Origin of the sequence: Candidatus Borreliella tachyglossi, from assembly GCF_003076595.1 — a bacterium.
Taxonomy (GTDB): Bacteria; Spirochaetota; Spirochaetia; order Borreliales; family Borreliaceae; genus Borrelia; species Borrelia tachyglossi.
In genome coordinates, this window is the sequence record NZ_CP025785.1 from 863,768 (window position 1) to 921,438 (window position 57,671).

Genomic DNA, 57,671 nt, shown 5'->3' on the forward strand with positions numbered 1-57,671 from the left:
TTAAATTTTAGCTTTAACTTTGGCATTGAACTTGATTCACCATTTTTCTTTATTGACTATAGTTTTGATTATGATTTTATGAAAAGTAGCATACAGGGTATAGGAAATAAAATATCTATTTCTTGGAAATTTACATATTGACTTGTTAAGGGGTTTTAGATGAAGTCTTTTAGAATTTTTATTTTTATGCTTTTTTTCTTATTTGCAACTACTCTTGTTTATTCTCAGGTTAATTATAAGGGTAAAATGATTAAAAGCATTGATTTTAATGGACTTAAGAATATACAAGAAAGTGATCTTGCTTCTGTTTTAAATTCTTATTTGGGGAAAAGCTACTCTAATGAAACCTTTGATAAGTTACAGGTTGACCTTTATGCTCTTGATTATTTTGATGGATTTATTAGACCTGAGTTTAGAGTAGAGGATGATAAACTTTTTATTACATTCTTTGTAAAAGAAAAGTCTTTAATAAAAACTATTACATTTGTTGATGATAGTAAGGTTTTTTGGAATAGTGAACTGCGTGATAAATCAAATGTTAAGGTTAATGAGGCTTTAAATCTTGCAAATGTTAAGAGAAGTGTTGTTAAGTTTGAAGAAATGTATAAAGATGCTGGGTATCTTGATGCTGTAGTTAAATTTGAGACTAAAGAGGAAGATAATTTAGTAGAAATTGTCTTTGAAATTAATGCTGGTTCTAAGTATGTTGTTAAAGAAGTTTCCTTTGAGGGAAATTTGAATTTTAAGAGTGGTGCCCTTAGGAAATATTTAGAGTCAAAAACTGCATCTTTATTCACTGATGGGAAGTATTTAAAGTCAAATGTTGATAAGGATAAGATTCAACTTGAATCTTTCTATAGAAATAATGGATATATTAATGCAAAAGTTGTAAATAATACCATAGATATACGGGAACCTAGTGGTTCTAGAAAATTGGAAAAGGAAGTTTTCTTAAAATACTTTATTTCAGAAGGTAATGTTTTTAGATTTGGCAAGTTTGATATTTCTGGTAATTTAGTTTTTAAATTAGAGGAATTACAACCTTTTATTACTTTTAAGGAAGGAGATATTTTTGATGATTCAAAATTTGAGCAGGATTTTGCAAAAATTAGAGAAAAATATTATTCAGATGGTTACATATTTACAGAGATTGTGCCTTCTAGAAAGATAAGGGGCGAATTTGTAGATTATTCTATTAATATAATAGAAAAAGATAAAGCTCATATTGAATCTATTACTATTTCGGGTAATAAGAAAACAGCCTCTCATGTAATACTTAGAGAAATTCCATTAATGGAGGGTGATGTTTTTAGCTTGGAAAGACTTAGGATGGGAATGCTTAATTTGCAAAGACTTGGCTATTTTGGGAATGTTGTGCCTGATGTTGTTCCAAGTAGCATTGAGGGTTTGATGAGGATAAATTTTGCCGTTGAGGAAAGAGAGACAGCAAGCTTCAGATTTGGTATGAATTTTGGAGGGTTTAGTAATTCTTGGTTGCCATTCTCAGTGTTTGGGCAATGGGAGCAATCTAACTTTTTGGGTGAAGGGTATTCTTTCTCTGCAAGACTTAATCTTGCATTTTCAGAGCAAAGTTTTAGGTTGACATTTGAAGATAATTGGTTCATGCAGACCAGATGGACTCTTGGAGGATTTCTTGATTTTTCACATTCTATAAACACAGCTTATCAAGATATTAATGGCCCTATATTTACAGGCAAAAAGGAGGTGCCAGATCCTTTTGGAAGCTGGGAAGAATATCATAATGCTAAGAATTTCTCAGATTTTAATATTATGAATTATTCTTTGGCTAAATTGAGTCTTGCTGGATTTACTGGGTATACTTTTTCTAATTATCTTGGCAGGCAATCATTTATTGGGACTGTTCAAACTGCTTTGAAGTATGTATATTATGATGATAATGTTAATAGGCCTTCAAGCTACTATTTGAGAGACAATTATAAGACTGTTAGATTTGAGAATTCTCTTGGCATTAATTTTGCTTGGGATACGAGAAATTCTCAGACTTTGTCTAATAATGGGTTTTTGCTTAAGCAACAATTTGATTTTTTTGGTGGATTTTTATTTGGCCAGAGTCACTTTACCAAATCCACAACAACATTTGAGAGATACTTCTCACTTTTAGGATATGAGGATGTTTTTACTCCATATTTTGATTTGATATTAACTCTAAGAAGTGTTTATTCAAATATTTTACCACCACTTGGAAATGGTTTTGAAATAGAAACACAGCCACATCATCTTATTATGCTTAGTGAAAACTTTATGACTGCAAGAGGATGGGGAACTTTAAAAAATATTTATAGTTCCTTTGTTAATACTGCGCAGCTATCAATGATTTTAATTAAGAATATTTTAGTTTGGGATGCTTTATTTTTAGACATAGCTTCGTATTCTTTGGAAGAAAAAGAAAATTCTTTACTTGCTCCATTTAGTAATTTTATTTTTAGTTGGGGATTTGGGCTTAGAAGTTTATTGCCTCAGTTGCCTTTAGCTCTCGTAATAGCTTATCCATTTTATTTTGATAATGGAGGTGTTCGTAAGCATTATAATTATTTTGGAGGATTTAAATTTTTCTTAGCGATTGATATGAGGTACTGATATAGTTATTAAAAATTAGCTTAGTCTTTACAAGAGGTGATTTTATGTCTTTAATGGTTCTTTTATTAACTTGTTTATTATCACTTGATGTTTTTTCAATTAATGTTACAAAAGTAGGTATTGTAGATTTTGAAAAAGTCGTAATTACATTTTTGAATCCACAATTAAAGTCTAATCTTGAGCAGTTAAAAGCTCATTATCAAGAAAAAATTGATGTCTTGAATTCTGATATTAAGGATTTGAGGAAAATGTATGATGAGGCCATTAGTATACATGATTTAGAGAATGCAAGATCTTATGGTAATCAATATAACTCAAAGATTGATGAACTTAAGAAGCTTACAAGTTTAGCAAAGAGTAATCTTGAACAACAGAAGCAGATCAATATAAATAGTATAAATAGTGATGGTGAACTTTGGAGTAAGATACTCAATGGTATCGAGTATGTTGCAGAGACTAACGGTATTTCTTTAGTTATAAAGAAGGAAAATCCTTATATACTTTATTACAATAGTACAGTTGATATAACAGATGATGTTATTCAGCATTTAAATAAGCAATAAAGCTATTAAGGCCTTTTAATTATAGTTTTCTTTCTTTAATCGTTTAATTAGAGTGCAAAATTCTTTTTTGTTATTACTACTAAGACTTGAGAGCAAAATATGCGATTTTAACATTGATTTAAATATTTTGTTTTTTTGATCGCTGAAACAGTAATATTCTTTCATTTCGCTTTTTTTAAAGTTTGCTTCTCTATTCTCTATTTTTAATATCTTTTCAAGACCAAGAGATCTTAAATTTTCGAGAGCTTCTTTGCTGGAATTTATGATTTTGAAGGTTTTTTTGTGGTCATTGCTCTCAGTATTAATATGTATAAGTATTCCCATAAAGGTTGAATCCAAGTAAAGCGTTTCTGATAAATCTATGTATAGGTTTTGGAGTTTATCGTTGTTGTTTATGAAAATGTTTTTAATAAATGTTTTAAAATTGACAGAGTGTATGACAGTAAGTCTATTAATTAACTTTACAAAGATCGAATCATCTCTGAGTGTATAAAAGACATTGCCTTTAGAAGTATCCTTTTCCATTTTGTATTCTTTTTTCAGTTTCAAGTATATTGTAAAGTTTTAATAATATCAATTATAATTCAATATTATTTTATGGGAAAAAATGTTACTCCAATGATGAGGCAATACTTAGATATTAAGAATAAGTATGCAGATGCTATTTTATTCTTTAGAGTAGGAAGTTTTTATGAGATGTTCTTCAATGATGCTCTTGAGGGAAGCAAGCTTTTAGGTTTAACTTTAACTAAAAGGGAAAGTATTCCTATGTGTGGAGTTCCTTGTCATTCAAGTAAAGAATATATAAAAAAGTTAATTTTGCTTGATCGAAAGGTTGCAATTTGTGAGCAAGGATTACAAATAGATGCTAGAGGTCCACTAGAGAGGGAAGTTATTGAGGTTATAAGTCCTGGCGCTGTTGTTGATGAAGATTTCCTAGAGGATGATGTTAATAATTACTTAGTTGCCATTAGTGATTACAAAGGCCATTATTCGTTCTCGTATATAGACCTGTCAACATCTAAACTTGGTATAATTATTTATGAGGGAAATTTTTTAGAAAAATTGAGACGGGATATTGAAAAATATTCTCCAAAAGAAATAATAGTCTCAGAAAATTTCTATTATAAATATTTAGAAAAACTTGTCCTTGATCGATTTTTAGTAAATAAGACCCCTAATTGGCATTTGGACAAAGAAATTGCCGCTAAAGCACTAAAAGAGCATTTTAATATTTTGAGTTTAGGCGCACTTGGATTTAAAGAAGATGAGCCTTATTATATTTCGTCTTTTTTAGTAATAGATTATATGAAAAACAATTTAAAAAATTTATTGAGTAATATTGATACGATTCATATTAAGAATGATTCTGCGTATATGTTTCTTGATGATGTTACTCAAATAAATCTTGAGCTTGTTAAAAATAATAATGATTTAACTTCTCGCTATTCCCTTTATTCAGTTTTAAATGATTGCAAAACTCCAATGGGGAAGAGGCTTTTAAGGGAGTATATATTAAATCCACTTCTAGATATTCCTGAAATTAATAAGAGATTAGCTCATGTAGAGTTTTTAAATAATAATGTTAATTTGACTATGAAACTAAGAGATATTCTTAGTAATGTTTGGGATGTCGAAAGAATAATCTCAAGGCTACAAATGAAAAAGTATGCTAAAAAAGATTTTTTGTTTATTAGAGAGGCTTTAATAGCATTTTTTTTGGCAAAGAGATTGTTTAATGAACATTTTTTTAATTATTGGATATTTGATGCTAATGATGAAGATAATATAAAGGGAATTTATTCTTTAATAAATGGGTCAATCTCAAGGGAGCAAGATGAGATTATTAAGCATGGATATAATCCTAAGATTGATCATTTAAGAAAGATAAAAAATAATGCAAGCAGATATGTTGATGACTATCTTAATTTTGAGAGAAATCATAGCAAAATTAATAGTCTTAAAATAAGGAAAACTAATGTTAGAGGTTTGTTTTTTGAAGTTACAAAGAGTTATTATGGACAAGTTCCGTCTCATTTTATGGAAAGTCAAACCTTAAATTCGGCTAAGAGATATAAAACTAACAAACTTATTGAACTTGAAAGAGATATTAATGATGCTGAAGATAATTTATCAGCTCTTGAGCAAGAAATATTTGATGAAGTAGCTTTAAGAATTGCTAAGCATAGTGCAGTTATTAAGAAAGTTTCTGAATTTTGTGCATATATTGATGTTGTGTCTAATTTTGCATATTTAGCAAAGAAAAATGAATATATGAGACCCATTTTGACCGACAAAAAGGAGATAATTCTTGAGAGTGCAAGACATCCTGTTGTTGAGCATTACATGAAGGGAGTGGAGGCTTTTACTAAAAATTCCGTAAGGGTTGATAATGAGAAATATTTTTGCCTAATTACTGGTCCTAATATGGCTGGCAAATCAACTTATTTACGCCAGACTGCTTTAGTTGTTTTGATGGGACATATTGGTTCTTTTGTGCCCGCCTCTAAAGCCGTAATAGGAATTACAGATAAGATTTTTTGTAGGATCGGGGCCAGTGATAATATTTCTAAGGGCGAATCTACTTTTTTAGTAGAGATGAATGAGACAGCCAATATTTTAAGAAATGCGACGCCTAATAGCTTAATAATTATGGATGAAGTTGGAAGGGGCACTAGCACTAATGATGGTCTTGCCATTGCGTATTCCGTCGTCGAATACATTTTAGGACACATCAAGTCTAGGAGTTTGTTTGCAACTCATTTTCACGAACTTTCAGCTATTAAACATGATTCTTTTGTTAATCTTTCAATGAAAATTGAAAGACAAGGTAGTGAACTTATCTTTTTAAGAGAGGTTGAGGAGAAGCCTTCGCTTAATTCTTATGGAATTTATGTTGCTCGCATAGCTGGAATACCTTTGAAAGTTATAAAGAGAGCTGATATTATTCTTAAGAGCTTAGTAAGTCGAGAGCGCATGTGTGTTCCTGAGCTTCTCTCTTTGGTTAGTTCTGATAATAATGAGGAAGCAGTAGAGGAGGATACAAACTATGAAATTGAGCTTAATTCTTATTTGGAGCTTAAGGATTTTATTTCTAAAATAGATATCAACAATACTACTCCTTTTCAGGCGATAGATTTACTTAATCAGATAATTGCAAAGATTAAGGCATAGATGTTTTAATGTGGAATTGGGTTGTTTTAAAAAGTGTATTTCTTCCCTTTTGCTCTTGCTGTAGTAAAAAGTATGTTTATTCCTATGCTCTTTGCAAGAGTTGCTTTGAATCTTTTAATTTTGATATTAGATCAAAAGACGATATTTTATATTTTTTTGAATATAGAGATGAATATAAGAAATTGGTTTTATCTTATAAAGAAGACGGACAAAAATCACTTGGACAGTTTTTTGCGGCAGAGATTTTGAAATTTTTGAAGAATATTGATTTTGATCTGGCGGTCAGTGTTCCTTGTAGTTTCAAGAGAAGGGCTTTTTATGGTTTTGATCATATGGAATATATTGGAAATTTATTAGGTAGGAATGGGATAAATTATGCCAATATCTTTAAGCGAGGATTGGGCAGGAGTCAAAAGCTCTTGAGTGGAGGCTTAAGGCTTAGAAATTTAGAAAATCAAATTAAATTAAAATTAAGGTATAAAAATATTGAGCTTAAAAGAATTGTACTCATTGATGACATTGTTACAACAGGATCATCTATGACTTTTTGTCAAGATATTTTAATAAGACATGGAGCTTGGAATGTGATCAAACTATCAATATTGAAAGTATAATTGATTATCACGGTCTTGACATTTATTGACATTAATGCTACTTTTAAGCTGTGTAATTATTCTATTTAAGAAGGTTCTTTTTAAAAGAGCCTTATTTGTTTTTAGGAATGTGATTGAGTAAGGCTTTTGATGATAATGAAGTTTACAATTTAATAAAGAATGTAACGGATCAGTTGGGAATTGAAATTGTAGAAATTAATGCTTTTAGGAAAAGAGATGAAGGTAGGATTCAGATAGTCCTTTATGGGGATGATGATTTTTACGTTGATAAGCTTTGTGATTTACATAAGATAATTTTGTTAGGCTTGGAATCTGTTCTTAAGTATAATTTTAGTTTGGAGATCTCTACGCCCGGAATCAATAGAAAGATTAAGAATGATAGAGAGTTTAAAATTTTTGAGGGTAAGAAGATTAAGCTAATGTTAGATAATGATTTTGAAGAAGGATTGATCTTTAAAGCAGAAACAGATGGTTTTATTTTTAAAACAGATAGTAAAGAGATAAGAGTTCTCTATAGTGATGTAAGGAAGGCTAAATTATCATAAAGGAGTCTTGGAGATGATAAAGGGTACTGGTCAAATGATTTTCAATATTGCTAGTGAGCGAGGAATGAGCGTGGAGGCTATTCGAAAGACAGTTAAGGAATCTATAGTAATAGCCTATAAGAAATATTTTGGAACGAGTGAGAATGCTTTCATTAAATTTGATGAGAATACTGGAGATTTGACGGTTTATTGTAAAAAAAGAATTGTAGAAGAAGTTAAAGATGACACACTTGAAATATTGGAAGGTGATACTAGAGAATTTCAGATAGTGGAGGATGGATACGCTTATATTGAGATTGATCCTAAGGTTTTTGATAGGCTGTCTATTCAAGTTGCGAAACAGAGAACTAAAAGTGATTTGCAAGGAATTGAAGATAATGAACTTTACTTAGAGTTTAAAAACAAGCTATATAAGATTATTATTGGATATGTTCAGCAGAATAGGAATGGAGATCTTTATGTTAATCTTGGTAGCACCGATGGTGTCATACCTAAGAAATATCAATCCCCAAGGGAAGTTTATGGCCTTAATGAAAAAATTAGGGTTCTTGTGCAGGGTGTGAAGAAGGGAAAGAATGGCATAGAAGTCATTTTATCAAGAACTCATCCTAAGTTTATTGAAGAACTTTTGACTCTTGAAATTCCTGAAATTGAAGAAGGTGTTATTAAGATTCATAAGATAGTCAGGGATCCAGGTTATAGGACTAAGATTGCTGTTTATTCTGAAAAGGAAGAGATTGATCCTGTGGGACCTTGCATTGGTCAGAAGGGTGTTAGAATTCAGTCAATAATTAAAGAACTTGAGGGCGAGAAAATAGACATCATTCCTTACTCTAAGGATATTAAAGAGTTTATTAGAGATGCTTTGACACCTGCAAAAATAGATAATGTCTATATTATTGATGAAGACTTGCATAAGGCTTTAGTAGTTGTTAGTGATGAGCAACTCTCACTTGCAATAGGTAAGATGGGGCAAAATGTTAGACTTGCAAATAGACTGCTTGATTGGGCAATTGATGTTAAGACTAATAGTCAGTTTGCGGAGATGAAAGTAAGTGGCGAATTTAAAAAAGAAACTTTTGAGATGTTTGACAAAATTATTCAAGACACTGTGCAAGAAGATGAATTTGAGGAGATAAATAAGATTAGTGAGCTTAAGGTTCTTGGGAGTGATATCGTTGATAGGTTAATTGAGGTAGGTCTTGATGAGATTGATAATTTTTTAGAGGCGAGTGAAGAAAAACTTCTTGAGCTTGGGATAAGCTATGAAAAGCAAGGTGAAATAGGTAAGATATTAAAGGAAGGCATGGTAATCATTTCCAATGATGAGGAATCTATTGAGAGAATTAAAGAAGAGGAAGAGTTGCTTTGCCCCGAATGTGGGACTGTTATTAATGAAAATATGACTTTTTGTCCAGGTTGTAAGATAGGACTCAGCTTTGAGTTTGAAGAGGAGTAGTAGTTTGTCAGAAAATAGTGATGATGATCGAAACGAAGATGAAAAAAGAATTAAAGTTGTTAAGTTGCGCAAGAAAGTAGTTAAGGTCGTAGCTCATACTGATAGAAATTTAAATAAATTCAAAAATGATTTTATTGATTCCTCGCATTATACTCAGGATAGTAGGGGATATCCTTCTGGTAGAAATTATAGTCAGGGTAGAGATAATAGAGGTGTGAGACCTGGTGGTTTGGATAGGGATAATGTTGGAAGGCAGCAACAGGATAGTAGGGGATATCCTTCTGGTAGAAATTATAGTCAGGGTAGCAATGGCTTTCAGACATTTAGACGAGTGATCAGAGCTAAGGTTACCCCTAGTGTTACTCCGGCACCTGTTGATTCTGATAGTAAGGGTCTTAATAGAAAACTTGGAGAGAAAAAAAAACAACAACAAGAAAGTCAAAAAAGTTATAAGAGGAAAAAAGAGGAAACTGAAACTAAGACAATAGAACAAAAAGTTTTTGAACAGTTACAGAAGAAGAAGAAAGAGAATCTGGTGAATCCAATTCCTAAATCAATTGATATTATGGGAACTATTACTGTTGCCGAGCTTGCAAGGAAGATGAATTTAAAATCATCAGATTTAATTGCTAAATTAATGGATTTAGGCGTTATGGCAACTATTAATGAGAAAATTGACTCTGATACTGCTACTATTTTAGTTGATGAATATGGTTCTAAGGTTAATGTTGTGTCAATTTATGATGAAACAGTGATAGAGACAGAACAGGAAGATGAGAGTAAGAGGATTGAAAAACCACCCGTTATTACGATAATGGGGCATGTTGACCATGGTAAGACTAGACTTTTATCAGTGTTGCAAAATGTTGATATAAATCAAACAGAATCTGGGGGGATTACACAACATATTGGTGCTTATACTATTAATTACAATAGCCATGAAATAACATTTCTAGATACTCCAGGTCATGAGGCTTTTACAATGATGAGAATTCGAGGTGCTCAAGTTACAGATATTGTAGTGCTTGTTGTATCAGCTGTGGATGGTGTTATGCCACAGACTATCGAGGCTATTAGTCATGCTAAGGAAGCAAAAGTTCCAATTATTGTTGCAATCAATAAGATTGATTTGCCAGATTCGAATCCGGACAGAGTTAAACATCAGCTTTCAGAATATGACTTGATTCCTGAGGATTGGGGTGGGCATACAATTTTTGTTTCAATATCAGCTCTTAAAAACATTGGCATCAAGGAACTTCTTGATATGATTATTTTACAGGCTGAAGTAATGTCATTGAAAGCAAATCCAGCTAAAAGGGCCATTGGTAGAGTACTTGATGCTAAGATTGACTTGGGGCGAGGGATAGTTTGTTCTGTTATAATTGAGGATGGAACTCTTTCTATAGGAGATTCTTTTGTTGGGGGCGTATATTATGGTAAGGTTAGGGCATTAATTAATGAGCGAGGCGTATCTGTTGGGAGTGTTGGTCCTGCGAAAGCTATTAGTGTTTTGGGTTTCTCATCAATTCCTCAGGCTGGTGATCCATTTCAGGTAACAAAAACGGAAAAAGAAGCTAAATTAATTAGTTCTAAAAGACAAGACCTTAAGAAATATGAGAATGCTCAGAACGTTAAAAAAATTACTATATCAAATCTTTATGATTCAATTAAGGATGGCGGACTAAGGGAACTTAAGATAATTTTGAAAGCTGATGTACAAGGTTCTGTTGAGGCCTTAAAACATTCTCTTGAAAAATTAACCAATAATGAGATTAGAGTAAAGGTTATTCATTCGTCAGCAGGGGCAATAACGGAGACTGATATTAGTTTTGCAGCAGCAAGTGATGCGGTTATTATTGGTTTTCATGTAAGACCTACGGTAAAAGCACAATTGCTGGCTGATCAGGAAAAAGTTGAAATTAGAAAATATAATATAATCTATGATGCAATCAATGATATTAAATCAGTTCTTGAAGGAATGCTTGAGCCGGATGTTGAACAGAAATTTATTGGATTTGCTGAGGTTCGTGCTGTTATTAGCGTTCCTAAGGTTGGCGTAGTGGCTGGATGTTACGTTTCACAAGGATTAATCAAGAGGGATGCTATAACTAATATCATGAGAGAAGGATTTCAGATACATTCTGGCAAGATTTCTTCATTAAAGAGATTTAAAGATGATGTTAAGGAAGTTGCTGCGCAATATGAGTGTGGAATTATGATTGATAATTATTCTAATATTAAGGAAGGAGATATCATTGAAGCATTTGAAATTAATAAAATAAAGAGACGGATTGGCTTGTAAGAGTTTGCTTCACTGTTTTATAGTATGGAAAAGGAAATAAAAAGATCAAAACTTGAGAGCTTGTTAGTTCAAGAGATTGGCAATTTAATAGTGACTAGGGTCATTAAAGATCCTAGAGTGCATGAGTTTTTAACTGTTGTGAGAGTTGAAGTTTCAAAAGATTTAATAAATGCTAGAGTGTTTATTGGATCTATTAAAGAAGGCGCATCCCTTGATAATGCTATTAGGGCATTAAATAATGCTAAAGGATTTATCCAAGGGGAAATTGTTAAGCGGATTAAGGTTAGGAATACTCCAAAATTAAATTTTTTAAGAGATGATACTATTTCTAAGGCATTTTATGTTAATAAAATAATTGAAGATTTAAGTATTAATAAAGAACAATAGAATTTAATGAATGGAATTATCTTATTAAATAAGAGAATTGGAACAACTTCTTATGAGGCTCTTTATCCTTTAAAGAAATATTTCTCAACAAGCCGTGTTGGGCATACAGGGACTCTTGATAAATTTGCAAGTGGGCTTTTGATTGTTCTTATTGGTAAATATACTAGGCTTTCAAATTATATTACATCTCTAGATAAGGAATATATAGCAGAGATTGAGTTTGGAATTGAGACTGATACCCTTGATCCTAATGGTAGAGTAATAAATACAACAAATTATATTCCAAGTTTAGGGGAATTAAATCTTGGCATTAAATCCTTTATAGGTGAGATTGAACAAGTTCCACCTAGGTTTTCCTCAGTTCATGTCAAAGGTAATAGAGCTTATAAGCTGGCTCTTAGTGGAGAGTCTTTTGAAATTCAGGCTAGAAAGATCAATGTGTATAATATTGAAATCTTAAGTTACAATGTTGATTTTCATATTTTGAATTTAAAAATAAATTGCTCTAAGGGAACGTATGTTAGAAGCTTAGCAAGAGACTTGGCATGTTCTTTAGGCTCATTGGCTTATGTTAAGAATCTTGAGAGGGTTAAGATTGGGGATTTTAGATTGGGTAATGCTTGTTTTGATTGTGATTTAGATAAAAATTCTTTGATAAGTTTAGAGTCTTTGAATCTTTTTGAGGTAATTTACATTGACGATAATATGATTATATCTATTAAGAATGGCGCTTATGTTGATGTTGCAATTAATTTGGATGAACTTAAGATTTTCAAATCTAGGAATGAAGAGATGTTAGCGGTAATTTGTGGCATTGGTTTAAGTAAATATAAGTATGTTATTATTTTTTGATAGTTTATTTCAAGAGTGACTTATTGATGGCATTTTTAATAAGACATGAGATTATTTAAATTAAATTTTTATTTAATAATTAACGGAATTTATCTAATTGGTGGTTTTTGTAAATTGAGGAAAAGCCTTTGATTTTTGTTATTTTAATGAAAAAATATTATAATTTAATATAAAGATTTGTAATTATAGCAAGGGGTCTGCGTTAGGCTTTGCTATGATGGTATAGGAGTCACTTTTATGCTTAGTAAGGAACAAAAGCAAAAAATAGTTTCAGAATTTGGCAAGGATACAAATGATACAGGTTCTGTTGAGGTTCAGATAGCGTTAATTACGGGTAGAATAAAGTATTTAACAGAATATTTAAGAGTAAATAAAAAAGATCACAGTTCAAAAAGAGGCTTGTTGAAGTTGGTTGGGCAGAGAAGAAGTCTGTTGAGATATTATCAGAGGAAAAATTTGGAAGCTTACAGAACCTTGATAGCTAAACTTGGGCTTAGGAAGTAATAAGGGGTTAATTTTGAGAAAAATTTTGAAGTTGAAAATAGGGAGAGAAGATTTAATTTTGGAGACAGGGTTATTGGCCAAACAGGCAAATGGAGCAGTTCTTGCGACTTATGGTGGATCTACTGTTCTTGCTACGGTTTGTTGTTCAGACTCAGTCCGTGAAGGTTTAGATTTTGTGCCTCTCTCAGTTGAATATAATGAAAAGTACTATGCTGCTGGAAAAATTCCTGGGGGTTTTATTAAGAGAGAAGGTAAGCCAAAAGATAAGGAAGTACTTGTTTCTAGGTTGATAGATAGGCCCATGAGGCCTCTTTTTGATAAGAGATTTGGGAGAGAAATTCAAGTTGTTCCAACAACTTTATCTACGGATCAGATGAATCCTCCTGATATTGTTGGGATGAATGCTGCTTTTACAGCAGTTTTTTTATCAGATATTCCATTTAGTGGTCCAATTGCGGCTGTTAGGATAGCATATTTAGATGATAAATTTATAGTAAATCCTTCTTTTGAAGAGATTCAGGATTCTATCCTTGATATTGTTGTTGCAGGGAGTTTAGATGGAATTACTATGGTTGAGGGTGGCGCTCATGAGGTTAGGGAGGAGATATTACTTGATGCAATAGATGAAGCTTATAAGTACGTTCAACAAATTTGTAATGTTCAAAAAGAGCTTGTGTCTATTATAGACCAGAGAGAAAAATTACCTCTTGCTTATGAGGCGAGAGTATTTGAATTTAGGGATGAGCTTAAAGATTTAATTTACTCTGAGCTTAAGGAAGCTTGTTTTGTAAAGGGTAAGCTTAATAGAAATCGTGCTATAAAATTACTTAAGACGAAAGCTCATGAGCATTTTTCCTCTATTGGAAAGCTTAATGATGAGAATGAAGGACTCCTTTATAAGGCCTTTGATGATTTTGAACAAGAAATTGTTAGAAAATCAATTCTTGAAGATAATCTTAGGACTGATGGTCGTACTTCTACACAAATAAGAGATATTGTTGGTGAGATTGATCTTTTAAGGAGAACTCATGGTTCTGCTCTTTTTACAAGAGGTGAGACCCAGGCGTTGGCCGTAACTACTTTGGGAACAAGTATTGATGAGCAGATAATGGACGATATTGATGGGGATAAGCGTCTTAATTTTATGCTTCATTATAATTTTCCTCCATTTTCTGTGGGAGAAACGGGTAGGCTGATGACTGGAAGGCGCGAGATTGGACATGGGCATTTGGCTCAGAGATCCTTGGAGGCTATGTTGCCTAGGAAAGATGATTTCCCATATACTATTAGAGTGGTATCTGAGGTGTTGGAGTCAAATGGATCATCATCAATGGCTACAGTATGCTCTGGGAGTATGTCTTTGATGGCTGCGGGGGTCCCCGTTAAGGAGCAGGTTGCAGGTATAGCTATGGGGCTTATTAGTGATGGCGATAGATATGTTGTTTTAAGTGATATCCTTGGTGAGGAAGACCATTTGGGTGATATGGACTTTAAGGTTGCTGGGACTAGGAATGGAATCACTGGGTTTCAGATGGACATTAAGATTGCAAATGTTACAAAGCAGTTAATGAGAGATGCTCTTGAACAGGCGAGAGCCGGCAGGATGCATATTTTATCCATTATGGATTCTGTAATTTCCAGTTCAAGGATCGATATATCTTCTAATGCGCCCAAGATTATTCAATTACAAATTGATATTGATAAAATTTCTCTTGTCATTGGGGCTACCGGCAAGACAGTTAAAGCAATTACAGATGAATTTGAAGTTAGAGTGCAAATTGAGCAAGATGGAAGAATTACTCTTTTTGGTGCTGATGATTTAAAAATGCAAAAAGCAAAGGAGAAGATAGAGAGTATTGTTAAGGAACCCAAAGTTGGCGAAATTTATGAAGGGATTGTTAAAAAGGTTAACAGTTTTGGAGCTTTCATTGAGCTTACTCCTACTAAGGAAGGGTTTTTAAGTACTCGAGCAAAACCTAGAGATGATAGATATGGGGATAGTAGAAATTCTCGATATGGCAGAGGTGGTAGGGATGGCGGAAGAGAGTCAGGAGTGCGTCCTCCAAGATTAGAAGAAGGACAGAGAGTTAAGGTTAAGGTAACTGGTATAGATAAATTTGGTAAGATTGAGCTTGAACTCGTTAGGGATTAATAATCATTATGAGATTCATATTAGGTAGTAATTTAAAAAATAGGCTTATTTTTTTAAGCTTATTTTTGTTTATTTCATGTCTTACTGATAGGGGTATTGATTTGTCTCTTGATTTTGTCAAAGATGGGAACAAATTGGAGATTGCGAAACATAATTATTTAGTGGGATTAAGAGATGATGAATCTTTTTTTTTAAGTGATGCTTTTTTAAAAGAAACCAATTCTTATTTTAGAAGTGCTAGAGAAAGTTATGCCCAAGGGAATCTTGGGATGACTAGCTATTATTTGGAAAAAATAATCACTGATGAGAAAAGTTATAGTAAGGAATTGCTTTCTAAAACCAATTTATTTTTTGGTTATGTGAATTATGATAAGGGTGTTTATGACCTTTCTGAGTATAATTTTGATTATTTTTTAAGAAACTATAAATATTCTCATGCTAGTCTTAGGGCTGCTGAACTTAAATATTTTGTTAAAGATAGAATGGGTGCAATTTCTGCATTAAGAAATATTGATGAAACTTCTATTGAATTGGAGTATGATAAAGGGATTTATAATTTTTTAAATAATAAATTTGGAGTACAGTATTTAAATTTAGAATCTTTGGGATTTCTAGATAATAGTGTTTTTGATATGTTTGTTTTGGGTAGCAATGTTTTTGTTGCAAATATATTTGGTGGCCTTTTAAGGTATGATATTAAGAGTAATGACTATAGGGTTTATATTAAAGACAAGAAAAGTATTGTTTTAAATGGACTTAGGGGGTTTGCGGAGCATAGGGGAATTATATATATTGGTGGAAATAATGCGCTTTATTACATTGATGATCTTGAAGGGGCAATTAAGCAAGTTAGGATACCTTTGGGAGTTAAGTTGAATAGTATACAAGTCTTGATGAGTGCTAAGGATGGAATATTTGTTGGTACGCTGGGTTCTGGATTGTGGTTTTATTCTGATTTAGATGAATGGACTTATATAGGACTTGGATCTAATAAAATCTCATCGATGTATCTAGATAAACGAAAAAATTTATTATTAGTGGGAACCATGGATAAGAGCATTTATAGTATTTATCTTGCTAATTTTAATGATGTTAAGCATTTAAACTTTTTTAGCAAGAGAGATAATGAGAAAAATATTAATTTTATAAAAAGTTATGGTGATAGTTATTATGTAGGGACTTATGGAGGTGGGCTTTTTAGATTAAATTTAGATGATAATACATATGTAAAATATGACGTTGACAATGATTCTAGTATTGAATATTTTCTTGACATGGATATTAGAGATAATAAATTGTTGTTTGCGACTTTTGAACATGGATTATTAATTTACGATATGATAAATAATAACTGGGATTATTTGGGGCCTCGTGATGGGCTTCTCAATTTGAATTTAATAAAAGTTTTAAGCTTTAATAACTATGTTATACTTGGCACTCTCAATAATGGTTTGGTTTTTGTAGATGAAAGTATTAAAAAACAGATATGAATCTTATATAATTATTGAATTTTGTAAGTATTTTTTAATTACTTTTTTGTTTTTTTTCTTTGTATTTTTTATAAATCAAATACTTTTTTTTATGAGGATACTTCTTCAAAATTATGTTCCATTTTTGAAAGCTTTTATTTTTGTTATATATTCTCTTCCTATGGTAATTGCACTTTCTCCTCCTTTTGCAGCTTTAATCTCTGTGGTGTTGACTATTCATAGATTTAAACTTAATAATGAAATATTAGCTTTCAGGTCAATTGGGATATCTATTTTTGATTTATTAGTTCCATTTCTTAAATTAGGGGTAATTATTGCGTTTGTATCATTTATTTCAAATGATTTTCTGCTTCCTTTGGGTTCTATTGGTAGATTGAAGATTTTTAATGAAATAAAAGAAGAAGTGCCTCATTTAGTATTAAAACCTTATTCAAGCAAGCAGTATGGAGACTTGATATTTGTATCAGGAGAAAAGTCTGATATGGGATATAAAAATGTTACTTTTTTTGATAATACTAGGCTTAAGGGTTATGACAGAATATTTATGGCAAAAGATTTGATTATTAGGAAAGAAAATTATCAGGTATATTTCATTTTAAATGATGTTTTATCAATTGCCCTAACAGATGATGAGAGTGGATTTTATGATTATTTTTATGCTGATCGAATGAAGTATTCAATTGATCAGGTCACATTTAGTAATAATTTTTTGTTAAGTTATGTAACCCCATCACAGATGAGCTTAAGAGATGTTATAAAGCTTGTTGATAATCAAGAGAAATTAATTGACGATTTAAATATACAAAATGGTTTAGAGGAAGATTTTCTAAATTTAAATTTTGCAACTACTTATTTAAATTATTTATATGATAAGAGTAAAATTTTAGATGAGATGTCTATTCTTGAAAACTTGAATTATATGTATAATTTGCAGCTAAATTATACTCCTTATGAGGATATGACCGCTAAGAGGAATTATGCTCTTTTTTCTCTGGAACTTTATCAAAAAATTAGTCTGCCAGTGTCGGTTTTATTTTTTATTTTTTTGGCTTTTGGTATGGGTATGTATTCAAATAAAAAATATTCTATCATCCTTGAGCTTGTGATTTCAATACTTATTTGTGTTGCATATTGGGTAATGTTTATTGGAGGAAAAGTTTATACTGTCCAGAATGCGCCAGATCCTTTTCTTGTTGCTGTTTTGCCAAATGTGTTATTGATCTTTGCAGGGGTTGTGCTTTTCTTGAGACTTTTAAAAAGATGAGAGTAGATAAACTTTTTGTAAAGAATATATCATTGACTTTTTTGTTTATGAATTTTCTTTTCATGATTTTAATTGTGCTTGGGGATCTATTTGTAAATCTTTTAAATTATCTTGAGAATAAGCTTAGCATTGATGATATTGTGTATGTTTATTATCTTTATCTCCCAAAATCTTTCTCAGATGGTGTAGCTTTGTCTTTCCTTTTTGCTGTTTCTAATCTTATTGGGAACCTTTCTATGAGAAATGAAATAATAGGACTTTTTAGTTGTGGAATTTCTCTTTCTAGAATATTAAAACCAATAATTATAATCAGTGTTGTAATATCAATAATTCTCTTTTTTTTTGATAATTATCTAGTCATAGATACTGTTGCTAAAAGAGATGCTTTTCTTAAAAATAGTATAGGCAGTAAAGGTTCATCGGATAGGACAGTAATTATTAGGGATTTTGCAAGAGAAATTTACAATATTCGGCATTATAATATCGATAATGATTCTATTTCTAACTTGATAATTATTTTAAGAGATACTAACGATGCTTTTAAGAAGAGATATGATATAGGTACAGCTGAGTGGATTAATAATCAATGGAAGCTTTATAGTGTGAGAGAATTTTCTAAGGTAGGAAGAGAGGTTATAGAGAGTTTTCACGAGGTTCTTGATGGTGAGGGAATTGTTAATCTAGAACCTGAATATGTTAAGGTATTTATGTTATCTTCAAAAACATTAAATTTCTCAAGACTTATCAGTTGGATTGGATCTCTTAAGAGAGAAAATTTAGATTATTCCGAGGCTTTATTTGATTTTTTAAATAGAATATTTTTTTCATTTAGATTGATACTTCTTAGTTTTACCGTTGGTTTTATAAGTCTTGCTTTAAGAAAAAATATTTTTATATTTAGTTTATTAAACAGCATTGCTTTTGCAGTTGTGTATGTTATTTCAGTTGTGATTTTTAACTTTTTAGCTGATCTTGGATATTTGCCTATAGTAGTTGCGAGTTCATTTACCACTGTTTTGTTTCTCGTTATTAATTTTATTATTTATAATTTTGTGCGTAAGTAGTAAATCTAAAGAAGGTTTATATTTAATATTGTTAAAAATGATAAAGGATCTGTAAGTATGGATGATAACTCTTCAATGTTTAGAGAACTTTATTTGAACGAATGTGATGAAGGCAGGTTTTATGAGTAAAGATATTGTTGCAACAATTGTTGTTATGCTTTCAGTATTTTTTTCACGTGTAATGGGTTTTGTGAAAATAAAGGTATTTTCTTATTATTTTGGGGCAAATCTTGAAACAGATATTTTTAATTATATTTTCAATATTCCAAATAATTTGAGAAAAATTATTTCAGAGGGTGCAATGACTTCAGCTTTTATGCCTGAATTTACGCATGAAAAAAATAAGTCTAATAAGCATGCTGTTTCTTTTTTCAGACGAGTTGTTACTTTTAACGTAATAAGTATTAGTCTTATTATTTTCATTATGATTATGTTTTCTAGGCAGATTATATATTATGTATCTTCTTATAGGAGCAGTGATTTAGAGTTAGCTAGTCATATGTTTAAATATTTAATAGTCTATATACTGCTTATAAGCTTGGCATCAATATTTGCTGCAGTTCTTAATTCTTATAGGATCTTTTTCATTCCATCCTTTTCACCTATCATACTCTCTATTGGTGTTATATTAAGCATATGTTTACTTTACAGGCAATATGGAATATATAGTGCGGTTATTGGAGTGGTTGTTGGCGGGATTTTACAATTTCTAGTTCAGCTGATAAATTGTATTTATATTGGTCTTATATATAGACCAATATTTAGTTTTAATGATTCTGCATTCTTAAGGTTTTTAAAGAGATGGTCGCATATGATTTTATCAGCTTTAATTTCTATCATTACACAGCAAATTGCATTTGCGTTAGCGTCAACTTTGGAGGTTGGGAGTATTTCTGTTTTAAGTAATGCAATTGTTTATTATCAACTTCCCGTTGGGATTTTTTATGTCTCTATTTCTACAGTTATTTTTCCTAAAATGGCTGAGTATGCTGCTTTGGGAGATGGGAAAAAATTAAATGATATTTTAAATCAGGGAATTGAGATTTTAATTTTTCTGTTGGTTCCAATTTCATTTTTAATGTATATTTGGGCTGAGCCTATTTTAAATTTATTACTTACAGGGGGTAAATTTTCCGTGTATGATACACAAAGAACTGTTAGCGTACTGCAATATTATTTAATTGGATTGACATTCTCTTCGATTTTTGGATTTTTTCAAAAGTATTATTTTTCTATTCGTGATTCAAGAACCCCTCTTTACTTTAATTTTCTATTTTCTATAATTGATATTGCAATTTCAGTTTTTGGACTTAGATCTTATAAGGTAGACATTATGCCGATTGCACAATCAACTTCGTTTGCCTTGTGTGTGGGTATTATCTATCTCAATGGGTTCAAAAATGGGATGAGACTTGAATTTTTTAGAGCTTTAGTAGCTTTTGGAAAATCATGTATTTCTCTTATTCCGCTATATTTAGTTTATATGATTTTTAAGAGCTTAAGATGGGATATAGGGTTTAGTTTTAATAATTTTTATCTATTAAGTTTTGCAGGCTTTATTAGTATTGTTATTTTAATGGCGTGTTATTATTTACTTGGAGTTAGTAAGTTTTTTAAGTTTATTGATAGGAAGATTATATGAGGTATTTGGGATTTATTCTTTTATTTTTTATTGTATTTGATGTTTTTTCTGTAAAGGCTCCAATATTACCAACTGAGCCTTTAGCACCGGTGGCACCTGAATTTGGAACTGATAAGGAAATAAATGAAAACACTTTTGAGAGTAATTTTACTAAAAATTCTGATATTAAAGATATTAATTTGAATGTTAAGCAAGTAAATGATGCTATTTCTTATGGTCTTGATGTTCAAGTTATTGAAATTGTTAAGAGGCTTAAAAAATCAGGTGATGGGGAATACAATGCTTTGCTTGAGAAGAGATTACAGAAAACTTTTAATGTTGAACTTAAGCGTGAGATTCTTGATTTGTTTTTATCGCTTAAATACGTAGGTGGAGTTAATGTTGCTAATTATATCCTTGATAATTACGAGATCAAGAGATATCCTAACAATTTGATTAATACAGCAATTTTATACCTTAAAGAACTTGGTAGGAGGGATTTCTTACAGAAAACTCTCATTGATATTCTTGAGAATAAGGAGGGCAATATTGTAGCTACAGCTGCGTATTATCTTGGTGAGCTATCTTCTATTCAGTATGCAAAGAATATGATCGATATTTATGATAAATACTCTGGTAATGATGGAGTTAAATCTGCGATACTTATTGCTCTTGGCAAATCTAATGCTATTGAATACGAAAATAAGATTTATGAGATTTCGCTAGATAATTATGAGAATCCGGCAATTAAAGCTGCCGCAATAAGGGCATTATCATATCTTGTTCCTGAAAAAATAACAGCGAATGCCGATTTGTATCTACAAGACAATAATAATAATTCCAATATTAAAATTGCTCTTATTGAAGCACTTTCAAGAGATGTATCTTTACAGTCAAAAGAGATTTTGCAGGACTTTTTAAGAGATTCTGATGATAATATTAGAGTTAAAGCCATCAATGCTATTCAGGGTCATAGAGACACTATTTCAAAAGAGGTACTAATTTATAAAATTAAAAGTGATCCTTCTTTGAAGGTCAGAGAAGTATCTGGCAAAGCATTAATAGATATGGGTTCCGGTTATGAGGAGATAAAAAATATAATACTTAACCCTACCACTGAAAATAATTTTAAGCTTACCATGTTTAGGCATCTTTTAGATAAAGATGTGAGTTCTGCACGATTGATTGCTTTAGAACTTTTGAGAATAGAGAATATTCATAAACCCTCAAAGGTTTTAACAGATGTTGCTATGCTTCTTGCTGCTCGGAAGGGTAATTTTGATGATTTTTATTCTAAGATTATTAGTAGTCGAAATGTTGATTTAAGGAATCTTGCAATTAAGGGAGCTGTTTATAATAAATCCACGGCACTCTCAAGTAGGCTTAAAGAGATAAAGAAGACAACTAGTTCAGAATATTTAAGAGGTCTTTTAACAGATTACTGATATAGTATTTTTAAAATCTCCGTTGCCACATCTTTTTTTGGCATCTCAGGAAGTTCTTGTACGCTATTTTTGTCTATTATGTAAATTTTATTTAAGCTTGAACTAAAATATTTTATGTCATTTGCAATAATATAATCTAAGTTTTTTGTTTTTAGCTTTTCTTTTGCCTGTTCTATTAGGGTTTCAGAGTCTTGAGCACAAAATCCAATAATAACTTGATCTTTAGTCTTATTTTGACCCATGTATTTTATTATATCTGGATTTTTAATAAGCTTAATATTCAGGGTTTTTATGTCGTTTTTATTGATTTTGGTTGCATAAATTTTTTCAGGTCTAAAATCAGCAACAGCGGCAGCACCAATTACTGCATCAAATTCTTGGTATATTTTTATTGCTTGCTTATGCATCTCTGCCGCTGTCTTTATTCTAATAACATTGATTCCATCAGGTGTTTTTTCATTGCTGGGACCTGTAATGATTGTTATATCAGCACCAAGGTTTTTTGCTTCAATTCCTAAACTGAATCCCATTTGGCCTGTTGATTTATTTGAAAAGTAACGAATTGGATCTAATGCTTCTTCAGTTCTAGAGGCAGTTATTAGTATTTTTTTGTTTATTAAGGGTAATTTTGGCTCTAGGTCGTTTAATATTATTTTTAAAATATCATCTTCATTCTTAAGGCGGCCAATAGCATTTGAAGAACATGCTAAAAATCCTTCATCGGGTTCAATGAATTTATAATTGTATTTTTTAAGCTTTGTAATGTTCTCTTCTAGAATGGGATTTTGATACATTATGTTGTTCATTGCTACTGCAAAATATGTAGGAGCTACACTTGCAGATATTATTGTGCTTAAAGCATCATCAGCAATGCCTGATGCAATTTTAGAAATAATATTGTATGTCGCTGGAATAACTAATATTAAATTTGCCCATCTTGCTAGATTTATGTGTTCTACTTCTTCATGAGCTGTATTCCAGAGATCTTTAACTACGCTATTCTTAGAAACAGTTTCTAGTGTTAGTGGAGTAATGAATTTAGTTGCATTTTCTGTCATTATTACTTTGACGTTATATCCCATCTTTACTAGACTTGAGATAATGTAAGCTGACTTATAAGCTGCAATGCCACCACATACACCTATCAATATATTTTTATCTTTGTTCATGTTGATTACATGCATTATTATATAATTATATTTAATATTTTCAAAAGGATTTTTGAGTGAAAAATAAGTTATTATTTTCAAGTGTAATATATTTTTTTCTGTTTATCTGGTGGTTTTTTTCATCTTATTTTGCATCTTACGGTATTACTATATTTAGTATGCCTCTTTGGTTTTTTTTATCATGTATCTTGTTTTCTATTTTAAGTTTGTTATTAGTTTGTATTTTTGTGATTTTTTTGAAGAATGACTAGAGGTTTTTTTTTATTTTTTATACTTTTGATTCTATATTGTGTTTTTGGTATTTTTTTAAAAAAAAAGAAGGAAGGAATTTTATTTTTGCATCATTATTTTCTTGCAAATCAAAATTTAAATATTTTTGTAATGGCATTAGTTGTTGCTTCTAGTTATATTAGTGCTAGTAGTTTTATTTCAGGACCTTCGGCTGTTTATAAGTATGGATTATCTTTTATATTCTTGGCGGTTATTCAAATTCCTACAAGTTTAATTTCATTCATTATTGTTGGTGAGAGATTGAATACAGAGTCCAGGAAAATTCATGCAATCAATATTATTGATTATATTAGACATAGATATGCTAGTCATTCTTTAGCGCTTATGAGCAGTGTTGTAATGATTTTTTTCTCGCTGTTCTTAATATCGTCTCAACTCATGGGAGGTGCTAAACTTTTAGAGGTATTTTTTAAAGTTGATTATAGAGATTCTCTTGTGTTTTTCTCCTTATTTATTTTTTTATATGTTTGTTTGGGAGGGTTTAAGATGATAGCGTATATGAATTTAATTCAAGGAATTTTTATGATTATAGCATCTATGATTTTATTCTCAAGGTTGATTGATTTGGGTGGCGGAATTAGTAATATCTTTAAGATGGCGAAACTGAATCTTAGGAGTGATTTACTTTTACCATATAAATTGGATTTAAAAATTGAATATATAATTTCTTTTTGGATATTAATAGGGGTTGGAGCATTGGGGGTACCACAATTTGTTAATAACTTTATAGCATTTAAAGATAAAAGAGCTATTCGGTTGTCTCTTCCTATTTCTATTTTTGTAATAGGATTTTTAGTTCTTATTATGCATTTAATAGGATTTTTCTCTCTTGTGATTTTTCCTAATTTTGAACCAAATGATAAAGTTATTTTGAACGTAGCCTTAGAGGTATTAAGTTCTGGGGTATTTATATTATTTTTTGTAGGGCTTTTATCCGCAATAATGTCTACAATAGATTCAGGATTTTTGTTGCTCTCGTCGATTTGGGTAAAAACACTGTTGGCATTAAATGAGAATATTGAGACTAGGTTTGGAATTAATAAGATTACTATTATTTCTAATGTTTGTTTTATTTTAATAATAGTTTTTATATCTTTAAATCCACCTGATTTTTTACTTTTTTTAAATATTTTTGCAATTGGAGCTTTGGAAGTTTCATTCTTTTCTATTATTGTCTTTGGACTCTATTTTGATTTTGTAAGCAAAATAGCGGCTTTTATTTCACAAATTTTGGGACTTTTAAGTTATTTGAGTATAATCCTTTATAAAATAGATAGTTATTCTTTTCACCCCGTTGTACCATCACTTTTTATCTCTGTGTGTTCATTTTTGATAGTGAATTTTATTTGTAATAAATATAGTAAAATTTAGTTTTATGGCATCTCTTAATACTAAAAATGTGAATAAGTATAGTGTAGTTAATGTTCTAGGGAATGATGATGGTAAAAGACTTGATTCAGTATTAATAAAGTTTCTAAAATTTCCTAAATCTAAAGTAATAAAACATATTAGAAATGGAGATATTCTTTTAAATAATTTAAAGGTTCCTTTTTCTCATAGAGTTTCTAATGGTGATGAAATTTACTTGTATAAGCCCTTAATGCAAGGTGTAAGCTTTGGTTTAAAGAAAGTTGAGACTAAAGATAGTGCTATATTAAAAGATATTAGAGATAGGATAATTTATGAAGATAAGGATTTGCTTGTAATTAACAAAATGAGAGGAATCTTGGTTCATGGAGATAAATGTTCACTTGATGATATGATTAATACTTATCTTTTGAATCAAAATCTTAAGTCTCTTAGCTTTAAGCCTTCAGCTGTTCATAGACTTGATAGAAATACTTCAGGGCTTGTTATCTTTGCAAAAAACATAGATTCTGCAAGGATTTTAAGCAGAGCATTTAGTAGTGGTAGTGTTACTAAGAAGTATCTAGCTTTACTTGATGGTGAGATTAGAACACCTTTAACTTATAAGAATTTTTTATATAGAGATCATAGAATGAGAAGAACTTTAGTTACTGATAATATTTATAAATTTAATGCTATAACTTATGTTAAGCCAATTTTAACTTCTAAATTTTCTACTCTTGCGGAAGTTTCAATTAAGACGGGGTTTACCCACCAAATACGAGCTCAATGTGCTTTTAATAACCACGCTTTAATTAATGATAGGAAATATGAATCTAAATTTAGAAAAACCAATTACTTTTTACATTCTTTTTTGATAAAATTTAATGAGTCTTTATTTTTGAAAAATGAATTTTTTGTTGAACCTAGTTCAGATTTTTTAAAGCAGATAAGTAATGTTTTTAGTATATATGAGTTTAAAGGGTTTATTTAGTAAATTAACATTTCGAAATGTTGTAGACACGATTAAAGAGATTTCAATTGAGATTAAGCATAAGTTTGTAAAGATTAGGGTATATGCTTTAGTGGGTGCAGCTGGTACTGGGAAAAGCTTTAGGTCTCATTTGATAGCGGATAAATATGCTATTCCTTTAATAATTGATGATGGTGTTTTAATAAAAAATATGAAAATTATTGCTGGGAGCTCTGCTAAATTTGAGGAGCATCTATTTGATGCAATAAGACGTTCTCTTTTTGAAGACGATGCTCATAAAAATGAAATGATTGAAGCTCTTCGCAGAGAAGATTTCAGCAAGATATTAATATTGGGAACAAGTGTTCGAATGATAGACAAAATAACAACTAAACTTTGCTTGCCTAGTTATTTTAAGATTATTTATATAACAGATATTTCTACTAAGCAGGAAATGGAAAAGGCTAAAGTTTCAAGACAAATGGGTGAGCATGTTGTACCAGCAGCAGCCTTTGAAATAACATCTGTGAAGCCAAATCTATTCTTAGATTCAATTCGAGTTTTTTTCAAAAGTAAATGGGTTTTTTCAAAAAAGAAAAACTATGTTCGTTCTGTTGTAAAGCCTCATTTTCATGAAGAAGGGGTTTTATCTGTTTCTAAGAATGCTGTAAGACAAATTATTGAACATTGTGTTTCTGAATATAATAGAGATTATATTGTTTATAGCTTAAAAATTAAGAAACATAAAGCCAGTTATTCTTTTAAGCTTTTCTTAGATATTCCACTTGGAAATAACTTGCTTAATAATGCAGAAATGCTTAGGAGTTATATTATTGGGAATGTACTCAAATATACGATAATCAATATATCTACTATTGATATCATCATACATAAATTTTATGACAAAAAAGGTGATTTTAAAGAAGATGAATATTGATTTTGATAAAGTGCGCAATTTCTTTTTAGTAGGGATTAAAGGCTCTGGTCTTTGCTCCCTCGCCTGTTTTTTAAATTCTAAAGGGTATTTTGTAGAAGGAGTTGATGTTTCTTCCCAATTTTATACAGATGATGTATTAAGTAATAATGGCATAACTTATTATGAGGGTATTTATGAGTTTTCACTAAAGGAGCATAACAAGTTATATGATATTTTAATATATTCAACAGCTTATGATAAGGACAATTTAGGTGTTTTAATCGAAGCTCGTGAGCTTGGAATTCCTATTTTGTCTTATCCTGAGGTTCTTGGCGAGATTTCAAAACAGTATTATAGCATTGGAGTTGCAGGCTCTCATGGGAAGACTACTACAACAGCATTCTTGGGGATGCTGTTTAATGGTGTTGGGCTTAAACCCAATGTAATAGTAGGAGCAAGTGTTAAAGATTTTAGAGACAAGTCTAGCCTTGTTGGTGAGAGCAATATCTTTATTGCAGAGACCTGTGAATATAGAAATCATTTTTTGCACTTTTTGCCGGATATGATTGTTTTAACTAATATTGATTATGAACATGTTGATTTTTTTGAAAATTATGAAGCAGTTGAGAATATTTTCTTGCAATATATTAATAACTTAAAGAAAGGGGGGATATTAATAATAAATTCTGACGAGGTTAATTTAGTTAAAATTAAAAATAGAATTGCAAGAAAAGATATTAGGGTTTATAGCTTCAGTCTTAGTTCTCAATCTGATTTTAAGATTGAGAATCTTTACGTAAGAGACGAGTTTTTTAGATTTGATTTTTTAGGGATTATCGATATTAGTCTAAAGACGCCTTTGGTTCATAATGTTTTAAATTTTGCATCTGCACTTTTGGCTTTAAAACTATTTTTAGAGAGAGAAAAAAAAATAGTTTCTAATTTGGAGGAGCAGATAAAGGTAGTAGCTAAAGAATACATGGGAATAAAAAAAAGGGTTGAATTTATTAGAGAAAAAGATGATGTGATATATCTTGATGATTATGCGCACCATCCAAAGGAAATTGAGAATACACTTTTAGGGCTAAAGAGTTTTTATAAGGGTAGGCGTATTGTTTTAGATTTTATGCCACATACATTTACAAGAACAGAAATTCTTTTTAATGATTTTGTTAAGGCTTTAAGTAATGTTGATGTATTAGTTTTACACAATATATATCTCTCAGTTAGAGAAGATTTTGAACCTGATAGACTTTCTAGAGAATTGTTTTTAGCGCTTAAGAATTTAAATCAGAATGTTTATTTTTTTGAGGAAGTAGTTGATTCCGTTGAATTTGTAAAGGGTTTATTAAAGGGAAATGATTTATTTATTACAATGGGAGCTGGCAATAATTCTATTTTACATGATTTTTTATAAAGGTACTTTTAATGAAAAGCATGACAGGATTTTTTCATTTGGAAAAAATTGTTGCAAATTATATGTTTAGTATTAATTTGAAATCTTATAATGGTAAATTTTTAGAATTTAAATTTAAATTGCCTGAGGTTTTATATCCTTATGAGCTTGAGATAAAAAATCTTATTTCAAGCTATATTAGTAGGGGTAATGTTTTCTTAAGTGTAGGATACAAGGAAATAGTTCCAAATATCGATTTTAATTTAAATCCTAACTATGTTGAGGCTATTGCTCGACTTAGAGATAAATTATTGCATAGTAACTTAAATATTAAGGATGAAATAAGTCTTGGTGATTTTTTGTCTTTAAAGGGAGCTTTAGTTATTAATGAGGATGATGGAAATCAGGGGATGATTTATAGTACTTTTAAGGGGGTTTTAGAAGAAACTTTATTAAGTTATGATAAGAGCAGAATTTTTGAGGGTGAGAATACAAAGCAAGATATCGTTTCGATTCTTGCTTTAATACAGGAAGATTTAGAATGTTTAAAAAAATCCCAGAATAGCATAAATACTAAACTATTTGTGACTTTAAAGGAAAATCTACTTAAGTTATTGGATGATGTTAATAATATTAATATTGCAGAAGAGGCTGCTAAAATGTCAATCCGATTAGACATTAATGAGGAAATAGTGAGATTATATTCACATATAGGTAATTTTTATAAAAGCATAAAGAGTGAGGTATGTGGTAAGATATTGGAGTTTCTTACTCAGGAAATGCATAGAGAAATTACAACAATGAGCAACAAAGCAATTGATCTTGACGTTAGAAATTTAGTTTTAAACATGAAATTGAATTTAGAGAAAATAAAAGAACAGGTAAGGAATATTGAATGAGGATAGCTGTTTCTAGTAAGAGTGGTTGTGGAAATACAACCATTAGTGAAATGCTTGCAAAGTATTATGGTCTAAAGCTTATCAATTATACTTTCCATGATATTGCTCGAGAGAAGAATATACCTTTTGATACATTTTATGAGAAGGAGATAATAGGTAGAAATGATTATTATTGGGATGAATATCTTGATAATAAGTTATTAGAGTTTTCAAAGGAGGATAATACAGTTCTGGCGTCTCGTCTTGCAATTTGGCTTTCAAAGAATGCTGATTTCAAGATATATCTTTATGCTAAAATAGAAGTTAGAGCTGAAAGAATAATAAGTAGAGAAGGTGGTATGTATTCTGATATTCTAAGCACTACTTTTAATAGGGATTCTCATGATTCAAAGAGATATTTATCTGCGTATAATATAAATGTTGATAATTATTTGGATGTAGCTGACTTAATAGTTGATACAACCGATAGGTCTGCGAATAGAGTTTTTGATTTAATCAAAAGTGAACTAGGGAAGAGGGGTTTATATAGGTTAAATAAATGAAATAAGGAGGTTTAAGGGATGAGGATGCCTTTAGAAAAAATACAAGATTTTGATGGTAATTATTATGAACTTGTTATGGCAGTAATAATTCGCACAGATCAGATTATTGATAAGATTTCTTTAGCAGAGCATGCTATTTCTGATGAGAAGGTAGTTGGCGAAGCTTTTAATGATATATTAACAGGTAAATTCACATATTCAATTGAAGAAAGATAAAATAGTTTTTATATTTGGACCTACGGCTGTAGGTAAGAGTGATATTTTATTTAATTTTCCTAAAGGTGTAGCTGAGATAATTAATGTTGATTCTGTTCAAGTATATAAAGAATTTGATATTGCTTCTTGTAAACCTAGTAGGGAGTTACAGGCTCATATCAAGCACCATTTAGTAGATTTTTTGGCACCAACTGAAGAATATACTCTTGGAGTTTTTTATAAGGAAGCATGGAGAATCATAGATAATTTAAGAGAACATATGAAAATACCTATATTTGTAGGAGGATCCGCTTTTTATTTTAAACATTTACAATATGGAATGCCCAGTACGCCAGCTATTACGTCTGAAATAAGGAATTATGTAGACAATCTTTTAAATATGAGGGGAAAAAATTATCTGTTAGAGGAGCTTAAAAGAGTTGACTTTAAGAGATATGAGTCAATAAGTAAAAATGACATTTATAGGATTAAAAGATCCCTTGAAGTTTATTATCAAACATGTATTCCAATTAGTCAGTTTTTGGGAAGAGGTCAGATGCTTGAAAACGTCTTATCTATTGGTTTAAGAAGACCTATGGAGGAGATGAAAGTTAGAATAATAGCTAGAGTTAAGAATATGATTGATTACGGGTTGCTTGAAGAGATTAAGAGGTTATTAGCAAAAGGATATGATGAAACCACTCCGGCTTTTAAGGGAATAGGGTATCGTGAATTTTTATTATGGAAGAGTAGACCTTATTGTATGTTAAATGATATAATAAGCTTGATAAATAAGAATTCATTTTTATATGTAAAAAGACAAATGGCTTTTTTCGATAAAATTCCTAATGTTTTATGGTTTCATCCAGATGATGATTTAGGGGAAATTTTGAGTTTAATTTTTGGTTAATAAGGAGAGATAAGGGGTGCCTTGTGGAAGAAAGAGAAAATTAAAGAAAATATCTACTCATAAAAGAAAAAAAAAGCGAAGAAAGAATAGACACAAAAAGAAGAATAAATAATATTTAAAATGTTAGTTAGGTTTTATCTAGCTAACATTTAACAATAGGCAATTTATTCAATTATTATATTGTCTATTATGTTTATGTCTTGACTAAAAATATAGCCCGATTGATCTTTATAGTTTACTAGTATCCATGTACCTTTAAGTCCATGTTTTACTGTCTTTTGCAGTATTTTTTCAATTTTTACTATTTCATCCTTTCTAATTAGTGCTAGATAATCGTAATTAGAGTTGGGGTTTTTAATTTCATTATTTAAAATAGCATAGTTCTTTGTGACTATTCCTACTTTTTTTGAAAATCCCAAGATGCTACTTTTTGGTAAGTTAAATTTTTCTATTAAGGAAATTTCCGATCTCTTGCTACACGTTAATAGCATTATGGAGATTAAGTATAATAATTTTATTTTCATAATTTCCTTAATTCTTATATAATTTACTTGATATATAATAATATAATATTTTTTTAGAAAGTTTAAGGATTGTCAATGAAAAGGTATATTTTTTTGTTTTTTTTGTTTTTGGTTTCGAATGATTTAGTATTTTCATATCCATTATTCTTTGGAGGAGGATTATCTTATCAATTTACTAATTATACGGGCAAAAGTGATATAAATGAATTTAAACATAATTCTAATAGAGTAGATAATGGAATAAATCTAAATTTATTCTTTGATGCTAATTATGTTATTTTTGACATGTCTTATAAGGATGCTTTTATATCGACTCATAATAGTAAATATTTTTCTTTTGGACTTTATGGGATTTATCCGATTGTTTTTAAAGAATATGTTAGACTATTATTTCCCCTTTTGGGGGCTAAATATACAATTGATCTAAGTCCTGAAAAACGAAATCTATTTTTTATATCTTTGGGACTTGCTGCAGATCTTTTTATACCTGAGATTAAGGGACTTTATCTGAGACCTTTATTGATGCTTTCAATTTCACCGACATCTGCTTTCGTAGGTAACTTTTCTTCTTTAACAACCGAAATTACGCTTGGAATTAACATTGGTTGGAAGTTTATTGATTAGGTAATTTTATTCCTAAGTGAAAAGGGATTATTCTTTCTTTTCCAAAAAGATTAGATGTGGTATTAAGTTTATAGGGGGAACTGTTTGATTTGACTACAAGTGTACTTGAGCCACCTCCATCTAGGTTAATAGAGTTGATTATGCCGTAGCTGAGCGATAGGTCTATTGCCTCATTTAAGGAGATTCCTTTGCTATTGTTAGTACCTCTTCCCTCGACTGTTATGAGGTATAAGTAACTATTGCCTTTATCGGTACCTATGATTGTTCTTGGATGTTTATTTTCTTTAAAATTTTTAATATATTTTCCATTCTTGATTAAAGGAAAAAAGCCACTAAAGCCATATTCTGAATTTTTTATCTCGTCGTCTTTAGGGTTTAATATTATTTCATTGTTTTTGATGATAATTGCACCATAATCTTTTCTTTCATTGAAGATGATTTTTTTATCATATATGTATAGACCACGAGGATAGAACATGTTGTTTTTAATCCCATATGGGCTAGTATTAATAGCAATATCCACTTCGTTAGAAATTAAAAATTGACTTGTTGTTTGACCTTCGAAGTAATGCTTATTTGTTGCTTTATCATAAATAGGCTTTGATATTATGAATTCTAAATTTTTGTTTTTAATCTTGAGCATGACATAATTACTTTCCATAAAAGAGCCCTGAATGATTTCATATTGAGATCTCTCTTCTTTTGAATTGAGTAATCTTGATGCTGATAAGGCACCTAACGTTAAAATCAATATTGTTAAGTAGGAGAAGTATTTATTTAAGTAGGAGAAGTATTTATTCATTTCTTTTTATTTTATAAGAATAAATGCTTTTAGGGTAGTTTTTTAAAATTATATTTTTAATCTTTAAAGAGATTTTGTTATTTTTTACTCTTGTAATATTATATATTTGATAAATTATTTTTACATCTAACTCTTTATGTCTTTTTAAAATATCATTTATTTCCTCTTCACTTATTTTGTCTTCATTGATTATGAGTTTTAATAGCAAAACTTCATTTTTTGTATTTTTATCCTGAGTTCCTTTCATTTTTGCTAAACAATTATTAGCTTCCTTATATTTCTTTATTTTAAGTAAATATTTAGCCATGAGTAAATAATAGTGTTCTAAGTTTAGATTTTTGATTTCATTTATTGTTTCAAATTCTTTGGGTAAATTATTGTTTAGGTCGTATAGCATGTATAGCTTATTAAGTTTTTCAAGCTTTTCTTTTTCTGTACTGTGTAATAACTCAAGAGGGAATATTACTAACAAGGTTAGTAATATTGTAAGCGATATTTCGTTCATGATGATATTATTGTAAATCATGTATTTATTTTCAATAAAAATAAGAAGGAAGAGGTAAAATTTTTCCTTCTTATTCTTTGCTGTTTAAATTTTTGATTTTATATAATTTGCAATATGTTCGGATTTCGCTCCGAATATTGCTTGAGCTTGATTGCCCGATGCGATGATTGTTCCGCTTGCACCAAGACTTTTCATTAAATCTTTGTTTACTAATTTGCCATCCTCTACATCTACTCGAAGTCTTGTAAAACATGCATCAACAGTTTTTATATTGTGCAACCCTCCAAGGGCTTCAATGACTGCCTCAAAAGCTTCCTTTTCAGAAATATTAGAGATATCCTTAGAGATTAATTGCTCTCCAGTAGCGTCTTCACGACCTGGTGTTTTGATTTTAAATATTTTGATTAGTGTTATGAAAATAATGAAGTAAGTAGCTCCAATTCCAAGTCCTATTGGGAATATTAGCAATGCGTTAGTTGATTTTGGAAACATTAAAAAGTAATCTATTACTCCTGCTGATAGTGCAAACGCTATGTGTACTCCAAATATATTAGTAATGATTAATGATATACCGGTTAGGATAGCATGTATTAGGTAAAGGAAAGGTGCTATTAACATGAATGTGTATTCTATTGGTTCTGTAATTCCTGTCAAAAATGCAGTAAGTGATGCTGAGAATAAAAGACCACCTACTTCTTCTCTTTTCTCTTTTCTAGATGTTAGGTACATTGCAATAGCCGCACCTGGCAGTCCAAATAGCATCATTGGATACATTCCAGCTGTGAATGTTCCAGCGCTTGGGTCTCCATTTAAATATCTTGTAATTTCTCCTTGAACTATACTTCCGTCAGGTGTGGTGTAGTCTCCGAATACAAAGTAAACTAAAGTATTTAAGAGCTGGTGTAGGCCTGTTATTATAAGGAGCCTATTTAAGAAACCAAATACAAATAACCCTAAATGTCCAGCTTCTACCATCCAGTTACCAACTTGGTTAATAGCGATTTGTAGTGGTGCCCATAGGAAACCAAATGTTACGGCAAGTACTACAGACAGTATTCCATTCATTATTGGTACCAGTCTTTGTCCGGAGAAAAATCCTAAAAATTGTGGTATTTTCCAGCCTACTACTCTGTCACTAAGCATAGCCGAAGTTATTCCTACAATAATACCTCCCAAGACGGACATATTAACAGGCTCTACTTTTTCGTTAATTGTTATCGTAAATGTAGATAGTCCTGCATTTAAAATTAGATAGCCCACTGCTCCTCCGAGAGCTGCTGCCGCCTTATTGCTTTTAGATAACCCCATTCCAGTTCCAATTGCAAATAGTATTGGCAAGTTCCCAAGAATAGCACCACCTGATTGTTCCATTAATTTTCCAAGTTGTCTCAGCATTCCAGAGGGGTCTGTAGCTTCTATGATTAAGTATCCAAATCCAAGTAAAAGTCCAGCAATTGGCAATACGGCTGCAGGAGTTTGAACGGCTTTTCCCAGATTTTGCAAATTTTTCATTACATTTTTCATGATTCCTCCATTACTTTTATATTAGTTAGTTAAAGTTTACTTTAATTTTAAGTATGATAACTAGTTAAAATTTCAACATTTTAATTATATTTTTATAATGATTAATAATTTATTTTTGAAATATTGGATGGAATTTATAAACGTTGGATTTCTTTTTAGAAAAAGAAATTTAATTTTTTATAAATTTTATTTATTGTTTTTTTAATAGCAGTAAGTTTATTAATTATGTTTTGATTGTCAATTAAGCTTTTTAGGCTATCCATCGAATCTTCAATTGCTATGACAAAACTTTTTTGAGGCTTTAGCCAAAAGTTATCAGAGTAATCACTCCTAAGTGATAAAAAGAAGACGGAATTTTTATTTGGATGCTTAACAAAATGCATAGTGCATTCTAAAATATTTCTGATTTTATCAATTTCGTTAATATTGATATTCGAATTTTCGTATTTTTCCACGAGAGTCCAGTCTGATTCCATATTATTCACTATGCGCATTATTTCTATTAATTTTTTGTTTTTAAATATTGTTAAATTTTCATATGTTAATTTTGCATGAATTCTTTTTATTGCTTGCTCTTCTGAGCTTTTAAGACTCACTAAGGTTAATTCCCTAGCATCTTTTAAGCTAAGCGTTATATATGAATTGTTGTTTTCATTTTGAATATTGAATTTCTTTTTTCCAATAGTTATTTCATTGTCTAATAAAAGGTTTTTATCTTTTTTTCTTGTAGCTTTGTGAGTCTCTTTATGGGGTTTATTTAGTTCTTTATTTTCTTTGGCAGGTTTTTTTTGTGTATTTCCTTTTTCTTCAAATCCAATATCATTGATCCATTCTCTTTTAAGCACACCAATTGACCTAGCATATCTTTTAGTTGTCTCTATTATTTCGCCTGCAACAAAGTATTTTACAGATTCTGTATTGATAAGTGATCCTGGATGTATTACTATATTTTGGGCTTTTATTGTTTTATATTTATTTCTTGAGGTTTTAAAGCAAATATAATCTTTCATGCCTCTCATGATAGATTTTAAATAGCCTTCGTTGTCAATTGCAGATTTATGTACTATTGGAATGTTAAAGCTACTTACAATGTTTTCAAGTTGTCTTTGTACATTAGTAATTTCCTCAAGGCCTTGTAAGTCTAAATAGTTCTCTTTAGCGAAGGCTTCTTTGTTAATAGCGTTTTTGAAATCTTCAAATATTTTAATAAATCCTATTAAATCCCCTAGTGGATTTTTATATTTCATATGGGATTGTCTAGCTTCTATTTCTTCGTTTTGAGGCAATAAAAAAACACCACTTGTGGATAAAAATGAGAGGCCAATTGTAGTTGGGTATATTGCTTGCTGATAGTTTAGCATTGCTTCAACTAAAGCTCTTGAATGTATAGGTATTAGGGGGAATATTATCATATATTTCCCAATTTCTGTAAGTTCATTCTTTTCATTTATTGCATCTAGAGTTTTTAATATAGTACTTGCTGTTTGGATAGATTTAATTGAGGGTCTTGAAATAAAGTCAAACTTTGTAAAATTTCTAATTCCAATATCTGCCATTCTTAGTATAACTTCAGAGAGATCTGTCCTGTATATTTCTTCCTTTTGGAATTCGTCTCGTAGTTGATATTCGTCTCTTTTATACAATCTGTAACATGTCCCCTTTGAAAGTCTCCCTGCTCTTCCTGCTCTTTGTGTTGCGGATGATTTTGAAATTGGTACTTCTTGAAGTGAGTAAGTGTGTGTTTTCATTTGGAATTTATTTGTTTTTACCTTTCCACTATCAATGACTATTTTGATATTTTCAATGGTAATGGAAGTTTCTGCAATATTAGTTGATACTATAATTTTTCTTTTATTTTTAGGTGTAGGCATAAATATTTGTTCTTGAGATTCTTTTGCCATCCGGCCATATAAAGGTAATATAATCAAATCTTTCTTGGAATTTAATTCATAAATTTCTTTGATTGTTTCTTTTATTTCTCTTTCGCCAGATAAAAATATGAGAATATCACCTTCTTTTTTTTCTTTGATTATACTACTAATTATTTCTTTTATTTTTAATATCATTCCCTTTGATGTATTGAGTAGTGGTGGATTGTAAATTATTTGTACCGGATAAGTAATTGCTTCTATTTTAAGTATTGGGGCATTGTTAAAGTATTTTGAAAACACTTGTGTATTTATTGTGGCAGATGAAATTATAACTTTAAAATCATCTCTTTTATTTAGTATATCCTTAATAAGACCTAGTATAAAATCTATGTTTAAACTTCTTTCATGAGCTTCATCTATTATGATTATATCATATTCATAAAGCAAAGTGTCTTTTTTGAGCTCTTGCAAAAGCACACCATCAGTCATTATCTTAATTTTAGTTTTAAAGCTTGTAATCTCTTGAAATCTTATTTTATAGCCTACCTCGTCTCCAAGGTGTACGCCAAGATGCTTAGCAATATATTCTGCTATCGATACGGTAGCTATTCTTCTTGGCTGTGTTACACCAATTTTGCCAAGTCTTGCAAACCCTGATTCATATATTATTCTTGGTATTTGTGTGGTTTTTCCACTGCCAGTTGGACTTTCCACTATTAAAACGCTATTTGACTTTAAGTTTTCAATTAATTCATCTCTGTATCTATAAATAGGAAGTTCAAAATCATTCATATTTTACATTAGTCCAAAAACATAAGTTGCATCTATCTGGCTAAGGTCAATATCATCAGGTAAGTCAACTTTTTTTCTCTTAATTTTAGCATAGAATTTATCATTTTGTTTGTAAACATATATTTTATTGCCAACTTTATTTTTTAATAAAGGTATTGTTTTGACAATAATTCCGTTTTTTTCTAATTTTGCGTCTAAAATTTTGATTGATTCTTCTAGTGTTATTTCATATGCTTTTATGTCTTTTTTTAGTGGGCATATTATGCTGTCATTTTCAGTTTTAATATAGTCCCCAAAAATTCCCGTTGTAGCAATTATTTTTTCATTGGTTTTTGGATATTCGCCAACTACTTTTGGTAGTGATAGTAGTTTGAGTGCAAATTCTAAGTTGATGTTTTCATATTCTATGTTTTTGATTGAAACTTTTTTTGCTCTTATTATTTTAGGTTTTTTGGGTTTTCCAGTCTTTGTAAATTCTTGTGGCGCATGAGTATCCTCGCCAAGTTGGATAAGACCTCCGTATTTTGAATTTTTGTATACTACATTAAGTCCTGTTAATGGGTCAACACCTAGTATATTGGGCTTTGCATCTTTTTCTGCTATCATTTTTTTTATTTCATCTTCTTTATATAAGCTCTCTAGTGGAGTTATTACATTAATCGAATAATTATTTCCATTAGAAATTAAATAAGGGCCAAATTTTCCAATGTTTATTGCATAACTAAATCCCTTGACATTCTTGTACTCATAAACGGTTCTAAATTCTCCTGGACTAATAATGGGTTCTATTCTATTTATTGTATTTCTGAGGCCCTCTTCTCCATTGTAGAACTTACTTAAGTATTTTATTTTGTCTAACTTGCCTATTGCGATTTTATCTAAGTTTTCTTCCATGTGGGATGTGAACTTGAGGTCAATTAGTACTGGAAAATATTTTTCTAAGAGCTGTATAACAGCTGCTCCTTTTATTGTTGGTATTAGTGCATTATTTTGTTTAAATACATATTCTCTCTCAAAGAGTGTTGAGATGATAGTAGAATAAGTTGAAGGACGTCCTATCCCTTCTTTTTCAAGCTTTTGTACAAGGGATGCTTCTGTATATCTAAATGGGGGCTTTGTTTCATGTTCTTCTGGCTTTATATTCAATATGATAAATTTGTCACCTTGTTTTATTAAAGAAAAGTCTATGACACTGTTTTCATAAGGTTCTCTACTATTTTTGAGAAAGCCATCAAAAATTATTTTTGTAAAACTTGATTTAAAAGTTAAATTTTTATATTTAAATGTTATTTTGATAACTTCTTTTATGGCATCTTTCATTGCTGATTCAATAGTTCTGTCCCATATGATTTTATATATTTCTCTGGCAGTTTCGCTTTCTGTTTTTATCCTCTCAGGAGGAGTAAACGTTTCAGAAGGTCTTATAGCTTCGTGAGCATCTTGAGCCATTTTTGCTTTAGCATATATTCTATCATTCATTTCTACATATTCTTCGCCATATTTTTGTTTGATAATAGCTTTTATTTTTTCTCTTGCACTTTTTGCAATGCTATGAGAGTCTGTTCTCATATAAGTTATGTATCCACTCTCATATAGTTTTTGTGCATAACTCATAATTTGCTTTGTACCTATTTTTAGTCGTCTGTTCACGTCTTGTTGTAGTGAAGATGTAATGAATGGTTTAGGAGGGGCTTGCTGTATCTTTTTACTCTCAATTAAGATTACCTCTATTTCTTTTGCCCGCTCTAACTCCTGCTCGAGGGTATGCATTAATGTCTTGTTTATTATGACTGTACTATCAGGATCTTGTAGTTCACCTGTATCATTTACGAAATCTTTGCTCTCAGCTACATTTTTATTCTCAATCTTTTCTAGTTTTGTTTCAATCTGTAGATCATTTTTACTATGTTTGCATCCAAGTGTGATTGAGTAATAATAAGCTTTCTTGAAATTTACTCTTGTCATTTCCTTTTCTATGATTAGTTTAAGTCCAACAGATTGTACTCTGCCGGCAGAGAGTCCATAAGCAATTTTTTTCCAAAGTAGGGGAGATATAGTATATCCATAAAGCCTATCTAACATTCTTCTAGCTTCACCGGCATTAACAAGATTCATATCGATTTTTCTTGTATGTTCAAGTGAATCAGCTATTGCACTTTTTGTAATTTCATGAAATACCATTCTTTTATAATTTTTAATTTGTAAAACTTCTTTTAGATGAAATGCGATTGTTTCTCCTTCTCTATCTTGGTCAGTTGCGAGATATATTTCATGTTTTCCCTTAATAAGATTTTTAAGTTTTTCAATCACTATAATCTTGTTGCTTGGGATGATGTACAGAGGCTTAAAATCATGGTTATAATCTATAGAGATATTTGCCCATTCAAATTTTTTATACTCCTCAGGTATTTCCTTAGCACTATTTGGTAAATCTCTTATATGCCCTATACACGCTTCCACTAAAAATGAGCCATCAAGATATTTCTTTATTGTTGTTGCTTTTGTAGGTGATTCTACTATGATTAATTTTTCTTGTTGCATAATTCCCTTATATGTATATAATATAACATAATGTAAAATTATTGTAATTTTTAATAAAAATAATTATGATCTTGATGAGTAACTATAGGGTTTTACATACGTCTGATTGGCATATTGGGAAAAAGATTGGGTATTTTTCTCGGCTTGGTGAGCAACAGAAATTTTTAACTTTTCTATTAGAATTTATTAGGCTTCAGAAAATTGATCTTTTACTTATTGCTGGTGATGTTTATGACTCAAAGAGACCGGGACTTGAAGAGCAAAAGTTAATAAATGATTTTTTTTATGAATTATCTTTTACTTCTTGCAGATGGTGCGTAGTTATTGCTGGGAATCATGATAAAAAAGATTATTTTAGCATTAATAAAAAAATATTCTCCAAGTTTAATATTTTTTTAGTAACTGAAGATGAACTTGATGAGCAAGTAGTGTTTTTAGAAGACGATAGCGATGTTAAATTTGTTGTTATTTGTGTTCCCCACATCAACGAAAGGCTTATTGTAAATCAAGATTATGGAGATATAGGACTTAATAATGATGTCTTTCTTTGTAAGCTTGAAAATGCTTATAGAGATAAAATATCGGATATTGTTAATTCCATTGATGATAAATATATTGGTATTCCTAGGATATTGATTGCACATTCTTTTTTTTGTAATCGTAGGGTTGTTGATAGCATTGGAAATAGCTCTATTCTGCCTGTTAGTGTTTTTGGGAATAGTTTCTCTTATGTTGCGCTTGGGCATATTCATGATTTTAAAAAATTGAAAGATAATATTGTTTATTCAGGTTCGCCAATCCAATATTCATTTGATGAGGATATTAGGAAATATATTAATATTTTGGTTTTTGATGACGGTGAATTAGTTTCTCAAGATAAGGTTTTAATTCCTGTATTTGGTGAATTACGCTTTCTACAAGGTTCTTTTAATGAGATTGTAAATGATTTATATAAGATTAAGAGAGATCTTTCCTGTCTTTGTTACTTAAAAATTGAGCTTAATGAAAGAATAGATGCTGAATTTGAAGAGCAAATTTATAATGTAGTAAAATCTAGTTTAATCAATATAATTGACATTTACTATCATTTATTAAATTCAGACGAGAATCCCTCAAGTAGAAGACGAGAGTTGATTAGCAGAGATGAGGTTTTAAGCAGAGATGAGAAGTATTTTTTCCAAGAGAAATTAAGAAGAGATATTATGAATGGTTTTAGGAGAGGCAATAAGTTTAGTGAAGAGGAAATTATTGCTCTTTTTGAAGAAGTATTGCTTAAGGGAAGAACAGGAAAATATGAGGATAAATAAGCTTATATTTAAGAATATTGCCTCTTATAAAGGAGAATATGAAATAGATTTTGAGGGTTCTATTTTGAAAAATTCTGGAATTTTTTTAATTTCTGGAAATACTGGATCTGGTAAAAGTACAATTCTTGATTGCATAACACTTGCTCTTTATGCACGAATTTATAGACTTGATAAGAATGTTTCAGATGCAATTTCGAAAGGTTTGAATAGTGCTTATGCTAGGCTTACCTTTACTGTTGCTGGAAAGGTTTATGAATCATTTATTGAGCTTAACATAAAGCAAAAAGAAACTCCTAAAAATATGGTATTGAAGTGTTTGAGTGATAATAGTTTGATTGATAATCGGGACGATGTTTTAGTTTACATAAAGAGTCTTTGCAGGCTGGATTTTGAACAGTTTTGTCAGACTGTTATTTTACCCCAAGGGCATTTCCAGGAGTTTTTAACTTCAAAACCAAAAAGTAAGACAGCGATAATTGACAATATCTTTAATTTGAAAAAGTATGATGATATAGAAATTTTCTTAAAAAGGGAATTGGAAGTTGCGAAATTAAATAAAGAAAAATTAGAGTTTTTAGAAACAGAAGAACAAAAGAGAGTTGATATTGATAAGCAAAAATTGAATGAAATAACTGATTTTTTGGGTTTGACGGATATAGAAAAGTCAAGGAAAAGTCTTGAGAGTGTTTATAAGCAAATATCTATTTGTGAGAAAATAATAAATAGTAATCAGAAGTATTTAGATATAGAGTGTAAGATAGATAATTTAAAATTGGAATTATCCTCTAAATTTAGTAGTAAAGAGAGTTTAGACCGTGAGTATTCTTTGCAGGAAGAGAATAGAACAAAATTAGGGGAAAGTCTTAAATTTTATAATTCTCAAGAATTTTTGGATTTGAATAATTTTATTAAAAGGCAAGGCGAACTCCTCAATGATAAGGAACGGCTTTTACACGAGTATTCACTTATTATGAAAGATTTATTAGAATTTGGGCATTTGGATGTAGACAATTTGAACAATTTTGATTTTGATTATATCAAAGAATTGTATTATGAAAATGTTCTTTTTTCTGAGGTGAATTTTGATGAGATAGTTTATGATAGTTTACTTTTAGAAGATAGGCAATTGGAAGACGAAATAGAAAAATTATTAATAGAGCAAAGTAAAAAAAATGTAGAGCTTAAGAGTATTGCCTTAAAAGAAACAACATTTGATTTGGATAAATATATTTATTATGAGGCATTAAAATTACTGAAAAGCTTTACTGAAGAATTGATATGTAAATATAGAAGTGAACTGGAGTTGTTATCAAAAACAAATAATAGTAATTCATTGCAAGATGTCGGTATTAATATTCAAATTGGGCTATATAAAGAAATTTTAGAAGATCTGAATAATAATAACCAGTCTGTTAATCAAGACATAGAAAATTTGCAGTATCTTGAGGCTGCATATAATAAACATCAAGGAAAGGAAAAATTAAGAATCAGTAGTCTACATGATCTCTTGGAGCTCAATTCAAGACTGCAAGGTTTGCAATCTAGGTTGGATACTATTAGATCAGATATCTTTCATAGAAAGGAAAATAAAATCAAATGGGAAAGTCAAGTTTTCAACTTTAATAGAAATAATGCAGAAATTTTAAAAAGAATTGGAAAAGATCTATTTAATAGATATATAGATTATTCTAATAAAGATAGGATTCTTATTTTTGAAAATAAATTTAAAGAAGCTAAAATTTTAAAATTAGATTCAAGTAAAGCAAAGTCTAAAATTGTTTCAAAAGATGCAGAGATGAGAGAAAATCTAGATAAAATAAGGGTTTTATTATCTGATATGAATTTAAATATGAATTTAGCTAGATCTAATTTATTGGAGAAAGAATTTGAGAGTTTTTTAAAGACTAAAAAGGAAATAGAAGGTAAGTATTTAAAAGTAGATTTACTGCTGAATAATATAAACAGTTCAAAAATTAAGCTTGAAAGTCAAATTGAGTTTATGGTGCAAACAATATCAGCTTTGAAAACAGATTTTAAAGATGAACGAGATAATTTGAATGTTAGTTTTTTCGACTTAAGAGAGTCAATTCAAGATAGTTCTTATATACAAAGACGTTGGCTATTCTTGGGTCCTTTAGATCCTAGTAAAGATAGTTTACATAATTTTTTAGATTTAAAATCTAATTTAATGTCTCAGATTGAGTCTTTGTCCAGAGATATTAGTAATTATGAGACAAATTTTTCAGGCTTTCAGACTCTGAAGAAAGAGCTTCTCAAACAAGAGAGTCATTTAAGGAATATTAAAAATGAATTAAGTAGCGTTAATGAGCGAAATGAAAAACTGGAAATTATAAAGAAGGTTGTTGCCACTTCTCCTAGTTTGAAGTATTATGTTCAGAGTTTTTTGATTGACGAGATTTTAAGTGTGTCAAATAAAAGGTATTTAAGTGTCATCCTTCCCGATTTTGAGCTTGAAATTAATACAGATAGCAAAGATTTTGATTTTTTAGTTAAATATAAAAAAGATGGTAACACTACTCGTAGTGTTAAAACTCTTTCAGGAGGTGAGAAGTTTCTTGTATCTTTGTCACTTTCTCTAGCGCTTTCAGACATGATACGAGATAGTGAGCTTAAAATAGAGGCGTTTTTTCTTGACGAAGGTTTTGGAAGCCTTGATGAGGATACTTTGAAGATGGTTATTCCAAAAATTGCTGAATTTCAGCGTATTGATGGGCGTCAGATTGGTATAATTTCTCACGTTGCTTATTTAAAAGAAGAAATTAAATCACAAATTATTATAAATAAAATTTCAAAAATTTCTAATATTACTGTAGAAAGTTTATAGGTTTTTGTATAATTAATTTAATATTTTAAAATATGGAGAATTTATGGTACGCTATGTAGCAATTGATGTTGGAGGCACTAGCACTAAGTACTCTCTCTCAGATGGTGGCGGTAATTTTCTTGATAGGAATGAAGTTAAGTCTGGTACTACTCCTGATGAACAAGTTGAGATTTTAGTCGATATAATTAATTCTTATAAAAAAGAAGAGAATATTGGGGGCGTTGCAATTTGCATGCCTGGATTTGTTGATCCTGAAGGAATTGTAATTAGAGTTAATGCTATTAAGGGATTTGTTAATTATCCTTTAAAGGAAAGGCTTGAAACTTTAACGGGGGTGAATATTGAGATTGAGAATGATGCTAATTGTGTGGCTTTAGCAGAAAAATTTAAGGGTAATGCTATTTATTCTAATGATTTTATTGCTTTAACTCTTGGAACAGGAATTGGCGCTGGAATATTTATGAATGGGAAACTTTTAAGAGGATATTCTTTTATGTCTGGTGAGATTGGGTTTATGATTACTAGAGGACTTGATAATAATATACCTTTTGACTGCAGATGGGAGTCTATAGCTTCTGTTGCCGCTTTAAGAAAGAGAGTTGCGAGGCGTTTAGAGGTTCCTTTTGAGGAGGTATCTGGGGAGCGTGTTTTTGAACTTGCAAGTAGTGGCAATATCCATGCTAAGAATGAAGTTGAAAGATTTTTTGAAACTTTATCATTTGGAATTTTTAATTTAACTTTTGTTTTAAATCCTGAAAAAATTTTAATTGGAGGCGGAATAAGTTCAAGACCCGATTTAGTAGGTAAGGTATATGAGAAATTGGAAAATTTATGGTCTTTAGAATTGGCTGATATTTATGGGCATGATATAAGGAAGCTTGTTAGACTTGAGACAACTAAATTTAATAATGATTCTGGCAAAATTGGGGCATTATATCATTATTTTTCTGAAAATAAATTACTATCCAGCTTAGGTATTTGATGATAAAAGAGGCATGTGTTTTGAATATACTAGAAGCTATAAATGCCTTTAAGCTTGGTGCTAATAGGATTGAGCTTTGTGAAAATATAGTTTGTGGAGGAACTACGCCTTCTTATGGCACCATAAAAATTTTAAAGGAAAATCTGAACATTCCTATTGTTGTAATGATTAGACCAAGATGTGGGAATTTCGTATATTCTAATTTAGAATTTCAAGCTATGAAGGAAGATATTAAGGTTTGCAAGAGTCTTGGGGTAGAAGGTGTTGTTTTTGGGATTTTAGAGGAAAATAATGAGATTGACATAGCTAGAACTAAGGAATTAGTAAGTTTGACTAAGCCTTTAAAGGCTACTTTTCATAAGGCAATTGATAGCACTTGTGATATTAGGGCTTCTGTATTAAGACTTGCAGAGATTGGTATTCATAGGATATTGACTTCAGGAGGAGGACTTGAAGCTAAGGATTCGCTTATGGTATTGAAAGACTTAATATTAATGGCTGGAGAGAAATTGGAAATTGTTGTTGCCGGTAAGGTAAGTAAAGACAATGTTGATAGTATTGATTCTATTTTAGGCGCCAAAGCTTATCATGGGAGACTTATTGTTGGTGGTTTAAGTTTGTAGTTTTGTTAAGGTGGAGGTTGAGTAAATCATGAATATTAGTAAAGAAGATTTTAAAATAAGTTTTAATAAAAATTTGAAACATTATTATCAGGTTCAAAGCGTTAAAGATTTGTCCGATATTGAACTTTATAATTGTTTTGCACGAACAGTGGTTGATTACTTTTTAGAACAATGGGCTGATACTAAAATAGATATTGATAAAAAACGAGTAAAAAAAGTGTGTTACCTTTCTGCTGAGTTTTTAATAGGTAGATTTTTAAGTAATACTTTGATTAATATGAGATCTTTTGATACTGTGCGGTCATTAGCGGATGAGCTTGGTATTGATTTTAATGCACTTGAAAATGTAGAAATTGATGCGGGTTTGGGAAATGGTGGTCTTGGAAGACTTGCTGCATGTTTTCTAGATTCTCTCTCAACACTTGATTATCCTGCTTTGGGATACGGAATAAAGTATAGGTATGGAATTTTTAAGCAGAGTTTTATTGATGGGTTCCAGATTGAAGAACCCGACAAGTGGAATGAGTACGAACATCCTTGGTTTATTAAAAATGTAAGCAGGGTTTATGATATTAGTTTTGGAGGTCATATTGAGATTGAGCGTGATGCTGCTGGAAATGAAATTTTTACACATAAGAATCCGTATGTTGTTAATGCAATAGCTTATGATGCACCTATAGTTGGGTACGATTCAAGGACAATAAATACTCTTAGGTTGTGGGAAGCTTATGCAAAAGATGGATTTGATTTAAGCTTATTTAATAATATGCAATATTTAGATGCTTCTAAAAAGGAAATAGAAGTATCAAATATTACTAAGGTACTTTATCCAAACGACGAAGATCTTGCTGGTAAGTTTTTGCGGCTGCGTCAGCAATACTTCTTTTGTAGTGCTTCAATTCAAGATGTAATACATGATTTTAAGAAGCATTATAGTAGTGATCTTAAGAGACTTCCAGAATATGTAGTCTTTCAGCTTAATGATACTCATCCTGTTGTTGCAATTCCCGAATTAATGAGAGTATTGATTGACAAGGAGAAGTTTGACTGGAAATTAGCATGGGAGGTTACAAAAAAATGTTTTGCGTATACTAATCATACAGTTTTAGCAGAAGCACTTGAGAAGTGGCCTTTGCGCATGTTTTCAGAACTTTTACCTCGTATTTATCAGATAATTCAAGAAATAAATAAAAGATTTTTTGAAGAAATAGAAGCTAAAAATAAGTCTGGTTCAAATTTTATTTATGATGACTATTTAATAATAAATGATGGCGTAATTAATATGGCATGGCTTGCTATACATTCATGTTTTTCTATTAATGGGGTTGCAAAATTACACACAGAAATATTGATGGAAAATGCACTTAAAACTTGGTATTCTCTTTATCCTGATAAATTTAATAACAAGACTAATGGGGTAACGCAAAGAAGATGGCTATTGATGGCAAATCCTAGACTGTCAGATTTAATAAGTTCTAAAATAGGTGATTCTTGGGTAAAGAATTTTGAAGATATTGAAAGGCTTTTAGCCTTTAAGGATGATAAGGATGTAATATCTTCATTAAGAAAAGTAAAACATGAGAATAAGGTAGATTTTTCTAACCTTATTTACCGTGAACTTGGGATTAAAATAGACTCTAGTTCAATTTTTGATGTTCAGATAAAAAGACTGCATGAGTACAAGAGACAGGTTTTGAATGCTTTGCACATATTGTATCTCTACAGTAAATTAAGGAAGGATAAAGATTTTTATGTTTATCCTCGAACTTTTATTTTTGGAGCGAAGGCTGCACCAGGCTATAGAATGGCTAAGAATATCATTAAATTTATTAATGATATAGCCCATAAGGTAAATAATGACATTAATGTTAATGGCAAGATAAAGGTTGTCTTTATTCCAAATTATAATGTCTCTTGGGCTGAAAAAATTATTCCGGCATCTGATATTTCTGAGCAGATTTCTTTGGCAGGTAAGGAGGCTTCAGGGACAAGTAACATGAAATTTATGATGAATGGCGCTTTGACTTTAGGAACTATGGATGGTGCTAATGTTGAAATTTATGATCAGGTAGGCGATGAGCACATGTTTATTTTTGGTTTAAGAAAGAATGAGGTTATTAAACATAACGAGAATCATTCATATGTTCCGAGCCGTATTTTAGAGGATGATCCTGAATTTTCTGAAATTATTAATAGCTTGGTTGATGGGAGTCTCTTTAAGGGTCATTATGAGGTCTATAAAGAAATTCATGATAGTTTACTTTATGAGTCTTATGGCGGATCTCCAGATCAATACTTTGTATTAAAGGATTTTAGAAGTTATATAAATGCTCATAAGTTAGTTGAGTCTAGGTATCAAGATTCAGATTCTTGGATTTCTTCATGTTTGGTGAATATTGCTAAGAGTTCTGTATTCTCATCAGATAGGACTATTGAGGAATATGTTAAAGATATATGGAAGGTAAGAAGACTGCATTAAGTAATCTTCTTATTCGTAATTGTTGCTTAATATTAAACTTGATATAAAGTGCTTAGCACTGATTTTTTCAATTGTAAACTCAAGCTCTACAGTATCTTGGTCTTGTATCTTAGACTTTATGGAGCTTGAAACTATTAATTTTGTTATATTTGCTAGGAGAGTTGGAATTAATTTTTTCGATAAAATAGATAGTACTGCTGGGTTACTGGTTTTCAAGTAAGCCTTTAAGCTATAATCAATGTCACTTGCACTATTTACGAGTAAGATTACGCCATTAAATGGAATCAAATTTGTTCTGTTTACGTTATTTGGCATTAATATTGTGATATCTCTTGTCCAAAAAAACATTTCATTTTGGTCAAGTATATCAATGTATTTTGTTGTTAATATATTATCGTTTTTCTGTATTATTTCTTTTTGATTTATTAGGATTCCACTTTTATCTTTAGTAGGAGTGATGTATAGATTAGAGTTTTTTATCTTCCACTTTGGACTTGTAAAGATATTACCTTTAGACTCAAAATTTGAGTTGTTTTGCATTCCCCAATAAATATTCTTGGGAAAATTTCCTGTTATTATTGATGCAAAACTTTCTGGATTTTTTGTATAGCTTAAGTATAGATTGCCAACAGTATTAAGCCCGATTTTGTATTTTACGTTTAGGTCATCATAGATGAATCTGTTTTTAGATAGGTTTATGTAAGCATATATGTCAGATAAGGGATCTAGCAACATAATTGAAGATATCTTTTTCGTAGGTGAATGGTAAGTTAAGGATGCACATCCTACAAAAAGAGTAGTTGTTAAGCAATTAATAATTAACTTGAACATTTTGCAATGCCTATCATTATGAGTATCTCATCTTCAAGCTCTACCTTTGTCATTGCCTTCTCTTTATTTCTTTCTATTTTGAGTGTTAAGGTTTCAGTTTTAATGTAGCTTTCAAAGAGACTTATTATTTTTTTTAATGTTTCATTGTTATCTATATATAATATTATTCGGTCGCTCACATTAAATTTGCTTTCCTTTCTTAGGTTTTGAACTTTTCTTATAAGTTCTCTTGATAATCCTTCCAAATATAACTCTTCTGTTATTAATGAATCTAAACCAATTGTAACAGAATCTTCATTTATTACTTTTAAATTTTCTCTTTCTTCTCTCTCCAATATTATGTCTTTTAGTGTGATATCGTAAGTACTTTCTTGTAGTGTAATTGTGTGTGTATTTCCGTTTATTATGTTTAATATATCTGTGTTTTTTAGTTTGGTAATCTCTGATGATACTGCTTTCATGTTTACACCAAGCCTACTTCCAAGTTCTCTAAAATTGGCTTTTGCTTTGTAGGTTACAAGTTCCTCTTCATTAGATTTAATTTTTATTATCTTGGCATTGATTTCCTCAAGTATTATGTCTTGCATTTCGTTTAATATTTGTTGTTCTTTTTGGTTTTTAGTAACAATATAAATTGTGTTGATAGGTTTTCGTATTTTAATGTCATGTGAGGCTCTAAGTGCTCTTGCAATTGATATTACTTTCCTTGTAAAGTTCATTTTCTCTTCAAGATTTATTTTAATAAGTTCTTCAATCTCTTGTGGATATTCGTTTAGGTGAATGGATTCTTGCTCATCTTCTGCCTTTAGATTTTGATAAATTTCTTCTGTTAAGAAAGGAGTAAATGGTGCAAGCATCAACGTTAAGTTTTTAAGCGCATAATATAGAGTTTCATAGGCGTCACGTTTGTCATTATCATTCTCAGATTTCCAGAATCTTCTTCTTGACCTTCTTATATACCAATTATTTAGTTTATCAATGAATTCAAGAAGTTTTTCTATTGATTTTGTTAAATTATATTTGTCTATTTCTTCATTTAATATTTTTTTTAGGCTTTCAATTTCGCTGATTATCCATTTATCAAGGATATTAGTTTTAAGTAGATTTATATTACCATTAGGTTCGAATTTATCGATTATTGCATAAGTTATGAAAAATGAGTAAGCATTCCAGATAGGGATTATGATGTTCTTTAAAACATCTTTAACACCATCGTCGCTATACTTTAAGTCATCAGCCCTTACTACAGGGCTCATTACTAGATAAAGTCTTAAGGCGTCAGCACCAAATGTATTTATTACTTTCATTGGATCTGTATAGTTTTTAAGTGATTTTGACATTTTTCTTCCATCGCTAGATAATACAAGCCCATTGACTATTACATTATTAAACGCGGTGTTTTCAAAAAGTGCAGTTCCTAAGATTGTAAGTGTGTAAAACCAACCTCTTGTTTGATCTAGACCTTCTGCAATAAAATCAGCAGGGAAAATATTAGTGAAAGTATCTTTATCTTTAAATGGATAATGATTACTTGCATAAGGCATCGCACCCGATTCAAACCAGCAGTCTAAAACCTCACTTGTTCGAATATATACGCCACCATATTCACTAGGCCAAGTTATTTTATCAACTTTGTCTTTATGTAAATCATCTATCTTTTGTCCTGAACGACTTTCAAGTTCTTTCTTTGAGCCTATACATATTTTATTGCCTGTCTTTGAACAAATCCAAACTGGTATTGGATTTCCCCAAAATCTGTTTCTACTTATTGCCCAATCTCTTGCATTTTCTAACCATTTACCAAATCTTCCCTTTTTTAAATGAGATGGTATCCAGTTAATTTGTTCATTTGATTTTATGAGTTTCTCTTTTATTGCTTCAATGTTTACAAACCATGAGCTTATAGGTCTGTAAATTAAAGGTGAATTTGTTCTGTAGCAAAATGGATATCTGTGTAAGAAGTTTTCTCTTTTAAATAGAACATTCATTGATTTTAGTTTTTCTATTATTTGTTTGTCTGCGTCTTTAACAAATAAGCCTTCAAAATCTTTTACTTCGTGTGTGAATCTGCATTCGGCATCGATAGGTGTTATTATGTCAACCTTTGTATTCCCTTTAAGTATGTGGTAGTCTTCTTCTCCAAAGGGTGCAAGGTGAACTATTCCCGTTCCATTATCAGTTGTAACATATTCTGCTGTGTGTACCCTAAAAGCGCCTTTTAGTCTTTGATTCAAAAAATAATCAAAAACAGGATCGTATTCTAGGCCTTTAATATAATCACCTTTAAATTGTTCTAGTATTGTATATGCTTGATCATCTTTGTAGTAGTGATTTAACCTTTTTGTTCCAATGAGCAATGTTTCATTTTTTTCTTTATCAAATATTTTAGAATACTCTATGTTGCTACCAACAGCAATTCCAAGGTTTGTGGGTAATGTCCAAGGAGTTGTTGTCCATGCAAGTAAGTATTCATTCTTATCTTTTATTTTAAACTTGATAGTTATTGATGGATCATTAACTTCTTTGTATTCGCCGAGATTAACTTCAAAGTTTGAGAGAGGAGTTGCGAGTTTTGGAGAATAGGGCAATACATAGTAGCTTTCATAAATCAAGCCTTTATTATAGAGTGTTTGGAATACCCACCATACAGATTCCATAAAGGTTGTATCCATTGTTTTGTAGTTTTTATCAAAATCAACCCATCGACCTAGTCTTGAAATTGTTTTTTGCCACTCTTGCGTGTATCTAAGAACTATGTTTCTACACTCTTCGTTAAATTTTTCGATTCCATATTTTTCTATTTCATACCTTCCAGAAATTCTTAAAGTTTTTTCTGCTTCATATTCTACAGGTAGACCATGAGTATCCCATCCAAAATTTCTCTTAACATATTTCCCTTTCATTGTTTTGTATCTTGGAATTATATCTTTAATTGTATTTGGAACAAAATGGCCAAAATGTGGAAGTCCTGTTGCAAAAGGTGGACCATCATAGAAAGTAAATGGTTCACAATTCTTTCTTTGTTCCACAGATTTTTCAAAAATTTTATTATCATTCCAAAATTTTAATATTTTCTCTTCTATCTTAGGAAAATCCACTTTGCTTTCTACTTTCTTAAACATAAAATATCCTTTTATTCTATTTTTATATTGTCTTGGTCTAAAGATATTTTTATTAGATTAATATTAGGGTTTTCAAATATTCTATTAATAATTTTTTCTTCTATTTGTTCTTTTGCTGCATTTAAAACGCTCCTTGCACCAACTTTTTTGTCATAATATTTTTTTATTATATGATTATTAAGATGCTTGTCAATTTCTATTTTAATATTTTTTAAGCTAAATTTTGCAATAATCTCTTTGCAATAATTATCACAAATTATGTTGGCATCTTCCTCTTTTAAAACATTAAGGATTATTTTTTTTTGAATTTTGTCCAATAGGGCAGATTTGAATCGTTTTTTAAGCTCATTGTCTATCTCACTTTTAATATTTATATTATTATCTGCTTTATTAAATCCAATACTGCCCTGACCAAGAAGCGCTTTAGAACCAATAGATGTGCTTAGAACGATAATGGAATTTTTAAAAGATATTCTGTCTTCCTTACTGTCAATAAGTTCACCGTTTTCAAGTATTTGTTCTATTATACCTAGTACAGAATTATGAGCATTTTCGATATTTTCAAGTATAATGAAGGATCTAGGGATATGTTTTAACCTATTAGTTAAAATTCCACCATCAGCGTAGCCTACGTATCCTGGATTTGTCCCTATTAACTTTGAGATGGAGTTTTCTTCCCTATAGTCTGACATATCTAATTTTAATATTGAGTTTTGATCTTCGATAATGATACTTGATATTTCATTTGCTAGCATTGTTTTTCCACTTCCGATAGAACCTATAAGTAGTATTGATGTTGTAGGTTTGACATTATCATTGATTTCAAGTTTTGTTTTAACCATTTCTCTAATGATTTCGTTTATAGCACATTCTTGCCCAATTATTTTTTCTCTTATGTGTATTTCTTCTGTTTTGATTATATCAATTTCTTCTTTAATGTTAGATTTTGTCTTAATATTTAACATTTCATCTGTTACGATTTTAATGTCCTCAACATTGACTATCCTGTTATCTGTTTTCTCTTGTTTTTTCTTAGCTCCAGCAATATCAATCAAATCAATTGCTTTGTCAGGGAATCTTTTGTTGATTAGGTATTTTGACGATAAAGAAATAACGAGATCTATGGCATCCTTTTCGTAAATTACACCATGATAATTTTCAAAATTTTTTATTATATTATTGATGATATTTAATGTTTCTTTTTCATTAGGTTCTTTTATTGATATAGTTTGAAATCTTCGGATAAATGCTTTGTCTTTAGCAAGGTATTTTCTATACTCATCATAAGTTGTTGCACCTATGATTTGTATTTCAGAGCGAGACAAAACAGGTTTTAAAATATTTGATGCATCAAGAGCTCCCTCAGAATTTCCAGCTCCCATTAGGGTATGTATTTCATCAATGAATATTATTATGTCTTTATTGTTTTTAATGGATTTAATTATGTTATTTAATCTCTCTTCAAATTCGCCTCTATATTTGGTTCCCGATACTAAGTCAGAAGTATCAATTTTTAGTATAACTTTGTTTTGTAATTTATTCTTAATTTCTTTATTTGCAATTTTAATAGCGAGCCCTTCAACTATTGCTGTCTTGCCAATTCCAGGCTCACCTATGAGTATTGTGCTATTTTTATTTCGTCTTTCAAGTGTGTTGATTAGTGCTTGAATTTCTCTCTCACGCCCGATTAAAGGTTCAAGTTTTTTTTCCTTTGCAAGTGTTGTTAAGTTCTTAACATATTTTCCAATTTCAAAGTAATCATTATCAAGCCTTATATCATCTTCAAACTCTTTATATGTTTCAATGAGCCTTATTTTATCTATTTTTGTTATGAGATTCTCTTCACTAAAGCCAAAACTTAACTTAGTGAGTTTATATTTTTTTAGAAGTTTTTTTGTCTTTAATATTTGATAAAAAATTTCTTTTATTCCTATTGAAGTTCTAGACTTAAATTCTTTCTTAGCTTTTTCAATAAGAATGAAAATCTCTCTATGTATTTTTGGAATTATAATTTCATTAACACCCATTAAAACTTTTTCTAATTTTTCTATTTCATATAATGTATCTTGTTTAATATTTTTTAAAGTTCTAGTATCTATGTTTTTTATCTCACACTTCTTAGGGCGAATTAGTATAGACATTAATAAATGCCAAATTGAAACTTCTCTATTTTTATTTTTTCTAGCTACTTCTCTCGCTGCTACTTCGACTAGATTTGCTAAGCTTTCTGTTATGTTAATGTTTGTCAATCTCCATCTTTATATTATTGATTATATCAAAAATATTGTTTTTTTGTTCGTATATTGAGTATATAGATACATAAAATTTAATTTTTGGCTCTGTTCCAGATGGTCTAATAGTAATGTTTATTTCGTTTTCTAATAAAAATTTTATTGTATTTGTAGTATACTTGTACTCCTTAATTTTCTCTACATTTCCGTTAATATCAGTTTTTGTTAATGTTTGATAGTCTAACTTTTTGACTACTTTAATCCCTGCAAATTCTTTTTGTTTTTCATGTCTAAATTTTGACATTAATGCTTCCCTTAAGAGTTCTCCATTAGCTCCTTGAAAACTTTTATTAATTGTAAATTCTTCATAATAGCCAAATTCTTGATACATTTCTTGAAGATACTTCCCTATTGTTATGTTATTCTCTTTAAGAGTAAGCATTAAGTCGCAGATTCCTTTCATGGCTGAATATGCATCCTTATCTCTAGCTCCGTCTCCAATTAAGTATCCATGGCTTTCTTCGCAACCAAGAATAAATTTTTTGTTTGGCTCTTTAATTTTCATCTCATCGATTAAGTGACCTATCCACTTAAAGCCTGTATATGTTCTAAGCAATGTTGAGTTATACTTTGCAGCTATTTTATCTAACATTGGAGTTGTAACAAAAGAGGCTATTGAAAATGTGTTTTGAGGATTATCTTCTCTAGATAATAAATAATTCATTAAAACGCATGCAATTTGGTTGCCGTTTAAAAATTTCCATTCTCTACCTTCATTGAAAGTCATACCCATCCTATCAGCGTCTGGGTCGGTTGCAAATGCGATATCGCAATTCTTTCTTTGTGCAAATTCAAGGACTCTAGACATAGCAGCAGGATCTTCTGGGTTGGGATAAGTTACTGTAGGAAATTCTGGGTCAGGATTTATTTGACTTGGTTCAGTTAAGAGATTTATTTTGCTACCTTTAAATAATTCTTTTATTACTGTTCCTCCTACTCCATGCAAAGGAGTATATGCTACTCTTAAGTTTATTTTTTTACTTTTTTCGTTAAAATTAGGAAATTCTTCATTTATTTTTTCTATATAATCCATATCAAATTCATCGTTAAGTTCTATGATTGAATGTCCATTTATGGCTTCTTCTTTTGTAATGATATTTTTAATATTGGATATCTTTTGAATTTCAGATATTATTAATATGTCATGAGGGGGTAGTACTTGAGCACCTCCTTTCCAATATACTTTGTATCCATTGTATTCTTTGGAATTATGACTTGCTGTTATCATTATTCCAATGTCGCAGTCTAACTTTTTAACTGTATAGGATAATTGAGGTGTTGACCTGATTTGCTTGTATATATAAACTTTAAGGCCATTTGATGCAAAAATTTCAGCAGCATCGTATGCAAATTCTTTTGAAAAGTATCTTGAATCATAGCTTATTGCAACTTTGGGATTTTTTGTTATTTGAAGAATGTAATTGGCAATTCCTTGACTTGCTTTTGCAACATTATGGGTATTAATATAGCATGTTCCGGCTCCAATAATGCCCCTCATTCCTGCCGTGCCAAATTCTAGGTCTTTATAAAATCTGTTTAAGATTTCGCTTTCATTGTTTTCATTAAGCAATCTTATAGCTTCATCTTTGAAATGTTTGTTTTTCTCAAGCCCAATATATTCTTCTATTTTTGTTTTAAGTTCTTTGTTCTTCATGCTAAGTTCCCTTTATTTTATAATTTAATTATATAGTTTTATAATTTAATTATAAAATAGTGATTATATTTTTAGTTACAATTTTATCTGAGGTCTGCATGAAATTTTGCTTAAAGTCTGACTATTCTCCTGCTGGTGATCAACCAAAAGCAATAAGGGAGGTTAAGGAATCTATTTTACTTGATAATAAGTATCAGACTTTAAAGGGTGTGACAGGCAGTGGCAAAACTTTTACAGTAGCTAATGTTATTCGAGATTTAAATCGACCTTCGCTTGTGATTAGTCATAATAAAACTTTGGCGGCACAGCTTTATAGGGAATTTAAGGATTTTTTTCCAGATAATGCAGTTGAATATTTTGTTTCTTATTATGATTATTATCAGCCTGAGTCTTATCTTCCCTCAAGAGATTTGTATATAGAAAAGGAAGCCACTATTAATGAAGAGATTGAGATAAAGAGAATAAAAGCGGTAACATCTCTTTCTAGAAGACGAGATGTTATAGTTGTTGCTACAGTATCTTCAATTTATGCACTAGGCTCTCCAGAATTTTTCAAGAGCTCAGCTCATGCTTTTTTTGTAGGGCAAAAGATTTCTATTAAAGAGATAGCAGATATTTTTGTAAAGCTTCAATATGAAAGAACACTTATGAATCTTGAACATAATAAATTTACCATTAGAGGTGATATTATTGAGGTATGGCCTAGCAATGAGCATGGAGAATTTGCTTATAGAATTTATTTGGATTTTGATGAAATTGTTAAGATAAATAGAATTAGTCCGCTCACAAAAAAGATCTTGAGCACTACCGATGATTTTACTCTTTTCGCTAAGTCTTATTTTGTAATTCCCTATGAAAATATATTAGAGGCTCTTCCTAAGATATATGTTGATTTAAAGAATCAGTATCATTATTTTAAAGAGAATGGTAAGTTTGTTGAGGCTGAAAGACTTAAGCAAAAGGTAGAATATGATATTGAGATGTTAAGAGAGACTGGAACGTGTCAAGGTATAGAGAATTACACTAAATATTTTAGTGAAAATGAAATAGAGAGACCCAATTGTCTTTTTGATTTTTTTCCTAAGGATTATTTGCTTTTTATTGACGAATCTCATGTTACTTTACCACAACTTAGAGGAATGTATAGTGGGGATTATTCAAGAAAATTAAATCTTGTAAATTTTGGATTTAGGCTTCCATCGGCACTTGAAAATAGACCTCTTAAGTACCATGAGTTTGAATCTCTTATTAATCAGACTGTCTTTATTTCAGCGACTCCTGGGCTTGAAGAGCGTAAAAAGAGTAGTGTTATTGTTGAACAGATAATTCGTCCAACAGGTCTTGTTGACCCAGAAATCATCCTTAGAGATTCTGATGGGCAAATGGAAGATCTTTATAATGAAATTCAAAAAAGAGTAGCCTTGAATGAAAAAGTTTTAATTACAGTTTTGACTAAAAAAATGGCTGAGGATTTAACAGAATACTTGTTAGGTCTTGATGTGAAGGCTAGATATTTGCACGCAGAACTTAATACTATTGAGAGGGTAGATGTTATTACGTCTCTTAGAAAATCGGAGATTGATGTTATTGTGGGGATTAATTTGCTAAGGGAGGGCTTAGATATTCCTGAAGTTTCTCTTGTTGCTATACTAGATGCTGAT

At 30.4% G+C, this 57,671-nt stretch carries 45 protein-coding genes (2 of these 45 running past the window's edge); 33 read left to right on the top strand and 12 right to left on the bottom strand.

All coding sequences use genetic code 11. The features are described from left to right. The 3 genes in view from CR532_RS04185 to CR532_RS04195 are tightly spaced (at most 45 nt apart) and all read left to right on the top strand, a layout consistent with a single transcriptional unit that may run on beyond the window. A protein-coding gene (locus tag CR532_RS04185) for a translocation/assembly module TamB domain-containing protein (RefSeq protein WP_108729541.1) crosses the window boundary here: on the top strand, nucleotides 1-141 show its 3' portion. Its footprint begins 4,254 nt before the window's first position; the window shows 141 of its 4,395 coding nt (coding positions 4,255-4,395); the start codon falls outside the window, past its left edge; its stop codon occupies nucleotides 139-141. A 45-nt stretch (nucleotides 142-186) separates the two neighbouring features. Continuing rightward, nucleotides 187-2,619, top strand: coding sequence for an outer membrane protein assembly factor BamA (gene bamA / locus CR532_RS04190; RefSeq protein WP_375537742.1), 2,433 nt, complete (start codon nucleotides 187-189; stop codon nucleotides 2,617-2,619). Between the two features lie 44 nt (nucleotides 2,620-2,663). Then, nucleotides 2,664-3,182, top strand: a complete 519-nt coding sequence (locus CR532_RS04195) for an OmpH/Skp family outer membrane protein (RefSeq protein ID WP_108729543.1) — start codon at nucleotides 2,664-2,666, stop codon at nucleotides 3,180-3,182. Nucleotides 3,183-3,197: 15 nt separating this feature from the next. Here CR532_RS04195 and CR532_RS04200 read toward each other — a convergent pair whose 3' ends face one another. Next, complete coding sequence (locus CR532_RS04200) at nucleotides 3,198-3,731, bottom strand: STAS domain-containing protein (protein WP_234416429.1); 534 nt, start codon at nucleotides 3,729-3,731, stop codon at nucleotides 3,198-3,200. 48 nt (nucleotides 3,732-3,779) lie between these two features. Here CR532_RS04200 and mutS point away from each other — a divergent pair, with 48 nt between their 5' ends. The 14 genes from mutS to CR532_RS04270 all read left to right on the top strand — a co-directional run bounded on the left by mutS (nucleotide 3,780) and on the right by CR532_RS04270 (nucleotide 22,055). Further along, nucleotides 3,780-6,356, top strand: a complete 2,577-nt coding sequence (gene mutS / locus CR532_RS04205) for a DNA mismatch repair protein MutS (protein ID WP_199911311.1) — start codon at nucleotides 3,780-3,782, stop codon at nucleotides 6,354-6,356. A gap of 8 nt (nucleotides 6,357-6,364) precedes the next feature. Beyond that, complete coding sequence (locus tag CR532_RS04210; RefSeq protein WP_108729546.1) at nucleotides 6,365-6,970, top strand: type I phosphoribosyltransferase; 606 nt, start codon at nucleotides 6,365-6,367, stop codon at nucleotides 6,968-6,970. Between the two features lie 113 nt (nucleotides 6,971-7,083). Further along, the gene (gene rimP / locus CR532_RS04215; protein ID WP_108729547.1) at nucleotides 7,084-7,515 is read left to right on the top strand and encodes a ribosome maturation factor RimP; all 432 of its coding nucleotides are present in this window, start codon (nucleotides 7,084-7,086) and stop codon (nucleotides 7,513-7,515) included. A gap of 13 nt (nucleotides 7,516-7,528) precedes the next feature. After that, entirely contained in the window at nucleotides 7,529-8,974 is a 1,446-nt protein-coding gene (nusA, locus tag CR532_RS04220) for a transcription termination factor NusA (protein WP_108729548.1), read from the top strand. A gap of 4 nt (nucleotides 8,975-8,978) precedes the next feature. Next, nucleotides 8,979-11,276, top strand: a complete 2,298-nt coding sequence (gene infB / locus CR532_RS04225; protein ID WP_199911312.1) for a translation initiation factor IF-2 — start codon at nucleotides 8,979-8,981, stop codon at nucleotides 11,274-11,276. A 24-nt stretch (nucleotides 11,277-11,300) separates the two neighbouring features. Beyond that, nucleotides 11,301-11,663 (top strand): 30S ribosome-binding factor RbfA, encoded by a 363-nt coding sequence (rbfA, locus tag CR532_RS04230; protein WP_108729550.1) that lies wholly within the window; start codon nucleotides 11,301-11,303, stop codon nucleotides 11,661-11,663. Nucleotides 11,664-11,669: 6 nt separating this feature from the next. Continuing rightward, nucleotides 11,670-12,515 carry a tRNA pseudouridine(55) synthase TruB gene (gene truB / locus CR532_RS04235; protein ID WP_108729551.1) on the top strand — a complete coding sequence of 282 codons (846 nt, stop codon included), beginning with the start codon at nucleotides 11,670-11,672 and terminating at the stop codon, nucleotides 12,513-12,515. Between the two features lie 237 nt (nucleotides 12,516-12,752). Further along, on the top strand, nucleotides 12,753-13,019 hold the full coding sequence (gene rpsO, locus CR532_RS04240; protein WP_108729552.1) for a 30S ribosomal protein S15: 267 nt from the start codon (nucleotides 12,753-12,755) through the stop codon (nucleotides 13,017-13,019). 13 nt (nucleotides 13,020-13,032) lie between these two features. Further along, a complete protein-coding gene (pnp, locus tag CR532_RS04245) occupies nucleotides 13,033-15,171 on the top strand; it encodes a polyribonucleotide nucleotidyltransferase (protein ID WP_199911313.1) in 2,139 nt (712 codons plus the stop codon). An 8-nt stretch (nucleotides 15,172-15,179) separates the two neighbouring features. Beyond that, the gene (locus tag CR532_RS04250) at nucleotides 15,180-16,661 is read left to right on the top strand and encodes a ligand-binding sensor domain-containing protein (protein ID WP_108729553.1); all 1,482 of its coding nucleotides are present in this window, start codon (nucleotides 15,180-15,182) and stop codon (nucleotides 16,659-16,661) included. Further along, the gene (locus tag CR532_RS04255) at nucleotides 16,636-17,925 is read left to right on the top strand and encodes an LptF/LptG family permease (RefSeq protein ID WP_108729554.1); all 1,290 of its coding nucleotides are present in this window, start codon (nucleotides 16,636-16,638) and stop codon (nucleotides 17,923-17,925) included. The genes CR532_RS04250 and CR532_RS04255 overlap by 26 nt, the downstream gene beginning before the upstream one ends. Beyond that, nucleotides 17,922-18,989 carry an LptF/LptG family permease gene (locus CR532_RS04260; protein ID WP_108729555.1) on the top strand — a complete coding sequence of 356 codons (1,068 nt, stop codon included), beginning with the start codon at nucleotides 17,922-17,924 and terminating at the stop codon, nucleotides 18,987-18,989. Before CR532_RS04255 ends, CR532_RS04260 begins: the two co-directional genes overlap by 4 nt. A 121-nt stretch (nucleotides 18,990-19,110) precedes the next feature. Further along, nucleotides 19,111-20,631, top strand: a complete 1,521-nt coding sequence (gene murJ, locus CR532_RS04265) for a murein biosynthesis integral membrane protein MurJ (protein WP_108729556.1) — start codon at nucleotides 19,111-19,113, stop codon at nucleotides 20,629-20,631. Next, complete coding sequence (locus CR532_RS04270; RefSeq protein WP_108729557.1) at nucleotides 20,628-22,055, top strand: HEAT repeat domain-containing protein; 1,428 nt, start codon at nucleotides 20,628-20,630, stop codon at nucleotides 22,053-22,055. The genes murJ and CR532_RS04270 overlap by 4 nt, the downstream gene beginning before the upstream one ends. On the opposite strand, the gene coaBC is transcribed toward CR532_RS04270, so the two are convergent. Next, nucleotides 22,049-23,224, bottom strand: coding sequence for a bifunctional phosphopantothenoylcysteine decarboxylase/phosphopantothenate--cysteine ligase CoaBC (gene coaBC, locus CR532_RS04275; protein ID WP_108729643.1), 1,176 nt, complete (start codon nucleotides 23,222-23,224; stop codon nucleotides 22,049-22,051). The genes CR532_RS04270 and coaBC overlap by 7 nt on opposite strands. Nucleotides 23,225-23,280: 56 nt before the next feature. Here coaBC and CR532_RS04280 point away from each other — a divergent pair, with 56 nt between their 5' ends. Genes CR532_RS04280 through miaA form a run of 9 tightly spaced genes read left to right on the top strand, consistent with a single transcriptional unit; the run spans nucleotide 23,281 to nucleotide 30,693 of the window. Then, on the top strand, nucleotides 23,281-23,475 hold the full coding sequence (locus CR532_RS04280; protein ID WP_108729558.1) for a DUF997 family protein: 195 nt from the start codon (nucleotides 23,281-23,283) through the stop codon (nucleotides 23,473-23,475). Continuing rightward, nucleotides 23,468-24,886 (top strand): sodium/pantothenate symporter, encoded by a 1,419-nt coding sequence (gene panF, locus CR532_RS04285; protein ID WP_108729559.1) that lies wholly within the window; start codon nucleotides 23,468-23,470, stop codon nucleotides 24,884-24,886. Before CR532_RS04280 ends, panF begins: the two co-directional genes overlap by 8 nt. Nucleotides 24,887-24,890: 4 nt before the next feature. Beyond that, nucleotides 24,891-25,856, top strand: a complete 966-nt coding sequence (locus CR532_RS04290; RefSeq protein WP_108729560.1) for a pseudouridine synthase family protein — start codon at nucleotides 24,891-24,893, stop codon at nucleotides 25,854-25,856. Further along, nucleotides 25,834-26,772, top strand: a complete 939-nt coding sequence (locus tag CR532_RS04295) for a hypothetical protein (protein WP_108729644.1) — start codon at nucleotides 25,834-25,836, stop codon at nucleotides 26,770-26,772. Before CR532_RS04290 ends, CR532_RS04295 begins: the two co-directional genes overlap by 23 nt. Next, entirely contained in the window at nucleotides 26,762-28,168 is a 1,407-nt protein-coding gene (gene murC, locus CR532_RS04300) for a UDP-N-acetylmuramate--L-alanine ligase (RefSeq protein ID WP_199911330.1), read from the top strand. Before CR532_RS04295 ends, murC begins: the two co-directional genes overlap by 11 nt. An 11-nt stretch (nucleotides 28,169-28,179) precedes the next feature. Then, nucleotides 28,180-29,046, top strand: a complete 867-nt coding sequence (locus tag CR532_RS04305) for a YicC/YloC family endoribonuclease (RefSeq protein ID WP_108729562.1) — start codon at nucleotides 28,180-28,182, stop codon at nucleotides 29,044-29,046. Continuing rightward, nucleotides 29,043-29,588: a (d)CMP kinase gene (gene cmk, locus CR532_RS04310; RefSeq protein ID WP_108729563.1), complete on the top strand. Its 546-nt coding sequence runs from the start codon at nucleotides 29,043-29,045 to the stop codon at nucleotides 29,586-29,588. Before CR532_RS04305 ends, cmk begins: the two co-directional genes overlap by 4 nt. 18 nt (nucleotides 29,589-29,606) lie before the next feature. Next, nucleotides 29,607-29,804 carry a DNA-directed RNA polymerase subunit omega gene (locus tag CR532_RS04315; RefSeq protein WP_108729564.1) on the top strand — a complete coding sequence of 66 codons (198 nt, stop codon included), beginning with the start codon at nucleotides 29,607-29,609 and terminating at the stop codon, nucleotides 29,802-29,804. Continuing rightward, nucleotides 29,791-30,693, top strand: coding sequence for a tRNA (adenosine(37)-N6)-dimethylallyltransferase MiaA (miaA, locus tag CR532_RS04320; RefSeq protein ID WP_108729565.1), 903 nt, complete (start codon nucleotides 29,791-29,793; stop codon nucleotides 30,691-30,693). Before CR532_RS04315 ends, miaA begins: the two co-directional genes overlap by 14 nt. 164 nt (nucleotides 30,694-30,857) lie before the next feature. Here the strand turns inward: miaA and CR532_RS04325 are convergent, their stop codons facing one another. After that, complete coding sequence (locus tag CR532_RS04325; protein WP_108729566.1) at nucleotides 30,858-31,217, bottom strand: hypothetical protein; 360 nt, start codon at nucleotides 31,215-31,217, stop codon at nucleotides 30,858-30,860. A gap of 75 nt (nucleotides 31,218-31,292) precedes the next feature. Here CR532_RS04325 and CR532_RS04330 point away from each other — a divergent pair, with 75 nt between their 5' ends. Continuing rightward, entirely contained in the window at nucleotides 31,293-31,841 is a 549-nt protein-coding gene (locus CR532_RS04330; RefSeq protein ID WP_108729567.1) for a hypothetical protein, read from the top strand. Here the strand turns inward: CR532_RS04330 and CR532_RS04335 are convergent. From CR532_RS04335 to topA, 5 genes are all read right to left on the bottom strand, one after another. Further along, a complete protein-coding gene (locus CR532_RS04335; protein WP_234416430.1) occupies nucleotides 31,831-32,502 on the bottom strand; it encodes a phosphodiester glycosidase family protein in 672 nt (223 codons plus the stop codon). The genes CR532_RS04330 and CR532_RS04335 overlap by 11 nt on opposite strands. Before the next feature lie 133 nt (nucleotides 32,503-32,635). Continuing rightward, nucleotides 32,636-33,148, bottom strand: a complete 513-nt coding sequence (locus CR532_RS04340; RefSeq protein ID WP_108729645.1) for a hypothetical protein — start codon at nucleotides 33,146-33,148, stop codon at nucleotides 32,636-32,638. Between the two features lie 84 nt (nucleotides 33,149-33,232). Then, nucleotides 33,233-34,660, bottom strand: a complete 1,428-nt coding sequence (locus CR532_RS04345; RefSeq protein WP_234416438.1) for a PTS transporter subunit EIIC — start codon at nucleotides 34,658-34,660, stop codon at nucleotides 33,233-33,235. A 167-nt stretch (nucleotides 34,661-34,827) separates the two neighbouring features. Next, the gene (locus CR532_RS04350; RefSeq protein ID WP_108729570.1) at nucleotides 34,828-37,335 is read right to left on the bottom strand and encodes an ATP-dependent RNA helicase; all 2,508 of its coding nucleotides are present in this window, start codon (nucleotides 37,333-37,335) and stop codon (nucleotides 34,828-34,830) included. 3 nt (nucleotides 37,336-37,338) lie between these two features. Further along, entirely contained in the window at nucleotides 37,339-39,876 is a 2,538-nt protein-coding gene (topA, locus tag CR532_RS04355; protein WP_108729571.1) for a type I DNA topoisomerase, read from the bottom strand. A 74-nt stretch (nucleotides 39,877-39,950) separates the two neighbouring features. Here topA and sbcD point away from each other — a divergent pair, with 74 nt between their 5' ends. From sbcD to CR532_RS04380, 5 genes are read left to right on the top strand one after another with little or no spacing between them, the layout of a single operon-like run. Further along, nucleotides 39,951-41,183 (top strand): exonuclease subunit SbcD, encoded by a 1,233-nt coding sequence (gene sbcD, locus CR532_RS04360; protein ID WP_108729572.1) that lies wholly within the window; start codon nucleotides 39,951-39,953, stop codon nucleotides 41,181-41,183. Beyond that, nucleotides 41,170-44,028, top strand: coding sequence for an AAA family ATPase (locus CR532_RS04365; RefSeq protein ID WP_108729646.1), 2,859 nt, complete (start codon nucleotides 41,170-41,172; stop codon nucleotides 44,026-44,028). Before sbcD ends, CR532_RS04365 begins: the two co-directional genes overlap by 14 nt. 43 nt (nucleotides 44,029-44,071) lie before the next feature. Continuing rightward, nucleotides 44,072-45,010 carry an ROK family protein gene (locus CR532_RS04370; RefSeq protein ID WP_108729573.1) on the top strand — a complete coding sequence of 313 codons (939 nt, stop codon included), beginning with the start codon at nucleotides 44,072-44,074 and terminating at the stop codon, nucleotides 45,008-45,010. Further along, complete coding sequence (locus CR532_RS04375) at nucleotides 45,010-45,633, top strand: copper homeostasis protein CutC (protein ID WP_108729574.1); 624 nt, start codon at nucleotides 45,010-45,012, stop codon at nucleotides 45,631-45,633. Before CR532_RS04370 ends, CR532_RS04375 begins: the two co-directional genes overlap by 1 nt. A 28-nt stretch (nucleotides 45,634-45,661) precedes the next feature. Next, nucleotides 45,662-48,112 (top strand): glycogen/starch/alpha-glucan phosphorylase, encoded by a 2,451-nt coding sequence (locus CR532_RS04380; protein ID WP_108729575.1) that lies wholly within the window; start codon nucleotides 45,662-45,664, stop codon nucleotides 48,110-48,112. A 9-nt stretch (nucleotides 48,113-48,121) separates the two neighbouring features. On the opposite strand, the gene CR532_RS04385 is transcribed toward CR532_RS04380, so the two are convergent. The 4 genes from CR532_RS04385 to CR532_RS04400 all read right to left on the bottom strand — a co-directional run bounded on the left by CR532_RS04385 (nucleotide 48,122) and on the right by CR532_RS04400 (nucleotide 56,010). Then, a complete protein-coding gene (locus CR532_RS04385) occupies nucleotides 48,122-48,943 on the bottom strand; it encodes a hypothetical protein (protein ID WP_108729576.1) in 822 nt (273 codons plus the stop codon). After that, nucleotides 48,931-52,065, bottom strand: coding sequence for an isoleucine--tRNA ligase (gene ileS, locus CR532_RS04390; RefSeq protein WP_108729577.1), 3,135 nt, complete (start codon nucleotides 52,063-52,065; stop codon nucleotides 48,931-48,933). The genes CR532_RS04385 and ileS overlap by 13 nt, the downstream gene beginning before the upstream one ends. An 11-nt stretch (nucleotides 52,066-52,076) precedes the next feature. Continuing rightward, nucleotides 52,077-54,206, bottom strand: coding sequence for an AAA family ATPase (locus CR532_RS04395; RefSeq protein ID WP_234416439.1), 2,130 nt, complete (start codon nucleotides 54,204-54,206; stop codon nucleotides 52,077-52,079). Between the two features lie 94 nt (nucleotides 54,207-54,300). Further along, entirely contained in the window at nucleotides 54,301-56,010 is a 1,710-nt protein-coding gene (locus CR532_RS04400; protein WP_108729578.1) for a phospho-sugar mutase, read from the bottom strand. A gap of 98 nt (nucleotides 56,011-56,108) precedes the next feature. Here CR532_RS04400 and uvrB point away from each other — a divergent pair, with 98 nt between their 5' ends. After that, nucleotides 56,109-57,671: the 5' portion of an excinuclease ABC subunit UvrB gene (uvrB, locus tag CR532_RS04405; RefSeq protein ID WP_108729579.1), read on the top strand. The gene runs 411 nt beyond the window's last position; 1,563 of the gene's 1,974 nt are visible here — the first part of the coding sequence; its start codon is at nucleotides 56,109-56,111; the stop codon falls past the right edge of the window.

What these genes read in the sequence shown, in the direction of transcription:
- bamA (WP_375537742.1), top strand. Translation starts at nt 187, where the DNA reads ATGCTTTTTTTCTTATTTGCAACTACTCTTGTTTATTCTCAGGTTAAT.
- CR532_RS04195 (WP_108729543.1), top strand. Translation starts at nt 2,664, where the DNA reads ATGTCTTTAATGGTTCTTTTATTAACTTGTTTATTATCACTTGATGTT.
- mutS (WP_199911311.1), top strand. Translation starts at nt 3,780, where the DNA reads ATGGGAAAAAATGTTACTCCAATGATGAGGCAATACTTAGATATTAAG.
- CR532_RS04210 (WP_108729546.1), top strand. Translation starts at nt 6,365, where the DNA reads ATGTGGAATTGGGTTGTTTTAAAAAGTGTATTTCTTCCCTTTTGCTCT.
- nusA (WP_108729548.1), top strand. Translation starts at nt 7,529, where the DNA reads ATGATAAAGGGTACTGGTCAAATGATTTTCAATATTGCTAGTGAGCGA.
- rbfA (WP_108729550.1), top strand. Translation starts at nt 11,301, where the DNA reads ATGGAAAAGGAAATAAAAAGATCAAAACTTGAGAGCTTGTTAGTTCAA.
- truB (WP_108729551.1), top strand. Translation starts at nt 11,670, where the DNA reads ATGAATGGAATTATCTTATTAAATAAGAGAATTGGAACAACTTCTTAT.
- rpsO (WP_108729552.1), top strand. Translation starts at nt 12,753, where the DNA reads ATGCTTAGTAAGGAACAAAAGCAAAAAATAGTTTCAGAATTTGGCAAG.
- CR532_RS04250 (WP_108729553.1), top strand. Translation starts at nt 15,180, where the DNA reads ATGAGATTCATATTAGGTAGTAATTTAAAAAATAGGCTTATTTTTTTA.
- CR532_RS04255 (WP_108729554.1), top strand. Translation starts at nt 16,636, where the DNA reads ATGAAAGTATTAAAAAACAGATATGAATCTTATATAATTATTGAATTT.
- CR532_RS04260 (WP_108729555.1), top strand. Translation starts at nt 17,922, where the DNA reads ATGAGAGTAGATAAACTTTTTGTAAAGAATATATCATTGACTTTTTTG.
- murJ (WP_108729556.1), top strand. Translation starts at nt 19,111, where the DNA reads ATGAGTAAAGATATTGTTGCAACAATTGTTGTTATGCTTTCAGTATTT.
- CR532_RS04270 (WP_108729557.1), top strand. Translation starts at nt 20,628, where the DNA reads ATGAGGTATTTGGGATTTATTCTTTTATTTTTTATTGTATTTGATGTT.
- coaBC (WP_108729643.1), bottom strand. Translation starts at nt 23,224, where the DNA reads ATGAACAAAGATAAAAATATATTGATAGGTGTATGTGGTGGCATTGCA.
- panF (WP_108729559.1), top strand. Translation starts at nt 23,468, where the DNA reads ATGACTAGAGGTTTTTTTTTATTTTTTATACTTTTGATTCTATATTGT.
- CR532_RS04290 (WP_108729560.1), top strand. Translation starts at nt 24,891, where the DNA reads ATGGCATCTCTTAATACTAAAAATGTGAATAAGTATAGTGTAGTTAAT.
- CR532_RS04295 (WP_108729644.1), top strand. Translation starts at nt 25,834, where the DNA reads ATGAGTTTAAAGGGTTTATTTAGTAAATTAACATTTCGAAATGTTGTA.
- murC (WP_199911330.1), top strand. Translation starts at nt 26,762, where the DNA reads ATGAATATTGATTTTGATAAAGTGCGCAATTTCTTTTTAGTAGGGATT.
- CR532_RS04305 (WP_108729562.1), top strand. Translation starts at nt 28,180, where the DNA reads ATGAAAAGCATGACAGGATTTTTTCATTTGGAAAAAATTGTTGCAAAT.
- cmk (WP_108729563.1), top strand. Translation starts at nt 29,043, where the DNA reads ATGAGGATAGCTGTTTCTAGTAAGAGTGGTTGTGGAAATACAACCATT.
- CR532_RS04315 (WP_108729564.1), top strand. Translation starts at nt 29,607, where the DNA reads ATGAGGATGCCTTTAGAAAAAATACAAGATTTTGATGGTAATTATTAT.
- CR532_RS04325 (WP_108729566.1), bottom strand. Translation starts at nt 31,217, where the DNA reads ATGAAAATAAAATTATTATACTTAATCTCCATAATGCTATTAACGTGT.
- CR532_RS04330 (WP_108729567.1), top strand. Translation starts at nt 31,293, where the DNA reads ATGAAAAGGTATATTTTTTTGTTTTTTTTGTTTTTGGTTTCGAATGAT.
- CR532_RS04335 (WP_234416430.1), bottom strand. Translation starts at nt 32,502, where the DNA reads ATGGAAAGTAATTATGTCATGCTCAAGATTAAAAACAAAAATTTAGAA.
- CR532_RS04340 (WP_108729645.1), bottom strand. Translation starts at nt 33,148, where the DNA reads ATGAACGAAATATCGCTTACAATATTACTAACCTTGTTAGTAATATTC.
- CR532_RS04345 (WP_234416438.1), bottom strand. Translation starts at nt 34,660, where the DNA reads ATGAAAAATTTGCAAAATCTGGGAAAAGCCGTTCAAACTCCTGCAGCC.
- CR532_RS04350 (WP_108729570.1), bottom strand. Translation starts at nt 37,335, where the DNA reads ATGAATGATTTTGAACTTCCTATTTATAGATACAGAGATGAATTAATT.
- topA (WP_108729571.1), bottom strand. Translation starts at nt 39,876, where the DNA reads ATGCAACAAGAAAAATTAATCATAGTAGAATCACCTACAAAAGCAACA.
- sbcD (WP_108729572.1), top strand. Translation starts at nt 39,951, where the DNA reads ATGAGTAACTATAGGGTTTTACATACGTCTGATTGGCATATTGGGAAA.
- CR532_RS04365 (WP_108729646.1), top strand. Translation starts at nt 41,170, where the DNA reads ATGAGGATAAATAAGCTTATATTTAAGAATATTGCCTCTTATAAAGGA.
- CR532_RS04370 (WP_108729573.1), top strand. Translation starts at nt 44,072, where the DNA reads ATGGTACGCTATGTAGCAATTGATGTTGGAGGCACTAGCACTAAGTAC.
- CR532_RS04375 (WP_108729574.1), top strand. Translation starts at nt 45,010, where the DNA reads ATGATAAAAGAGGCATGTGTTTTGAATATACTAGAAGCTATAAATGCC.
- CR532_RS04380 (WP_108729575.1), top strand. Translation starts at nt 45,662, where the DNA reads ATGAATATTAGTAAAGAAGATTTTAAAATAAGTTTTAATAAAAATTTG.
- CR532_RS04385 (WP_108729576.1), bottom strand. Translation starts at nt 48,943, where the DNA reads ATGTTCAAGTTAATTATTAATTGCTTAACAACTACTCTTTTTGTAGGA.
- ileS (WP_108729577.1), bottom strand. Translation starts at nt 52,065, where the DNA reads ATGTTTAAGAAAGTAGAAAGCAAAGTGGATTTTCCTAAGATAGAAGAG.
- CR532_RS04395 (WP_234416439.1), bottom strand. Translation starts at nt 54,206, where the DNA reads ATGTCTATACTAATTCGCCCTAAGAAGTGTGAGATAAAAAACATAGAT.
- CR532_RS04400 (WP_108729578.1), bottom strand. Translation starts at nt 56,010, where the DNA reads ATGAAGAACAAAGAACTTAAAACAAAAATAGAAGAATATATTGGGCTT.